General features: G+C 62.6%; 54 protein-coding genes and 1 tRNA gene (2 of these 55 only partly in view). 37 read left to right on the forward strand and 18 right to left on the reverse strand.

The genetic code is table 11. The features are described 5' to 3' along the window. Together uvrA and ABMA32_RS18520 are read right to left on the reverse strand one after the other, a co-directional pair. Positions 1–2,127, reverse strand: the 5' portion of a protein-coding gene (gene uvrA / locus ABMA32_RS18515) for an excinuclease ABC subunit UvrA (protein WP_349015260.1). It extends 795 nt beyond the left edge of the window; 2,127 of the gene's 2,922 nt are visible here — the first part of the coding sequence; it begins with the start codon at positions 2,125–2,127; its stop codon lies off the left edge, out of view. 734 nt (positions 2,128–2,861) lie between these two features. Further along, positions 2,862–3,095: a hypothetical protein gene (locus tag ABMA32_RS18520; RefSeq protein WP_349015261.1), complete on the reverse strand. Its 234-nt coding sequence runs from the start codon at positions 3,093–3,095 to the stop codon at positions 2,862–2,864. A 201-nt stretch (positions 3,096–3,296) separates the two neighbouring features. Here ABMA32_RS18520 and ssb point away from each other — a divergent pair, with 201 nt between their 5' ends. After that, entirely contained in the window at positions 3,297–3,818 is a 522-nt protein-coding gene (gene ssb / locus ABMA32_RS18525; RefSeq protein WP_349015262.1) for a single-stranded DNA-binding protein, read from the forward strand. A gap of 54 nt (positions 3,819–3,872) precedes the next feature. Beyond that, positions 3,873–4,310, forward strand: a complete 438-nt coding sequence (locus tag ABMA32_RS18530) for an OsmC family protein (RefSeq protein WP_349015263.1) — start codon at positions 3,873–3,875, stop codon at positions 4,308–4,310. Positions 4,311–4,624: 314 nt separating this feature from the next. Here the strand turns inward: ABMA32_RS18530 and ABMA32_RS18535 are convergent, their stop codons facing one another. Then, a complete protein-coding gene (locus ABMA32_RS18535) occupies positions 4,625–5,254 on the reverse strand; it encodes a MarC family protein (RefSeq protein WP_349015264.1) in 630 nt (209 codons plus the stop codon). 255 nt (positions 5,255–5,509) lie between these two features. On the opposite strand from ABMA32_RS18535, the gene gyrA reads away from it, so the two are divergent. After that, on the forward strand, positions 5,510–8,260 hold the full coding sequence (gene gyrA / locus ABMA32_RS18540; RefSeq protein ID WP_349015265.1) for a DNA gyrase subunit A: 2,751 nt from the start codon (positions 5,510–5,512) through the stop codon (positions 8,258–8,260). A gap of 29 nt (positions 8,261–8,289) precedes the next feature. Here the strand turns inward: gyrA and ABMA32_RS18545 are convergent, their stop codons facing one another. Continuing rightward, a complete protein-coding gene (locus ABMA32_RS18545; protein WP_349015266.1) occupies positions 8,290–8,424 on the reverse strand; it encodes a hypothetical protein in 135 nt (44 codons plus the stop codon). A 169-nt stretch (positions 8,425–8,593) separates the two neighbouring features. Here ABMA32_RS18545 and coaD point away from each other — a divergent pair, with 169 nt between their 5' ends. The 6 genes from coaD (at position 8,594) to tgt (ending at position 13,027) form a co-directional block, all read left to right on the forward strand. Next, positions 8,594–9,097, forward strand: coding sequence for a pantetheine-phosphate adenylyltransferase (gene coaD / locus ABMA32_RS18550; RefSeq protein ID WP_349015267.1), 504 nt, complete (start codon positions 8,594–8,596; stop codon positions 9,095–9,097). A gap of 15 nt (positions 9,098–9,112) precedes the next feature. Further along, positions 9,113–9,694, forward strand: a complete 582-nt coding sequence (locus ABMA32_RS18555; protein WP_349015268.1) for a peptidylprolyl isomerase — start codon at positions 9,113–9,115, stop codon at positions 9,692–9,694. A 144-nt stretch (positions 9,695–9,838) separates the two neighbouring features. Continuing rightward, on the forward strand, positions 9,839–10,351 hold the full coding sequence (locus ABMA32_RS18560; RefSeq protein ID WP_349015269.1) for a peptidylprolyl isomerase: 513 nt from the start codon (positions 9,839–9,841) through the stop codon (positions 10,349–10,351). Positions 10,352–10,375: 24 nt separating this feature from the next. Then, the gene (locus ABMA32_RS18565) at positions 10,376–10,825 is read left to right on the forward strand and encodes a DMT family transporter (protein ID WP_349015270.1); all 450 of its coding nucleotides are present in this window, start codon (positions 10,376–10,378) and stop codon (positions 10,823–10,825) included. Continuing rightward, positions 10,825–11,904, forward strand: a complete 1,080-nt coding sequence (queA, locus tag ABMA32_RS18570; RefSeq protein ID WP_349015271.1) for a tRNA preQ1(34) S-adenosylmethionine ribosyltransferase-isomerase QueA — start codon at positions 10,825–10,827, stop codon at positions 11,902–11,904. The genes ABMA32_RS18565 and queA overlap by 1 nt, the downstream gene beginning before the upstream one ends. Beyond that, complete coding sequence (tgt, locus tag ABMA32_RS18575) at positions 11,897–13,027, forward strand: tRNA guanosine(34) transglycosylase Tgt (RefSeq protein WP_349015272.1); 1,131 nt, start codon at positions 11,897–11,899, stop codon at positions 13,025–13,027. The genes queA and tgt overlap by 8 nt, the downstream gene beginning before the upstream one ends. 1 nt (position 13,028) lies before the next feature. Here tgt and ABMA32_RS18580 read toward each other — a convergent pair whose 3' ends face one another. Next, complete coding sequence (locus ABMA32_RS18580; RefSeq protein WP_349015273.1) at positions 13,029–13,448, reverse strand: DUF4864 domain-containing protein; 420 nt, start codon at positions 13,446–13,448, stop codon at positions 13,029–13,031. A gap of 305 nt (positions 13,449–13,753) precedes the next feature. On the opposite strand from ABMA32_RS18580, the gene ABMA32_RS18585 reads away from it, so the two are divergent. The 14 genes from ABMA32_RS18585 (at position 13,754) to glpK (ending at position 29,444) form a co-directional block, all read left to right on the forward strand. Continuing rightward, positions 13,754–15,166, forward strand: a complete 1,413-nt coding sequence (locus ABMA32_RS18585) for a circularly permuted type 2 ATP-grasp protein (protein WP_425475559.1) — start codon at positions 13,754–13,756, stop codon at positions 15,164–15,166. After that, a complete protein-coding gene (locus ABMA32_RS18590) occupies positions 15,166–16,107 on the forward strand; it encodes an alpha-E domain-containing protein (protein ID WP_349015274.1) in 942 nt (313 codons plus the stop codon). The genes ABMA32_RS18585 and ABMA32_RS18590 overlap by 1 nt, the downstream gene beginning before the upstream one ends. Positions 16,108–16,117: 10 nt before the next feature. After that, positions 16,118–16,912, forward strand: a complete 795-nt coding sequence (locus ABMA32_RS18595) for a transglutaminase family protein (RefSeq protein ID WP_349015275.1) — start codon at positions 16,118–16,120, stop codon at positions 16,910–16,912. Positions 16,913–16,943: 31 nt separating this feature from the next. Then, positions 16,944–17,678 carry a proteasome-type protease gene (locus ABMA32_RS18600; protein ID WP_349015276.1) on the forward strand — a complete coding sequence of 245 codons (735 nt, stop codon included), beginning with the start codon at positions 16,944–16,946 and terminating at the stop codon, positions 17,676–17,678. 62 nt (positions 17,679–17,740) lie between these two features. Further along, positions 17,741–19,168: a pyridoxal phosphate-dependent decarboxylase family protein gene (locus ABMA32_RS18605; RefSeq protein WP_349015479.1), complete on the forward strand. Its 1,428-nt coding sequence runs from the start codon at positions 17,741–17,743 to the stop codon at positions 19,166–19,168. Positions 19,169–19,255: 87 nt separating this feature from the next. Continuing rightward, the gene (locus ABMA32_RS18610; protein WP_349015277.1) at positions 19,256–20,020 is read left to right on the forward strand and encodes a DeoR/GlpR family DNA-binding transcription regulator; all 765 of its coding nucleotides are present in this window, start codon (positions 19,256–19,258) and stop codon (positions 20,018–20,020) included. 108 nt (positions 20,021–20,128) lie between these two features. Continuing rightward, positions 20,129–21,661: a glycerol-3-phosphate dehydrogenase gene (gene glpD, locus ABMA32_RS18615; RefSeq protein ID WP_349015278.1), complete on the forward strand. Its 1,533-nt coding sequence runs from the start codon at positions 20,129–20,131 to the stop codon at positions 21,659–21,661. 38 nt (positions 21,662–21,699) lie between these two features. Next, a complete protein-coding gene (locus ABMA32_RS18620) occupies positions 21,700–22,782 on the forward strand; it encodes an ABC transporter ATP-binding protein (protein WP_349015279.1) in 1,083 nt (360 codons plus the stop codon). 4 nt (positions 22,783–22,786) lie between these two features. Beyond that, the gene (locus ABMA32_RS18625; RefSeq protein WP_349015280.1) at positions 22,787–23,860 is read left to right on the forward strand and encodes an ABC transporter ATP-binding protein; all 1,074 of its coding nucleotides are present in this window, start codon (positions 22,787–22,789) and stop codon (positions 23,858–23,860) included. Between the two features lie 5 nt (positions 23,861–23,865). Then, a complete protein-coding gene (locus ABMA32_RS18630) occupies positions 23,866–24,732 on the forward strand; it encodes a carbohydrate ABC transporter permease (RefSeq protein ID WP_349015281.1) in 867 nt (288 codons plus the stop codon). Positions 24,733–24,757: 25 nt separating this feature from the next. Then, a complete protein-coding gene (locus tag ABMA32_RS18635; RefSeq protein ID WP_425475564.1) occupies positions 24,758–25,651 on the forward strand; it encodes a carbohydrate ABC transporter permease in 894 nt (297 codons plus the stop codon). 1 nt (position 25,652) lies between these two features. Beyond that, the gene (locus tag ABMA32_RS18640; RefSeq protein ID WP_349015282.1) at positions 25,653–26,066 is read left to right on the forward strand and encodes a DUF2160 domain-containing protein; all 414 of its coding nucleotides are present in this window, start codon (positions 25,653–25,655) and stop codon (positions 26,064–26,066) included. A 73-nt stretch (positions 26,067–26,139) separates the two neighbouring features. Further along, positions 26,140–27,861 carry an ABC transporter substrate-binding protein gene (locus tag ABMA32_RS18645; protein WP_349015283.1) on the forward strand — a complete coding sequence of 574 codons (1,722 nt, stop codon included), beginning with the start codon at positions 26,140–26,142 and terminating at the stop codon, positions 27,859–27,861. Between the two features lie 92 nt (positions 27,862–27,953). Next, positions 27,954–29,444 (forward strand): glycerol kinase GlpK, encoded by a 1,491-nt coding sequence (gene glpK / locus ABMA32_RS18650; RefSeq protein WP_349015284.1) that lies wholly within the window; start codon positions 27,954–27,956, stop codon positions 29,442–29,444. A gap of 58 nt (positions 29,445–29,502) precedes the next feature. Here the strand turns inward: glpK and ABMA32_RS18655 are convergent, their stop codons facing one another. Beyond that, positions 29,503–29,997 (reverse strand): BA14K family protein, encoded by a 495-nt coding sequence (locus tag ABMA32_RS18655; RefSeq protein ID WP_349015285.1) that lies wholly within the window; start codon positions 29,995–29,997, stop codon positions 29,503–29,505. Between the two features lie 273 nt (positions 29,998–30,270). Between ABMA32_RS18655 and ABMA32_RS18660 the strand changes: the two genes are divergently transcribed. Then, a tRNA-Lys gene (locus ABMA32_RS18660) sits at positions 30,271–30,346 on the forward strand. Between the two features lie 154 nt (positions 30,347–30,500). Here ABMA32_RS18660 and ABMA32_RS18665 read toward each other — a convergent pair. The 3 genes from ABMA32_RS18665 to ABMA32_RS18675 form a co-directional block, all read right to left on the reverse strand. After that, entirely contained in the window at positions 30,501–30,806 is a 306-nt protein-coding gene (locus ABMA32_RS18665) for a hypothetical protein (protein WP_349015286.1), read from the reverse strand. Between the two features lie 288 nt (positions 30,807–31,094). Next, positions 31,095–31,361, reverse strand: a complete 267-nt coding sequence (locus tag ABMA32_RS18670) for a hypothetical protein (RefSeq protein ID WP_349015287.1) — start codon at positions 31,359–31,361, stop codon at positions 31,095–31,097. 752 nt (positions 31,362–32,113) lie between these two features. Continuing rightward, positions 32,114–32,260 carry a hypothetical protein gene (locus tag ABMA32_RS18675; RefSeq protein ID WP_349015288.1) on the reverse strand — a complete coding sequence of 49 codons (147 nt, stop codon included), beginning with the start codon at positions 32,258–32,260 and terminating at the stop codon, positions 32,114–32,116. 381 nt (positions 32,261–32,641) lie between these two features. Between ABMA32_RS18675 and ABMA32_RS18680 the strand changes: the two genes are divergently transcribed. Next, positions 32,642–32,932: a glycine zipper 2TM domain-containing protein gene (locus ABMA32_RS18680; protein WP_349015289.1), complete on the forward strand. Its 291-nt coding sequence runs from the start codon at positions 32,642–32,644 to the stop codon at positions 32,930–32,932. 112 nt (positions 32,933–33,044) lie between these two features. On the opposite strand, the gene ABMA32_RS18685 is transcribed toward ABMA32_RS18680, so the two are convergent. Next, positions 33,045–34,019, reverse strand: a complete 975-nt coding sequence (locus ABMA32_RS18685) for a LysR family transcriptional regulator (protein ID WP_349015290.1) — start codon at positions 34,017–34,019, stop codon at positions 33,045–33,047. A gap of 285 nt (positions 34,020–34,304) precedes the next feature. Between ABMA32_RS18685 and chvE the strand changes: the two genes are divergently transcribed. The 4 genes from chvE to araD1 all read left to right on the forward strand — a co-directional run bounded on the left by chvE (position 34,305) and on the right by araD1 (position 39,325). Further along, a complete protein-coding gene (gene chvE / locus ABMA32_RS18690; protein ID WP_349015291.1) occupies positions 34,305–35,375 on the forward strand; it encodes a multiple monosaccharide ABC transporter substrate-binding protein in 1,071 nt (356 codons plus the stop codon). 112 nt (positions 35,376–35,487) lie between these two features. Beyond that, positions 35,488–37,056, forward strand: coding sequence for a multiple monosaccharide ABC transporter ATP-binding protein (gene mmsA / locus ABMA32_RS18695; protein ID WP_349015292.1), 1,569 nt, complete (start codon positions 35,488–35,490; stop codon positions 37,054–37,056). Next, the gene (gene mmsB, locus ABMA32_RS18700) at positions 37,053–38,267 is read left to right on the forward strand and encodes a multiple monosaccharide ABC transporter permease (RefSeq protein WP_349015293.1); all 1,215 of its coding nucleotides are present in this window, start codon (positions 37,053–37,055) and stop codon (positions 38,265–38,267) included. The genes mmsA and mmsB overlap by 4 nt, the downstream gene beginning before the upstream one ends. 65 nt (positions 38,268–38,332) lie before the next feature. Further along, positions 38,333–39,325 carry an AraD1 family protein gene (araD1, locus tag ABMA32_RS18705; RefSeq protein WP_349015294.1) on the forward strand — a complete coding sequence of 331 codons (993 nt, stop codon included), beginning with the start codon at positions 38,333–38,335 and terminating at the stop codon, positions 39,323–39,325. Positions 39,326–39,327: 2 nt separating this feature from the next. Here araD1 and mocR read toward each other — a convergent pair whose 3' ends face one another. The 5 genes from mocR to ku all read right to left on the reverse strand — a co-directional run bounded on the left by mocR (position 39,328) and on the right by ku (position 44,033). Continuing rightward, the gene (mocR, locus tag ABMA32_RS18710; protein WP_349015295.1) at positions 39,328–40,794 is read right to left on the reverse strand and encodes a rhizopine catabolism transcriptional regulator MocR; all 1,467 of its coding nucleotides are present in this window, start codon (positions 40,792–40,794) and stop codon (positions 39,328–39,330) included. 3 nt (positions 40,795–40,797) lie between these two features. Next, the gene (locus ABMA32_RS18715) at positions 40,798–41,031 is read right to left on the reverse strand and encodes a hypothetical protein (RefSeq protein ID WP_349015296.1); all 234 of its coding nucleotides are present in this window, start codon (positions 41,029–41,031) and stop codon (positions 40,798–40,800) included. Then, positions 41,028–41,948 (reverse strand): myo-inosose-2 dehydratase, encoded by a 921-nt coding sequence (iolE, locus tag ABMA32_RS18720; protein WP_349015297.1) that lies wholly within the window; start codon positions 41,946–41,948, stop codon positions 41,028–41,030. Before iolE ends, ABMA32_RS18715 begins: the two co-directional genes overlap by 4 nt. 113 nt (positions 41,949–42,061) lie before the next feature. Next, positions 42,062–43,132, reverse strand: coding sequence for a sensor histidine kinase (locus ABMA32_RS18725; RefSeq protein WP_349015298.1), 1,071 nt, complete (start codon positions 43,130–43,132; stop codon positions 42,062–42,064). Between the two features lie 67 nt (positions 43,133–43,199). Further along, the gene (gene ku, locus ABMA32_RS18730; RefSeq protein ID WP_349015299.1) at positions 43,200–44,033 is read right to left on the reverse strand and encodes a non-homologous end joining protein Ku; all 834 of its coding nucleotides are present in this window, start codon (positions 44,031–44,033) and stop codon (positions 43,200–43,202) included. 229 nt (positions 44,034–44,262) lie between these two features. Between ku and ABMA32_RS18735 the strand changes: the two genes are divergently transcribed. Continuing rightward, positions 44,263–44,571 (forward strand): hypothetical protein, encoded by a 309-nt coding sequence (locus tag ABMA32_RS18735; RefSeq protein WP_349015300.1) that lies wholly within the window; start codon positions 44,263–44,265, stop codon positions 44,569–44,571. Here ABMA32_RS18735 and ABMA32_RS18740 read toward each other — a convergent pair whose 3' ends face one another. Then, positions 44,572–45,492: a response regulator gene (locus ABMA32_RS18740; RefSeq protein ID WP_349015301.1), complete on the reverse strand. Its 921-nt coding sequence runs from the start codon at positions 45,490–45,492 to the stop codon at positions 44,572–44,574. After that, positions 45,482–48,856 carry a hybrid sensor histidine kinase/response regulator gene (locus ABMA32_RS18745; RefSeq protein WP_349015302.1) on the reverse strand — a complete coding sequence of 1,125 codons (3,375 nt, stop codon included), beginning with the start codon at positions 48,854–48,856 and terminating at the stop codon, positions 45,482–45,484. The genes ABMA32_RS18740 and ABMA32_RS18745 overlap by 11 nt, the downstream gene beginning before the upstream one ends. A 241-nt stretch (positions 48,857–49,097) precedes the next feature. On the opposite strand from ABMA32_RS18745, the gene urtA reads away from it, so the two are divergent. The 5 genes from urtA to urtE all read left to right on the forward strand — a co-directional run bounded on the left by urtA (position 49,098) and on the right by urtE (position 54,848). Then, positions 49,098–50,372, forward strand: coding sequence for an urea ABC transporter substrate-binding protein (urtA, locus tag ABMA32_RS18750; RefSeq protein WP_349015481.1), 1,275 nt, complete (start codon positions 49,098–49,100; stop codon positions 50,370–50,372). A 131-nt stretch (positions 50,373–50,503) separates the two neighbouring features. Then, positions 50,504–52,099, forward strand: a complete 1,596-nt coding sequence (gene urtB, locus ABMA32_RS18755) for an urea ABC transporter permease subunit UrtB (protein WP_425475565.1) — start codon at positions 50,504–50,506, stop codon at positions 52,097–52,099. After that, positions 52,096–53,277: an urea ABC transporter permease subunit UrtC gene (gene urtC, locus ABMA32_RS18760; RefSeq protein WP_349015304.1), complete on the forward strand. Its 1,182-nt coding sequence runs from the start codon at positions 52,096–52,098 to the stop codon at positions 53,275–53,277. Before urtB ends, urtC begins: the two co-directional genes overlap by 4 nt. Before the next feature lie 5 nt (positions 53,278–53,282). Beyond that, on the forward strand, positions 53,283–54,029 hold the full coding sequence (gene urtD, locus ABMA32_RS18765; RefSeq protein ID WP_349015305.1) for an urea ABC transporter ATP-binding protein UrtD: 747 nt from the start codon (positions 53,283–53,285) through the stop codon (positions 54,027–54,029). 123 nt (positions 54,030–54,152) lie between these two features. Further along, positions 54,153–54,848 carry an urea ABC transporter ATP-binding subunit UrtE gene (gene urtE, locus ABMA32_RS18770; RefSeq protein ID WP_349015306.1) on the forward strand — a complete coding sequence of 232 codons (696 nt, stop codon included), beginning with the start codon at positions 54,153–54,155 and terminating at the stop codon, positions 54,846–54,848. Between the two features lie 19 nt (positions 54,849–54,867). Here the strand turns inward: urtE and ABMA32_RS18775 are convergent, their stop codons facing one another. Then, a complete protein-coding gene (locus tag ABMA32_RS18775) occupies positions 54,868–55,425 on the reverse strand; it encodes a DUF1003 domain-containing protein (protein ID WP_349015307.1) in 558 nt (185 codons plus the stop codon). Between the two features lie 77 nt (positions 55,426–55,502). Between ABMA32_RS18775 and ABMA32_RS18780 the strand changes: the two genes are divergently transcribed. After that, positions 55,503–56,216, forward strand: coding sequence for a DNA-3-methyladenine glycosylase I (locus ABMA32_RS18780; RefSeq protein ID WP_349015308.1), 714 nt, complete (start codon positions 55,503–55,505; stop codon positions 56,214–56,216). Positions 56,217–56,281: 65 nt separating this feature from the next. Continuing rightward, on the forward strand, positions 56,282–57,022 hold the 5' portion of the coding sequence (locus ABMA32_RS18785; RefSeq protein ID WP_349015309.1) for an NAD+ synthase. It continues 939 nt past the right edge of the window; only the first 741 of its 1,680 coding nucleotides appear in the window; its start codon is at positions 56,282–56,284; its stop codon lies off the right edge, out of view.

Here is a 57,022-nt window from a genome sequence, read left to right on the forward strand (position 1 = left end):
GATGTCGATGACCTTGTCGAGGAATTCCAGCCCCTCGATGCGGTCGTGCTCGGCGGGGTGCTCCCTTGAGCCCATGATGCGGCGCGAGGCGGCCTTGAACAGCGTCTCGATGAGAAAGGTCGACTTGCCGCCGCCCGACACGCCGGTGACGGCGGTGAAGACGCCAATCGGGATTTCGGCCGTGACGTTCTTCAGATTGTTGCCGCGCGCGCCGACGACACGGATGCGCTTGTTCTTCTTCGCCTGGCGGCGGGCCGACGGCGTCGCGACCTCCAGCTCGCCCGACAAATATTTGCCGGTGATGGAGTTCGGGTTCGCCATGATGTCGCGGGGGCTGCCCTGCGCGATGATCTGGCCGCCATGGATGCCGGCGGCGGGGCCGATGTCGACCACGTAGTCGGCGGTGAGGATGGCGTCCTCGTCATGCTCGACGACGATGACCGTGTTGCCGAGGTCGCGCAGGTGCTTCAGCGTGTCGAGCAGGCGCGCGTTGTCGCGCTGGTGGAGGCCGATCGACGGCTCGTCCAGCACGTAGAGCACGCCGGTGAGGCCGGAGCCGATCTGCGACGCGAGGCGGATGCGCTGGCTCTCGCCGCCCGACAGCGTGCCGGAATTGCGCGCCATGGTGAGGTAGTCGAGGCCGACATCGTTGAGGAAGCGCAGGCGCTCGCGGATCTCCTTCAGGATGCGCACCGCGATCTCGTTCTGCTTGGCGGTGAGATGGCCGGGCAGGTCGGTGAACCACTGGTCGGCCTTGCGGATCGACATGGCCGAGACCTGGCCGATATGCAGGCCATCGATCTTGACGGCGAGCGCCTCGGGCTTCAGGCGGAAGCCGTTGCAGGCCGGGCAGGGCGTGGCCGACATGAAGCGCTCGATCTCCTCGCGCATCCAGGCGGATTCGGTCTCCTTCCAGCGCCGTTCGAGATTGGGGATCACGCCCTCGAAGGTTTTCGTCGTCTTGTAGGAGCGCATGCCGTCGTCATAGGCAAACGTGATCTCCTTCGAGCCGGTGCCGTGCAGGATGGCGTTCTGCGCCTCCTTCTTCAGGTCGCGCCAGCGGTCCCCAAGCTTGAAACCGTAGACCTTGCCGAGCGCTTCCAGCGTCTGCGCGTAATAGGGCGAGGACGACTTGGCCCAGGGCGCGACCGCGCCTTCGCGCAGCGAGATGTGGTCCTCCGGGACGACCAGCGTCTCGTCGATGGCGTTCTGGCAGCCGAGGCCGTCACAGGTGGGGCAGGCGCCGAAGGGGTTGTTGAAGGAGAACAGGCGCGGCTCGATCTCGGGGATCGTGAAGCCCGACACCGGGCAGGCGAATTTTTCGGAGAAAAGAATGCGCTCGTGCGTCTCGTTGGCGGACTTGTTGACGGCGTCGGCACCCGTCAGGCTGGCGTCCAGCGGCCTGTCGGCGAATTCCGCGACCGCGATGCCCTCGGCGAGCTTCAGCGCGGTTTCCATGGAGTCGGCGAGGCGCGTGGCGAGGTCGGCGCGCACGACGATGCGGTCCACCACCACGTCGATGTCGTGCTTGTACTTCTTGTCGAGCGCCGGAACGTCGGCGATCTCATAGAAGGTGCCGTCGACCTTAACGCGCTGGAAACCCTTCTTCTGCAGCTCGGCGAGTTCCTTCTTGTACTCGCCCTTGCGGCCGCGCACGATCGGCGCGAGGATGTAGAGGCGTGTGCCCTCGTCGAGCGCCAGCACGCGGTCGACCATCTGGCTGACCGTCTGGCTCTCGATCGGGAGGCCGGTGGCGGGCGAATAGGGAACGCCGGCGCGCGCGAACAGCAGGCGCATGTAGTCGTAGATCTCGGTGACGGTGCCGACCGTCGAGCGCGGGTTGCGCGAAGTCGTCTTCTGCTCGATCGAGATGGCGGGCGACAGGCCGTCGATCTGGTCGACATCCGGCTTCTGCATCATCTCGAGGAACTGGCGCGCATAGGCCGACAGGCTCTCAACGTAGCGCCGCTGCCCCTCGGCATAGATCGTGTCGAAGGCGAGCGACGATTTGCCGGAACCGGACAGGCCGGTCATGACGATCAGCGAGTCCCGGGGGAGATCGAGATCGACGTTCTTGAGGTTGTGTTCGCGCGCGCCGCGAATGGAAAGGTATTTGTGGTCGGCCATGGCCGGTCCGCCGCCTCGCTCAAATCAAATGTCGGGATGGCAGGTTGTCCGGCCAGCCCCTTATCTAGGTGTTTTTGTCGCCCAGTCGAGAGGCGTTCCTTCCCAACTGGAAACGTCTAGCTTTCTGTTGGGCCGCAGGGCAAGCAAAAAGAACAAAGATCGAACGGCCTCCTGACACCCATGTGGACAAGTGGCCGACGAGGGGAACGGCGCCCGATCACATTTCTTTGCAGGCGGGCTTTCGCGGTTGACGCGGGGAATGGCGAGGTCCAGAGTCAGCCATGCTTCGCGGCACCCGATGTCCACCGGACATCATCTGCTGCCAAATGGCGGTTTGCGAGACGCCGCAGACCAGCGGAAAGGTAGCCGGAGAGGCAAGAGGAAACTGGCGTAGGAGGAAGGAATGACTCCACCGGACAGTACCCAGGGGCTCCGCTGAGCCGGGGCCCTGGCAGGTAGGCCGAACCAGGGGCTGACCCGAGGGTCCGTTTCTTCGGCTGAACCAGTCAAAATCCAACCTACAATCAGAGACTACAAGTCGGATCGTCGGCCGCGTGCCGCGTTGCATCCGAAAGAAAGCCGGTTATGGAATCCCGGCAATTATGGCAGATGCCATACCAACGAGGCCCCGTTCTTCCAGAAGGGAGCGGGGCCGTTTTTTGGGGCGTTATCGATTGGTGCGCTCAAGCGCGACGCCCGAGCGTTTCCGAAATTATCCATAGGCGTTCGTGCCGTCAGCGTTGCGGCTTGCGTGCCGATCCAACGCCGACATCGACTGAGACGCTGCCTGAGAGCTTCACGTCCCATTCGCCGACACGGATGGCGTCCTTGGCCGTTTCTGCCTGTTGTTCATCAGGCTCCGGCACGGGTTGGACGATCGGCTTGGGCCTGGTGACGCCCGGCAGGTCTTCCGCCAGAGCGGGCGCGACGGCACAGGCCGAGAGCAGGATCAGGACGAGACGCTTCATGCCGACTCCAATAGCCCGGCCGGCGCGACCGAACCAGTCACGATTGGTTGCAACACAATTGACACCGCCCCTTCGGATGCGTAGAACAAAGAGAGAACATAATTGGCTGTGGATAGCGGGCGTTGACAACACCATATCCCACCAAGGCCCCTTAATTGGTGTAGAGCAAGGCTGGTTTCGGACAAGCGAAGGAGACAGGTGATGGCCGGCAGCGTCAACAAGGTTATTCTGATCGGCAATCTCGGGGCGGATCCTGAAAGCCGCCGTCTGAACTCCGGCGATCTGGTCGTAAACCTGCGCATCGCGACGTCTGAATCCTGGCGCGACAAGAACAGCGGCGAGCGCAAAGAGCGTACCGAGTGGCATCAGGTCGTCATCTTCAACGACCAACTCGCCAAGGTGGCCGAGCAGTACCTAAAGAAGGGCATGAAGGTTTACCTCGAGGGCGCCCTGCAGACACGCAAATGGCAGGACCAGCAGGGTCAGGACCGCTACTCGACCGAGGTCGTGCTGCAGAAATTCCGCGGCGAACTGCAGATGCTCGACGCACGCGGCCAGGGCGGCGAAGGCGGCCAGGTCGGCTATTCCGGCGGTGGCGGACGCGGTTCCGATTTCGGCCAGTCCAGCCCCAGTGAGGGGTATGGCAACCGTGGCGGCGGTGGTGGCAACCGGGGCGGCGGCGGCGGAGCGTCGCGCGAGCTGGACGACGAGATCCCGTTCTGATCCGGATCGAATTCCCTGGCCGGATTCAATATCTGAGGATCGGAGCCGAACCATTTGAAAGCACGTGTGAAATGGGTAGAGGAGCGGACCTTCGTCGGCGCGACGGAGTCCGGCCACAAGGTGGTTTTCGGCACGGCTTCCGGTCCTGACGGGTCAAAGCCGAAGCCCGGTCCCAGCCCGATGGAACTGGTGCTGATCGGCGCGGGCGGCTGCTCCGCCTATGATGTCGTGCATATCCTCGAAAAGGGCCGCGAGGCGATCGAGGACTGCGTGATCGAGATGGATGCGGATCGCGCCGAAACCGACCCGAAAGTGTTCACCCGCATCCACATGCATTTCATCGTCAAGGGCCGTGCGCTGGCCGACGCCAAGGTGAAGCGGGCCATCGACCTGTCGGTCGAGAAATACTGCTCGGCGACCGCCATGCTCGCGAAGACCGCGAGAGTCACGCATGACTTGGAGATTGTGAATACTTTGGGCGAGGCGGGATAAGGCCGCTTCAACGAAGTGATACGGTAGCTTCGCGGCACAGCCTATGTTCAGGATTTTCGTTCATCCAGTTTGGCTCTTAGTTCGCGGATCGCGCGCGTGTTTTCTTCGACAGCTTTGGTGTTTGCTTCGCCAACGCTGTTCACATCAGCCAAGGAGGGACCGCCTTGGTAAGGCTGCCCTCGACCCCTCCAAATCATTAAGCCAATCACCACAACGAATATAGCAATCAGCACTAGCCTACCGGTATCCACTCGACCCTCCGCTCTCATCGCGAACTTAACAACGTATGACTTTCACGCAAGCGCTTGAACGACCTAAGCCGCGATCAGCGCCTTGATACCGTCGGCGACGAACTGCACCGCCAGTGCCGCCAGAAGCACGCCGAGGAGGCGGGTGAGGATCGAGCGACCGGTTTCGCCGAGGAACCGGTCGATGTGCCGGGACAGAACAAGCACGATGTAGGTCAGCACGAGGCAGATGGCTATGATACCGACCAGCGCGGCCTTCCCGACAGGTTCGCGGAAGCTGCCCGAGAGCAGGACAGTGGCCGAGATCGCCCCGGGACCGGCAATAAGCGGGATCGCCAGCGGGAAGGCGGCGATGTTGTGGATCATGTCCTTGGTGATTGCAACGTCGGCTGCCTTTTCCTTCCGGTCCTGACGTTTCTCGAAGATCATTTCGAAGGCGATATAGAAAAGCAGGAGGCCGCCGGCGACGCGGAAAGCGGGAAGCGTGATCCCGAAAAGGGACAGCACGTCCGCGCCGACGGTCGCAAACAGCGCCAGGATGACGAAGGCGATCAGGGAAGAGCGAACCGCGACCTGGTAGCGCTGGTCCCGGTTCATCCCGGCTGTGAGCGCCAGGAAAAGCGGCGCCAGACCCGGCGGATCGATGGTCACCAGAATGGTCAGGAAGGCATTGAAAAGGCTGTCGTAACCCGGCATGGCCGCTCCGCTCTGCTCAAGGCTAGCCGGTGGAAAGAGGCAGCGCCAGCCCCCCGGCATTTCGCGAGCGAACAGGCCGGGTATTCAGGATTGTTACCGGATAATCAGGGCAGGTGACGCAAAGTTATCTGGAGTGTCACGTATCCAATTGAAATCGCTGCACAAAACCAACGCTGGAAAACCCTTGCCGCGGTTGGAGAATTGCCGCCGCTTCCTATATAAGGAAGGCCTGATTCCTAAAGCGTGTGAACGATTTTGACCGACCAGAAGACTCCCGGCGGTTCGGGGCCCTCCGACATCGAGCCGATCTCCATCATCGAGGAGATGCAACGCTCCTACCTCGACTACGCGATGAGCGTGATCGTGTCGCGTGCGCTGCCAGACGTGCGGGACGGCATGAAGCCGGTCCACCGCCGCATCATGTATGCTTCGCATGAGAGCGGCTATCACTGGAACCGCAAGCATGTGAAGTCGGCCCGTCCCGTCTCCGACGTGATGGGTAAATATCACCCGCACGGTGACGCCTCGATTTACGACGCGCTGGTGCGCATGGCGCAGGACTGGTCGCTGCGCGTGCCGCTGATCGACGGGCAGGGCAATTTCGGTTCCATCGACGGCGACCCGCCGGCGGCCATGCGCTACACCGAGGCGCGCCTGACCAAGGTCGCTCACGAACTGATCGAGGACATCGACAAGGACACCGTCGATTTCCAGGACAACTATGACGGAACCGACAGCGAACCCAAGGTGCTGCCGGCACGTTTCCCGAACCTGCTGGTCAATGGCGCCGGCGGCATCGCGGTCGGCATGGCGACCAACATCCCGCCGCACAATCTTGGCGAGGTCTGCAACGCGGCGATCGCTGTTATCGACAACCCCGCCATCGACCTGCCCGACCTGATGGAGATCATCCCAGGTCCGGATTTCCCGACTGGCGGCATCGTGCTTGGGCGCTCCGGCATCTACAACGCGTATTCGACCGGACGCGGCTCGATCATGATGCGCGGCAAGGTGCATGTCGAGGAAATTCGGGGCGACCGCGAGGCGATCATCGTCACCGAGGTTCCCTTCCAGGTGAACAAGGCGTCGATGATCGAGAAGATGGCCGAGCTGGTGCGCGACAAGCGCATCGAGGGCATCTCCGACATTCGCGACGAAAGCGACCGGCAGGGCTACCGCGTGGTGGTCGAGCTTAAGCGAGACGCCGTCGCCGATGTCGTGCTGAACCAGCTCTATCGCTACACGCCGCTGCAGACCTCTTTCGGGGCCAACGTGGTGGCGCTGAACGGCGGCAAGCCGGAAGTGATGACGCTCATCGACATGCTGAAGGCCTTCGTGACCTTCCGCGAGGAAGTGGTCAGCCGGCGCACGAAATTCCTGCTGCGCAAGGCGCGCGACCGCGCGCACGTGTTGGTCGGCCTGGCGATTGCTGTCGCCAACATCGACGAGGTGATCAAGCTGATCAGGCAGGCGCCGGACCCGGCGACGGCACGCGAACAATTGATGACGCGGCGCTGGCCGGCGGGCGACGTCGAGTCGCTGATCCTGCTGATCGACGACCCGCGCCACCGCATCAACGAGGACGGCACCTACAATCTGTCCGAGGAGCAGGCGCGCGCCATTCTTGCGTTGCAGCTTTCGCGCCTGACGGCGCTCGGCCGCGACGAGATCGGCGACGAGCTTGGCACGATCGGCGAGGAGATCAGGGACTACCTCGACATCCTCGGCTCGCGTGCGCGCATCCAGCAGATCGTCAAGGACGAGCTGGCTGCGGTCCGCGACGAGTTCGGCACGCCGCGCCGCACGGAACTGACCGACGGCGGCACCGACATGGAGGACGAGGACCTCATCCAGCGCGAGGACATGGTCGTCACCGTCACGCATGAGGGCTACATCAAGCGCGTGCCGCTGTCGCTCTACCGGGCGCAGGCGCGCGGCGGCAAGGGCCGCTCGGGCATGGCGACCAAGGACGAGGATTTCCTCACCCGCCTGTTCGTCGCCAACACGCATACGCCGATCCTGTTCTTCTCCTCTCGCGGCATCGCCTACAAGGAGAAGGTGTGGCGCCTGCCGATCGGCAGCCCGCAATCGCGCGGCAAATTCCTGCGCAACATGCTGCCGCTGGAGGAAGGCGACCGGATCACCGCGATCCTGCCGCTGCCCGACGAGGCCGAGTGGGACAAGCTGGACGTCATGTTCGCGACGACGCGCGGCACGGTGCGGCGCAACAAGCTGTCGGATTTCGCCGACGTCCGGCGCAACGGCAAGATCGCCATGAAATTCGAGGAGGAGGGCGACGCCATCCTCGCGGTCGAGGTCTGTACCGAGAATGACGACGTGCTGCTGACGGCCGATTCAGGTCTTTGCGTGCGTTTCCCCGTGTCTGACGTGCGCGTATTCCAGAGCCGGGGTTCGCAGGGCGTGCGCGGCATCAGGATGGACGACAGCAATCGCGCCATCTCGATGACGATTCTCGAGCATGTCGATGCCGAGCCGTGGGAGCGCGCAGCGTTCCTGAAGCGCGCCACCGCAGAGCGCAAGGCGGCTTCCGCCGAGGAAGGCGAGGACGACATCGCGCTGACCAACGAGGAAGTGAGCGAGGAAGGCGACCTTTCGGACGAGCGATACGAGTTCCTGAAGGCTCACGAACAGTTCGTGCTGACCGTCACCGAATATGGCTACGGCAAGCGTTCGTCGTCCTATGATTTCAGGGTGATCGCGCGAGGCGGCAAGGGCATCCGCGCGACCGATCCGTCGAAGGTGGACGAGATCGGCCCGCTGGTTGCGGCGTTCCCGGTCGGAGCGGACGACCAGATCATGCTGGTTTCGGACGGCGGAACCGTGATCCGCGTGCCGGTCGCCGGCATCCGCATCGCCAGCCGCGCCACCAAGGGTGTGACCATCTTCAACACGGCAGAGGGCGAGAAGGTCGTGTCGGTCGAGCGGATATCCGAGCCGGAAGGTGAGGAAGAGACGCCGGCCGAAACTGAACAGCAGCCGGAGTAAGAGGGAGCGGGCAGGCGGTGCCGCCTGCCTCAGCGCGCGTTGAAGCCGCGTATCCTGATCCGCTTTTCCTGAAGGCGCTGGCGCTCGCTTTCCTGATGCAGGGCAAAAGCGGTTGCGATCAGCATCGCGACGGTCATCGCGGTGGCGAGCATGAAAATCATCATGGCGGCATCTCCTGCGAATTCTGTTGCCAAGGAACGTAATGCGAGCGGATTAGGTTCCGTAATTGTACGCAGGTATAAACAGCCCACCTTTAATCGTGGCTGAGCCGGACGTTCATCTTGCGTTCATGTCCATTTGCGTTTGGCCGCCCGCATCGCTAGAAGCACGCGCATGACCACCCGCCACGCCATCTATGCAGGCTCCTTCGATCCGCTGACCAACGGGCATCTTGACGTGCTCAAGGCGTCGCTGACGGTGGCGGACACGATTTATGCGGCGATCGGCATCCATCCCGGCAAGACGCCGCTTTTCAGTTTCGAGGAACGCGTGGCGTTGATCGAGAAGGTCGCCGCGCAGGAATTCGGCAAGGATGCGGGACGGATCAAGGTTGTGTCCTTTGACGGACTTGTGATCGAGGCGGCGCGCAAGCTTGGCGCGTCGATCATCATTCGCGGGCTGCGCGACGGCACCGACCTCGACTACGAGATGCAGATGGCCGGCATGAACGAGACGATGGCGCCTGAGCTTCAGACCGTGTTTCTTCCGGCCAGCCCTTCGGTGCGCACCATTACCGCCACACTCGTGCGCCAGATTGCCTCGATGGGCGGCGATATAAGGCCCTTCGTTCCGAAGGCGGTCGTCGCGCCGCTGAAATCCAAGTTCAAATCCAGATAGGTTCAGGAGACTCCAATGCTGAAAATGCTCGCTTCGGCGTGCGTCGTGGCCGCGACATTGTTCACGACTGGCCTTGCGCAGGCCGCCGACCCTGAGAACACGCTCATCATCACGCTGAAGGATGGCGACGTGACGATCGCGCTGAGGCCCGACCTTGCCCCGCAGCATGTCGCCCGCATCAAGGAACTGGCCCGCGAGGGCGCGTATGACAACGTCGCATTCCACCGCGTCATCGATGGCTTCATGGCCCAGACTGGCGACGTTCAGTATGGCGACCTGAATGACGGCTATGACGCCAGCGCCGCCGGCATGGGATCTTCCGACAAGCCCGACCTGCCGGCCGAGTTCACCGCAGAGCCCTTCGTCCGCGGAACCGTCGGCATGGCGCGCGCGCAGAACCCGAATTCGGCGAACTCGCAGTTCTTCATCACCTTCGGCGATGCGAGCTTCCTCAACAACCAGTACACGGTGGTAGGCCAGGTCGAGAGCGGCATGGACCTCGTCGACAACATCAAGAAGGGTGACGAGGGCAACAACGGCTCCGTGACCGACCCTGACCGCATGATCAAGGTGCGTGTGGCTGCGGACAACAACTGAGTGAGTTGGGAGTAGGGAATAGTGTGGAGCGGTCAGCGAAAAATATGGTCGCCGATCTCCACTACTCCCAGCCTCTCTCACTGCTCGCTACTCACCAATCGCTACTCACGCCTTCCCCACTGAACAACTGAAAGGACTGAACACATGGCCGAGATCAAGGATCGCGAGAACGCGCTGATCATGGAGACGACGAAAGGCAATGTCGTCATCGAACTGTTCCCCGACCTGGCCCCGGGCCATGTCGCCCGCATCAAGGAACTGGCCCGCGAAGGCGCCTACGACGGCGTGGTGTTCCACCGCGTGATCGACGGCTTCATGGCGCAGACCGGCGACGTGAAGTTCGGCAAGAGCGGCGGCAAGGACTTCAATCCGTCGCGCGCCGGCATGGGCGGCTCCGACAAGCCGGACCTGAAGGCCGAGTTCTCCAACATGAACCACGGCCGCGGCACCGCCTCGATGGCGCGCTCACAGAACCCGAACTCGGCGAACTCGCAGTTCTTCATCTGCTTCGACGACGCCGGCTTCCTGAACCGCCAGTACACGGTCTGGGGGCAGGTGATCGAGGGCATGGAGAACGTCGACAAGATCAAGCGTGGCGAGCCTGTGCAGGATCCCGACAAGATCGTGTCGATGAAGGTCGCAGCCGACGTCAAGTAAGGCGTCATTCGGAGCGGTACTGCGATGATCGGGGCTTTCTGGTCGCTGCTGGGCATAATCTCAGGCGCGTTCCTTGCCGCCCAGGCTCCGATCAACGCGCAACTGGCGCGCGGCCTTGGGTTGCCCATCGCCGCGGCCGCCTTTTCGTTCCTGTCGGGCGCGATCGTGCTTGGGGCCGTCACCTTCGCGGTAATGCGCATTCAGGAGATTTCGCTCGACCTGAAGGCTCCGCCGCCGTGGCTTTTTGTGGCAGGCGGCATCCTCGGTGGCTCCTATGTCACCATCTCGACCATCCTGATCCCGCGCCTTGGCGCGGCAGCGGTGATGGCGTTTCTGGTGGCCGGGCAACTGCTCGCCGGCATGCTGCTGGATCGCATAGGCTTCCTCGGCATGGCCATGCGCGAAATCTCTTTCGGCCGTGTCGCTGGCGCCGTGCTGCTGGTCACCGGCGCCTTGCTTGTTCGCCTGACCTGATGCGCGTCGATCTCTTCGATTTCGACTTGCCAGACGAAAGCGTCGCGCTCCGTCCGGCGAATCCGCGCGACGCAGCGAAGCTGCTGGTGGTGCGTCCACTAAGCTCCTTCGAGGACAGGATCGTGCGCGACCTGCCATCGCTGCTCGATCCCGGCGACGTGCTGGTCTTCAACGACACCAAGGTGATCCCGGCGCAACTCTCGGGCATTCGCGTGCGCGGCGAAGCGTCGGCGCATGTCGACGCGACGCTGCATATGCGGGTCGCAGCCGACCGGTGGCTGGCTTTCGTGCGGCCGGGCAAACGCGTCGCTGCCGGCGACCGCATCCATTTCGGCCATGACGGCAATTCCTGCTTTCTGGGCGCACTCGACGCCACCGTGGTCGAGAAACGCGACGGCGGCGAGGTGCTGCTGGCCTTTGACCTGTCAGGCCCGATGCTGGACGAGGCGCTGCATACAGTTGGCCATGTGCCACTGCCGCCTTACATCGCTTCGAAACGCGCCGAGGACGAGCGCGACCGGGCCGATTACCAGACGATCTATGCCCGCGAGGAAGGTGCGGTTGCAGCACCCACCGCCGGGCTGCACTTTACGCCGGAGCTTTTCGTGGCGCTGGATGCGCGTGGCGTGGAGCGCCGTTTCGTGACGCTGCATGTCGGGGCGGGGACGTTTCTCCCGGTCAAGGCGGACGACACTGCCGACCACAGAATGCACGCGGAAACGGGGAATGTGTCGGCCGAGGTGGCCGAGGCGATCAACGCGGCGAAAGCGCGGGGAAACCGCGTCGTCTGCGTCGGCACGACATCGCTCCGCCTGCTGGAAAGTGCCGCCTCCGCAGACGGATCGTTGGCGGCGTGGTCGGGGTCGACGGAGATCTTCATCACGCCGGGCTATCGTTTCCGATTGGTCGATGCGCTGATGACCAATTTCCATTTGCCGCGCTCGACGCTCTTCATGCTGGTCTCGGCCTTCGCCGGGCTGGAGCGCATGCGCGCCGCCTATGCGCATGCCATAGAGAGCGGCTACAGGTTCTATTCGTATGGGGATGGCAGCCTGCTTTTCAGGGCCGATAATGACTGACACCTTCACCTTCCGCCTCATCGCCACCGACGGGAACGCCAGGCGCGGCGAGGTTTCGATGCCGCGCGGTGTCGTTCGGACGCCGGCCTTCATGCCCGTCGGCACCGCGGGCACCGTCAAGGCGATGTATCTGGATCAGGTGCGCGACCTAGGCTCGGACATCATCCTCGGCAACACCTATCACCTGATGCTGCGGCCGGGGGCGGAGCGGGTCGCGCGGCTGGGCGGGCTGCATGAGTTCGCGCGATGGCCCTATCCGATGCTGACCGACAGCGGCGGCTTTCAGGTGATGTCGCTGTCGCAGTTGCGAAAGCTGACCGAGAACGGCGTGACGTTCCGTTCGCATATCGACGGCGCGGCCTATGAGATGACGCCGGAACGCTCGATCGAGATACAGGGGCTGCTCGATTCCGACATCCAGATGCAGCTTGACGAATGCGTCGCGCTGCCTTCGGAACCGAAGGACATCGAGCGCGCCATGGAGTTGTCGCTGCGCTGGGCCGAGCGCTGCAAGACGGCTTTCGGCGACCAACCGGGCAAGGCTATGTTCGGCATCGTGCAGGGGGGCGACGTGGCGGCGTTGCGCGTCCGTTCGGCGCAGGCGCTTAAAGGTATGGACCTGAAGGGATATTCTATCGGCGGTCTGGCGGTGGGCGAGCCGCAGGCGGTGATGCTGGAGATGCTCGACATCACCTTGCCTGAGCTTCCGACGGAAAAACCGCGATACCTGATGGGCGTCGGCACACCGGACGACATCCTGAAATCGGTCGCGCGCGGCGTCGACATGTTCGACTGCGTGATGCCGACGCGGGCAGGGCGGCACGGCCTCGCCTATACGCGGCGCGGCAAGATCAACCTGCGCAACGCCCGCCACGCCGACGACCCGCGCCCGCTGGACGAGGAAAGCGATTGCCCCGCCGCGCGCGACTATTCCCGCGCCTATTTGCATCATCTTGTGCGGTCGCAGGAGGCGCTGGGCGCGATGCTGCTGACCTGGAACAACCTCTCCTATTACCAGCACCTGATGCAGGATATCCGCGAAGCGATCGAGGCGGGCCGGTTTACCGACCGCGCGGTGGAGATCACGGAAGGCTGGACGAAGGGTGATCTGCCGGCGCTGTAGGTCACGCGCCGATGGCGGTCGATTTCTTGAGTTTTACGCTGGTGATGCGGTAGACCCCGTCGGGCTGCAGCTCCAGCGTATATTCCGCCTCATATTCGAGCCCGTCGGGGCCGGTCAGCAGGACGTCCTGCTGGATGCGGCCATTGCCAAGCTCCTTTGCCGCACCCAAGGCGTAGCTTCGCGGGCTGCGGATTGGTTGATAGGCGCTGCCGACCATGCCCATGAAGATATCGACGGTCGGGAATATCCGCTGGATGCTCGGAGCCGCGAAGGAATAGGCAAGCGCGCCGTCGTTGGACTGGAAGGCTTTGAGCTGGGAGTCGACGGTAGCCTGCGCGCCCCGGATGTCCGCATCGCCGGCGAAGGCGGTAACGGGCAGGAGAGGCAGCAGGGTAAGCAATGCTGTGCGGATCAGATGCATCGTCAAACTCCCGTGCGGCGATCGGAAGGCTCGTGTCGACGTAGTACGTCGTTCAGCCACTTTTGGTTCACTCAGCCGAACGTAACCATGGAGCCGTGCCGCGATTCCCTTTTGTGCTGGGCTCAAGCCAGCGGCGAGAAAACCAGTATGCACTTCAACTGTGCAGTCAGGGATTTGCCTTCGAAAGTGATGCCTTCGTTTTCGGCAGTTTTCGCGCATTGACCAAAGTCTAGGCCATTTTTGGCGATTGCACTTGCTTTTCGGTCGCGACGCATTTTGAAATGGTGTCACAGGGGAGTACGCGCTTGGTTGCGTTCGACGAAATGCAGCCGGACCAGTCCGGCATAAGACACTCATATGCGGCCTACGACCGCTGGTGGCAGCAGCAGGACCCGGCGAGACTAGGCGAAAAGATGCGCGACGCCGAGCGCGTCTTCCGCAAGACGGGCATCACCTTCGCCGTCTATGGCGAGGAAGAGGCGGCCGAACGGCTCATCCCCTTCGACATCGTTCCGCGCATCCTTTCCGGGGCCGAATGGCGGCGGCTCACCCAGGGCATCGAGCAGCGCGTGCAGGCGCTGAACGCTTTCCTGGACGATATCTATCATCGCCAGGAAATCCTGCGTGCCGGGCGGATCCCTAAAAGGCTGATCGCGGAAAACGACGCCTTCCTGCCCGAAATGATCGGTGTGCGCCCGCCGGCTGGCGTCTATACCCACATCATCGGCACCGACATCGTGCGTACCGGCGAGAACGAGTTCTTCGTGCTCGAGGACAATGCGCGCACGCCTTCCGGCGTCTCCTACATGCTGGAAAACCGCGAGACGATGATGCAGCTCTTTCCCGAGCTGTTTCAAAAGATCAGGGTGCGGCCGGTCGAGAACTATCCGCAATTGCTGCGACAGTCGCTCGCCGCCGTTCGGCCGGAGAACCTGCGTGGGACGCCGACGATGGCGGTGCTGACGCCCGGCAGCTACAACTCGGCGTATTTCGAGCACGCCTTCCTCGCCGACCAGATGGGCGTCGAACTTGTCGAGGGACACGATCTGCGTGTGGTCGACGGGCACGTCGCGATGCGCACGACCGAGGGCTACAAGCAGATCGACGTGCTCTACCGCCGCGTCGATGACGCATTTCTCGACCCGCTGACGTTCCGGCCGGACTCCGCGCTCGGCGTGCCCGGCATCATGGACGTCTATCGCGCCGGCAACATCACCATCGCCAACGCTCCGGGCACCGGCATCGCCGACGACAAGGCGATTTATTCCTACATGCCCGACATCATCGAGTTCTATACCGGCCGCAAGGCGATCCTGCAGAACATCCAGACCTTCCGCTGCTCGGAGCCGGACACGCTGAAATACGTGCAGGAGAATTTGAAAGACCTCGTCGTGAAGGAAGTGCACGGCTCGGGCGGCTACGGCATGCTGGTGGGCCCGACCGCCACCAAGAAGGAGCGGGAGACTTTCTCGAAGAAGCTCGCCGCGAACCCATCGAATTACATCGCCCAGCCGACGCTTTCGCTGTCGACCTGCCCGATCATGACGGAAGCCGGCCTGTCACCGCGCCATGTCGATCTCAGGCCGTTCGTGCTGGTGTCCGACAAGATTCAGATCGTGCCGGGGGGATTGACCCGCGTTGCTCTCAAGCAGGGCTCTCTGGTCGTGAACTCGTCGCAAGGCGGCGGAACCAAAGATACCTGGGTGTTGGACGACTAATGCTTCTCGGACGCGTCGCAAACGGCCTCTACTGGATGAACCGCTATATCGAGCGGGCGGAGAACATGGCGCGTCTGGTGGATGCCGGGCTGCGCATGGCGCTGACGCGGACGCAGAGCGCGGAGGAGGAGTGGAAGTCCGTCGTGCTCTCGGCCGGCGTCGATTCCGCCTTTGCGTCGAAATACAGCGAATACACGCCCGCCAATGTCTCGGATTTCCTGATCCGCGACACGACCAACCCTTCGAGCGCCATGGCCTCCATGGAAACCGCGCGCTTCAACGCGCGCATGGTGCGTACCGCGCTGACGCGCGAGACATGGGAGGCGATCAACGAAGCCTGGATGTCGCTGAAACGCGTGCTCGCCAACCCCATCGACGAGCGCGACCTGCCGAGCGTGCTCGACGCGATCAAGCGCGAGACGGCGCTGATACGCGGCTGCTTCTACGGCACGATGCTGCGCAACGAGATTTTCGATTTCGCCCAGATCGGCACCTATGTCGAGCGAGCCGACAACACCGCGCGCATTCTCGATGTGAAGTACTACGTGCTGCTGCCGTCGGTCTCGTGGGTCGGGTCGACGCTGGACAATTCGCAGTGGGAGTCGATCCTGCGTTCCGTTTCGGCGCACCGCTCCTATCGCTGGGTGTATGACGCCGAATACAAGCCGACCAACATCGCCGACTATCTGATCCTGAACGGCCGCATGCCGCGCTCGCTGACCTTCTGCTACCGCTTCCTTGCCGAACACCTGCGGTTCCGCGAGGAGGATTACGGCTTAAGGCTGCCATGCCATCAACAGGTGGAGGATATCCTGTCGAAACTGCGCTCAAGCTCGGTGAAGCGGATATTCGACGAAGGGCTGCACGAGTTCCTGACCGACTTTATCCGCGACAACAACCGGCTCGGCGGCGAGGTCGCGGCCAACTATCGTTTCCACTGACGGGACCGCCATGAGACTGAAGATCTCGCACCGGACCGAATACCGCTACGACGCGCCGCTGCAATATGCGTTGCAGCGGCTGCGGCTGGTGCCACGCGGCGGCAAGACGCAGACCATCCATAGCTGGTCGTTGAAGGTGGACGGCGCCGTCGAGGAAGCGCGCTACATCGACCACTTCGAGAACGACACGCGACTTGTGAGCATGTCGGCCGATGCCACCACGATCGGGGTCGACGCCTGGGGCGAGGTCGAGACCTTCGACACGGCGGGCGTCTCCGGCGAGCATCGCGGCTTTGCGCCGCTCTGGCTGTTCCAGCACCAGACCGACCTGACGACGCCTGGCGACGGCATCCGCGAACTGGCGGAAGCGGTCGGGCAAGGTTCGGAGCTGGACCGGCTGCACCAGCTGATGAACATCATCGGGGTCAGGGTGGCCTACACGACGGGCGCGACGCATGCTGGTACCACCGCCGAAGAAGCGCTGAAGCTGGGAAGCGGCGTCTGCCAGGACCATGCGCATGTTTTCACCGCCACCGCCCGCGTCCTCGGCTTCCCGGCGCGCTACATCAGCGGTTATTTGATGCTGAACGACACGGTGGACCAGGCCGCCAGCCATGCCTGGGCGGAAGCGCATGTTCCGGGGCTCGGATGGGTGGCGTTCGATCCCTCCAACGGCATATCGCCTGATGAACGTTATGTCCGGATGGCTGTCGGCCGTGACTATCGCGACGCCATGCCGGTGTCGGGAATCCGCCTTGGATGGGCGGAAGAACAGCTTGCCGTCTCGATCACGGTAGAGCAGTAATCGCCGCTTAGGCGATACCAGAAGCGATTCCATGACCTATTGCGTTGGATTGAAGATCGACCGGGGACTCGTGTTCATGTCGGACACGCGCACCAATGCGGGCATCGATTCCATCTCCACCTTCCGCAAGATGCATGTTTGGGAGGAGCCGGGCGAGCGCGTCATCGTGCTGATGTCGGCGGGCAATCTGGCGACCACGCAATCGGTGGTCAGCATACTGGAAGAGCGCACCAAGGCCGTGGCCGAGCGCGCGCCGACGCTGCTCGAAATGCCTTCGATGTTCCAGACGGCGCGGTTGGTCGGCGACGTGGTGAAGGAAGTCATCGCCAATTCCGCGCCGGTGGGCCAGAAGGCGGACAGCTATTTCAATGCGTCCTTCATTCTCGGCGGCCAGATCAGGGGGACAGCGCCCCGGCTGTTCATGATCTATCCGGAAGGTAACTTCATCGAGTCCAGCGACGACACGCCGTTCTTCCAGGTCGGCGAGACGAAGTACGGCAAGCCGATCATCGTGCGCGCCTACGACAAGGCGATGAGCCTCGCAGAGACGGTGAAGCTTCTGCTTGTGTCCTTCGATTCGACGCTGAAATCGAACCTGTCGGTCGGCCTGCCGCTCGACCTGCTGTTCTATGAAAAGGACAGCTTCAAGGTGGGGCTGAGGAAGAGGATCGGCCAGGACGATCCCTACTACCGGACCGTTTCGGACGGCTGGTCGAACGCGCTGAAGAATGCCTTCAAGGCGCTGCCGGATTTTCCCGAAAACTGACTTTTGACATTTCAGGTCCCGCTTCCCTTCGATAGGGTCGTTTGCGCGCGCCGGGAGGAATGATGGACAACGACGATTTTCGAAAGTGGTCGCACCGCGCGGCGGACTGGGGAGCGGACTACCGCGCCACGCTGCGGGACCGGCCCGTGCGGGCGCAGACCCAGCCCGGCGAGATCGCGGCGCGGATCGGCCTGTCGGCGCCTGAGGAACCGGAGGCGATGGAGGCGATCTTCGCCGACTTCGAGCGCGATATCGTGCCCGGCATGACGCATTGGCAGCACCCGCGCTTCTTCGCCTATTTTCCGGCCAATGCCGCACCGGTATCCGTCGTTGCCGAATATCTCGTCAGCACAATGGCGGCCCAGTGCATGCTCTGGCAGACATCGCCGGCGGCAACCGAACTGGAGACGAAGGTCATCGACTGGTTGCGGCAGGCGCTCGGCCTGCCTGAGGACTTCTCCGGAGTGATCCAGGACTCGGCGTCGTCTGCGACGCTCTCGGCGGTGCTGGTGATGCGCGAACGGGCGCTGGGCTGGGCCGGCAACCGCGCGGGGCTGTCGGGTCAGCCGCGCATTCGCATCTACTGCTCCGATCAGGTTCATACGTCGATCGACCGCGCGATCTGGGTGGCCGGCATCGGCGAGGAAAACCTTGTGCGCGTGCCGACCGGCGGGCGCTGGCGTTCGATGCAGTCGACAGCGCTGGAAGAGGCGATTCAGGCGGACAGGGCGGCCGGGTTGCTTCCCGCAGGCATCATTGCGAGCGTGGGGGGCACCTCGATCGGGGGCACCGACGACGTGGCGGCCGTCGCGGCGATCGCCAAAAAGTATGGACTCTATCTGCACGTCGACGCGGCCTGGGCGGGGTCGGCCATGATCTGCCCGGAGTTCCGGCATTTCTGGTCCGGGGTGGAGCATGCAGATTCCGTCGTCTTCAACCCGCACAAATGGCTCGGCGCGCAGTTCGACTGTTCAATCCATTTCGTGTGCGATCCCGAAAGCCTTGTGCGGACGCTGGCGATCCGCCCGGAATATCTGAAGACGCAGGGCAGGGATGGCATCGTCAACTATTCGGAATGGACCGTGCCGCTCGGGCGTCGTTTCCGCGCGCTGAAGCTGTGGTTCCTGTTGCGCGCGCACGGCCTGGAAACGCTGCGCCAGATGATCCGCAACCATGTCGGATGGAGCGAGGGGCTTGCGTCCAGACTGGCGGAAGTGCCGGGCTTCGAGATCGTCACCGAGCCCATGCTGTCGCTGTTCACGTTCCGACATCAGCCGTGCGACGAACAGAGGGCCGACGAGCACAATCTGGCGCTTGTGGACGCAATCAACAATGACGGTCGCATCTACCTGACGCAGACGCGCGTGGACGGGCGTGTGGCGATCCGCTTCCAGGCAGGGCAGTTCGAGGCCACCGAAGCGGATGTGGACGTGGCCTTCGACGTGATTACCGAGATCGCCGCGCGCATTACAACGGAGACGGCGCGTTAGCGATAACCACGCGTTGGACGCGCACTGCCTTTTATACGACTTTCGTTTTGATGTCTTTGTGATAAAAACGAAAGTCGGAGGCGCCAAATGTTCCTATCCCCGCGACATAACGAAATCATCCAGATGGCAAAGGACCAGGGTCGTGTTCTGGTCGATGATCTGGCCCAGCATTTCTCCGTCACGCCTCAGACGATCCGCAAGGATCTCAATGATTTGTGCGAACAGCGGCTGCTGACGCGCATCCATGGCGGCGCGCTGTTTCCGTCAGGCATCGAGAATGTGGAGTATGAGGCGCGGCGCAAGATCGCGGCGGACGAGAAGGACGCCATCGGCAGGGCGGCAGCGCGCCTGATACCGGACCATGCCTCGCTTTTCATTAACATAGGCACAACGACGGAAGCGGTCAGCAATGCGCTGCTTGACCATGACGGATTGATGGTCATCACCAATAACATCAATGTTGCCAACAGGATGCGGGTCTATCCCTCGATCGAGGTGGTCATCGCCGGCGGCGTGGTGCGCGGCTCCGATGGCGGCGTGGTGGGGGAGGCGGCGGTCGACTTCATCAAGCAGTTCAAGGTCGATTATGCCGTGATCGGCGCATCGGCGATCGATCCCGACGGGGCACTGCTCGACTTCGACTTTCGCGAGGTGAAGGTCGCGCAAGCCATCATCGCCAACGCGCGGCATGTCATCCTCGTCGCCGACGCGACCAAGTTCGAGCGAACCGCGCCTGTCCGCATCGGTCATCTGAGCCAGGTGAACACGTTCATTACGGATCGATGCGACGTGACCGCGATCCGCGATATCTGCACAGATGCGAACGTCGATCTTGTGGAGACGTCCCGATAACCGGGGCCATCAGTCTATTTCGTTTGACATTCGTTATGTTTTCGAAATAATTCCCAAACGCTTTCGATAAGACGCCAAAATGGTGCAGTGCGAAAGCGAGGAGGAAGTTTGGACGCGTCCCCAATCCATGACCTCTTTGTCATCGGCGGCGGCATCAACGGATGCGGCATTGCCCGCGACGCCGTGGGCCGGGGGTATTCTGTCTTTCTCGCCGAGATGAACGACCTCGCAAGCGGGACGTCGTCGGCCTCCACGAAACTCATCCACGGCGGGCTGCGCTATCTCGAATATTACGAGTTCCGGCTGGTGCGGGAGTCGCTGATGGAGCGCGAGGTGCTCTGGAGGAACGCGCCGCACATAATCTGGCCGCTACGCTTTGTACTGCCGTTCGCCAAGGACGGTCCACGGCCAGCCTGGATGGTGCGCCTCGGGCTGTTTCTCTACGACCATATCGGCGGGCGGAAGCTCTTGCCGGCCACGCGTACGCTCGACATGCGCACAGATCCTGCGGGCAAGCCGCTGAAGCCAAACTTCGCCAGAGCGTTCGAATACTCGGACGGCTGGGTGAACGACGCGCGACTGGTGGCTCTCAATGCACGTGACGCCGCCGACCGTGGTGCGACGATCCGCACTCGCACAAAAGTCACAACAGCAAGGCGCGATGCCGATCACTGGTCAATTGAAGTCCAGGATGTGCGTAGCGGCGAACAGGAGACAGTTCGAGCCCGGTTGCTGGTCAATGCGGCTGGCCCCTGGGTCGATCACGTCCTTGCGGAAACGATCGGCCAGAACGATGTCCACAACGTTCGTCTGGTGCAGGGCAGCCATATCGTGGTGCGCAAGAAGTTCGACGATCCGCGCGCCTATTTCTTCCAGAACAAGGACGGCCGCATCATCTTCGCCATTCCCTATGAGGAAGAGTTCACGCTGATCGGCACCACCGATCGCGACCACCCCGGCGATCCGCACAATGTGCGCATCAGCGACGAGGAAGTCCGCTACCTCTGCGATGCAGCGAGCGAGTATTTCACCGAGCCGGTGAAGCCGGAGGATATCGTCTGGACCTATTCCGGCGTGCGCCCGCTCTATGACGACGGCGCATCGAAGGCGCAGGAAGCGACCCGCGATTATGTGTTGAAGGTCGATCATCCGAACGGGCAGGCTCCGCTGGTCGATATCTTCGGCGGCAAGATCACCACCTACCGCCGGCTTTCGGAACACATGCTTGAGAAGATCGAGCATCTTCTGGGCAAAAAGGGAAAGTCGTGGACCGCCAATGCACCGTTGCCGGGCGGCGATTTTCCGGCGACCGGCTTCGATGCGCAGGTCGCAAGGCTGCAGGCCGATTATCCATTCCTGGATGTGAGTTTTGCCCGTCGCCTGACCCGGCTCTACGGCACGCGAGCGCGCAAGCTGCTCGGGACTGCGAAGTCGTTTGCCGAGCTCGGACGCAGTTTCGGGGCCGATCTCTATGAGGCGGAGGTCCGGTATCTGATCGACCAGGAGTGGGCTTTGACTGCGGAAGACGTGTTGTGGCGCAGGACCAAGCGGGGGCTCGTGCTGTCCCCGCAGGAAACTGCGGCGCTCGACGAATACATGAAGGGATTTCCGCGCAGCTTGCAAATTGCTGCCGCGGAATAGAAGCTGAACTCGAGAGTATCAGCCTGGGAGGAGGCGACATGCTCGAACTGCGGAATGTGACGAGAACCGTTGCCGGCGCGGACCATATCCGCGACGTGTCGCTGACGCTTCGTCACGGCTCGCTGAACGTGCTTCTCGGGCCGACGCTTTCGGGCAAGACCAGCCTGATGCGGATCATGGCCGGTCTGGACGTGCCGACCGCCGGTTCCGTCTGGTTCGACGGCATCGATGTGACGGGCGTACCGGTGCGCAAGCGTAACGTCGCTATGGTCTACCAGCAGTTCATCAACTACCCGGCGATGACCGTCTACGAGAACATCGCCTCGCCGTTGCGTGTGGCGGGCGCCGACGACGCAACGATCAAGCGCGAGGTCGGGCGCGCGGCTGACCTGCTGAAGCTGACGCCCTATCTGGCGCGCACGCCACTCAATCTGTCGGGCGGCCAGCAGCAGCGGACGGCGCTGGCGCGCGCCATCGTCAAGAACGCCTCGCTCGTCCTGCTGGACGAGCCGCTGGCAAACCTCGACTACAAGCTCCGCGAGGAACTGCGCGAGGAACTGCCGAAGATATTCGCAGCTGCCGGGACGATCTTCGTCTACGCTACGACCGAACCGCACGAAGCGCTTCTGCTCGGCGGCAATACCGCAACGCTGTCAGAAGGCCGCATTACCCAGTTCGGCCCGACAATCGAGGTTTTCCGCCGTCCGAACGATCTGGTGACGGCGAGGACATTCGCGGATCCGCCGCTGAACACGATCGTGCTCAGGAAAAGCGGATCGAGCTTCATGCTTGATGGTGGGGTGAACCTCCCTGTGCCGGCAGACCTCGCCGGCATAGCCGACGACGAGTATACGATCGGCTTTCAGCCCCACCATCTTTCTTTATCCCGCTCCGGATCGGGCGCGGTGCCGCTGAGGGCGAAGGTGACGGCCTCCGAGATCACCGGCTCGGAAAGCTACGTGCACCTGGATTTCGCCGATGTCCGCTGGGTGATGCTGGCGCATGGCATCCATTCGTTCGAGCCGGACCAGGAGGTCGAGGTCTTCCTCGATCCGCGCCACATCATGATCTTCGACTCAAGCGGCCGCTCCGTCAGCGCCCGCGACAGACTGGCGGCTTAGCACCATGGCGCGCATCGAGTGCAACCACATCCGCCACGCTTATACGGCGAACCCGACGTCGCCGAAGGACTACGCGCTGAAGGAAGTTAACCACGTCTTCGAGGACGGCGGAGCCTATGCGCTGCTGGGGCCTTCCGGCTGCGGCAAGACGACCCTGCTCAACATCATCTCCGGCCTGCTGCACCCTTCGCATGGGGAACTTCGCTTCGACGGTCGCGACGTTACCAACCTGTCAACGCAGGAGCGCAACATCGCGCAAGTGTTCCAGTTCCCGGTCATCTACGACACGATGACGGTCTACGACAATCTGGCCTTCCCGCTGCGCAACCGTTCAGTTCCGGAAGCCGATGTCGACCGGCGCGTGCGCGAGACGCTGGAGATGACCGGGCTTGCCGACATGGCCAAGCGCCGCGCGCGCGGCCTGACGGCGGACCAGAAGCAGAAGATTTCGCTCGGGCGCGGGCTGGTGCGCCACGACGTCAACGCCATCCTGTTCGACGAGCCGCTGACCGTCATCGATCCGCACATGAAATGGGTGCTGCGCTCGCAGTTGAAGCAGCTTCACAGGCGCTTCGGCTACACGATGGTCTATGTCACGCACGACCAGACGGAAGCCCTGACCTTCGCCGAGCAGGTCGTGGTCATGTATGACGGCGAGATCGTGCAAATCGGCACGCCGGCCGAACTTTTCGAGCGACCGAAGCACACCTTCGTCGGCTATTTCATCGGCTCGCCCGGCATGAATGTGGTGCCGGTGTCGGTCGACGGCCGCAATGCCAAGCTCGGTGGCCAGACGATCGAACTGCCGGGCGGCGCGCCGTCGTCGGGTGGGGCAGGGAAGACGGAACTTGGGGTGCGGCCGGAATATGTCCGGCTGTCCGAGGACGGCATGCCCGCGACGATCACCAAGGTCGAGGATATCGGCCGTCACCGCGTCGTGCACGCCACCATCGAGGGCCATCACATCGCGGCCATCGTCGCGGAACACGCCGAAATCCCGAGCGACGCGAAAATCGCCTTCGATCCCGCAGGCATCAACATCTACGCCGATTCCTGGCGTGTCGAGCTGGGAGGCTGACGGCCATGGACAAGCCCTGGAACAACAAGGCCTGGTTCATGGTGCTGCCGGTGCTGGTGCTGGTGGCGTTCTCGGCCGTCATCCCGCTGATGACGGTGGTCAACTATTCGGTGCAGGACACGTTCGGCAACAACATCTTCTTCTGGGTCGGCACCGCCTGGTACGAGGACATACTGGCCTCAAGCCGCTTCTGGCAGGCGATGGGGCGCAACCTGGCATTCTCCGGCATCATCCTTGCGATCCAGATCCCGCTCGGCATCTTTGTCGCGCTCAACATGCCGCGCTCGGGTTGGGGCGTGCCGGTCTGCCTCGTGCTGATGGCGCTGCCGCTGCTCATTCCGTGGAACGTTGTTGGCACGATCTGGCAGGTGTTCGGCCGCATCGACATCGGCCTACTCGGCTACACGATGAATTCGCTGGGCATCAACTACAACTATGTCAGCGACCCTGTCGCGGCGTGGATCACGCTCGTCCTCATGGATGTCTGGCACTGGACGAGCCTCGTCGTGCTGCTCTGCTACGCCGGGCTGGTCTCCATTCCCGACGCTTACTACCAAGCCGCCAAGATCGACGGCGCGTCCCGCTGGGCGGTGTTCCGCTACATCCAGCTGCCGAAGATGAACCGCGTGCTGCTGATCGCGGTCCTCCTGCGCTTCATGGACAGTTTCATGACCTACACCGAACCGTTCGTCGTCACCGGCGGTGGTCCCGGTAACTCGACCACCTTCATGTCGATAGATCTCGTGAAAATGGCGATCGGCCAGTTCGACCTCGGGCCGGCGGCGGCGATGTCGATCGTCTACTTCCTGATCGTCCTGCTGCTGTCGTGGGTGTTTTACACCGTCATGACCAATTACGGGCGGGACAGCTGACATGGCGGACACGAAGGACAACGCCATGACGGTCGAGCGCGGCGGACTGCCGGCAGCTGGAAGCATAGCCGGTGCAGGCAACGACGCGGTGGCGCGTTCCATGCGCAGGCGCGGCGAGAGCTCGCGCTTCTGGTGGCTGGTGCCGACGATCTACATCATCTTCCTGATGCTGCCGATCTACTGGCTCATCAACATGAGCTTCAAGACCAATCAGGAGATCGTCGGACCGATCACCTTCTGGCCGGTGGACCCGACAATCCGCAACTATATGGTTATCTTCACTGACCCGTCCTGGTATTCGGGCTACATCAACTCGATCATCTACGTCGTGATGAACACGGCCATCTCGATCAGCGTGGCGCTGCCGGCCGCCTATGCCTTCTCGCGCTACCGCTTCCTCGGCGACAAGCACCTGTTCTTCTGGCTGCTGACGAACCGCATGGCGCCGCCGGCGGTGTTCGCGCTGCCGTTCTTCCAGCTCTATTCGGCCTTCGGACTGATCGACACGCACATCGCGGTTGCGCTGGCGCACTGCCTGTTCAACGTGCCGCTGGCGGTGTGGATCCTCGAAGGCTTCATGTCAGGCGTGCCGAAGGAAATCGACGAGACGGCTTATATCGACGGCTATTCCTTCCCGCGCTTCTTCGTGAAGATCTTCATGCCGCTGATCGCATCGGGCATCGGCGTCGCCGCCTTCTTCTGCTTCATGTTCTCGTGGGTGGAACTGCTGCTGGCGCGCACGCTGACGACCACGGCGGCCAAGCCCATCGCCGCGATCATGACGCGAACGGTGTCGGCCTCGGGCATGGACTGGGGCGTGCTGGCTGCTGCCGGCGTGCTGACGATCATCCCCGGCGCGCTCGTGATCTGGTTCGTCCGCAACTACATCGCCAAGGGCTTTGCCCTGGGGAGGGTTTGAGATGGCGGTGGCTCGCACACGGCGCTGGCAAATCCCGTTCGCCGCGGTTCTGGTCGTTTATGCGCTTTGCGCGTGGCTGCTGACGCTCCGGCTGCCGGTCAAGGACGGCGAGGTCGACTGGACGGGCTCCCTGATCCCGGGCGGCTGGATGGCGTGGTCGTTTCCGACCGCGCTGTTCTTCCTGACCATTTTCCTGCTGCTCGCCCTCATGGCGGTCTGGGAATATGCAAGCCCCGGCGGAAATCCGCGTGTTGGCATCCTGCGCTTCGAGACGACGCGCGGCGACCGGTTGTTCATTTCGCTGCTCGGCGCAGCGTTCATCCATCTCGCCTGGCTGGGCCTTGTCGGCCCTAGCCTGTGGTGGGCTCTCGCTCTCTCCGTGGTCTACGCCATTGGCGTGTTTCGCTACGTTTAGGGGGAGGAACTGTTGAGGCGGCCGCGTGCCTGCGACCGCCTCGATCGCAAAGTAACCTTGTGGAGGAAACCATATGCGACGGCACCTACTAACATCTACGACCGCCCTTGTCCTGCTGGTCGGGGCGGGAAGCGCCTACGCCGGAATGGACGAAGCCAAGACCTTCCTGGACGCGGAGATCGGCGACCTGTCGTCGCTCGACCGCGCCGGACAGGAAGCCGAGATGCAGTGGTTCATCGACGCGGCCAAGCCTTTCGCCGGCATGGATATCAAGGTCGTGTCCGAGACGATCACCACGCATGAATATGAATCGAAGGTGCTTGCGCCTGCGTTCACGGCCATCACCGGCATCAAGATCACGCACGACCTGATCGGCGAAGGTGATGTTATCGAGAAGCTGCAGACGCAGATGCAGTCGGGCGAGAACATCTACGACGCCTACGTCAATGACTCCGACCTGATCGGTACCCACTGGCGCTACCAGCAGGCGCGCAGCCTGACCGACTGGATGGCCAACGAAGGCAAGGACGTCACCAATCCCGGCCTCGACCTCGCCGACTTCATCGGCACATCGTTCACGACCGCGCCCGACGGCAAGCTCTACCAGCTTCCCGACCAGCAGTTCGCGAACCTCTACTGGTTCCGCTACGACTGGTTCAACGACGAGAAGAACAAGGCCGACTTCAAGGCGAAGTACGGCTACGACCTCGGCGTCCCCGTCAACTGGTCGGCCTATGAGGACATCGCCGAGTTCTTCACCGGCCGCGAGATCGACGGCAAGAAGGTCTATGGCCACATGGACTACGGCAAGAAGGACCCGTCGCTCGGCTGGCGGTTCACCGACGCATGGCTGTCCATGGCCGGCAACGGCGACAGGGGTATTCCGAACGGCAAGCCGGTCGACGAGTGGGGCATCAAGGTCGACGAGAATTCGCGGCCGGTCGGTTCGTGTGTCGCACGCGGCGGCGACACCAACGGCCCGGCGGCGGTCTATTCGATCGAGAAGTACCTGCAGTGGCTGAAGGCCTATGCACCGGCGGCTGCTCAGGGCATGACCTTCTCCGAATCCGGCCCGGTGCCATCGCAGGGTGAAGTCGCCCAGCAGATGTTCACCTACACCGCCTTCACGGCCGATTTCGTGAAGCCCGGCCTGCCGGTCGTGAACGAGGACGGCACGCCGAAGTGGCGCTTCGCCCCGTCGCCGCATGGCGTCTACTGGAAGGACGGCATGAAGCTCGGCTACCAGGACGTCGGATCCTGGACGATCCTCAAGTCGACCCCGGACGATCGCGCCAAGGCTGCGTGGCTCTATGCGCAGTTCGTCACGTCCAAGACGGTGGATGTGAAGAAGAGCCATGTCGGGCTGACGCTCATTCGCGAAAGCTCGATCCAGCATCCGTCGTTCACCGAGCGCGCACCGAAGCTCGGCGGCCTGATCGAGTTCTATCGCTCGCCGGCCCGCGTCCAGTGGTCGCCGACCGGAACCAACATTCCGGACTATCCGAAGCTGGCTCAGCTCTGGTGGCAGGCGATCGGCGATGCGTCGTCGGGCGCAAAGACTGCTCAGGAGGCGATGGACTCGCTCTGTGCCGAGCAGGAGAAGGTGCTGGAACGCCTGGAACGCGCCGGCGTCATGGGTGACATGGGACCGAAGCTCGCCGAGGAGCACGATCTCGAGTACTGGAACAAGGATGCCGTAGCCAAGGGCAACCTCGCTCCGCAGCTCAAGATCGCCGACGAGAAGGAAAAGCCGCTGACCGTCAACTACGACGAGCTGGTCAAGAGCTGGCAGTAACTAGACCGTCCGGGTGCCTCGGCCCCCGGACCTGACGTACGGACGGGGAGGCGGCGTCATGCCGCCTCCCTGTTCCTGTAAGCGGAGGGATCATGACAGGTTACGTTCTCGCCATCGACCAAGGCACGACATCCTCGCGCGCCATCGTCTTCGATGGAAAGATGAAGGTCGCGGGCGTCGGCCAGAAGGAATTCACCCAGTTCTATCCCGCATCAGGGTGGGTGGAGCACGACCCCGAAGAAATCTGGCAGAGCGTCGTGTGGTCCGCCAAGGAGGCGCTGCGCAAGGCCAAGGTGAAAGCCGCCGACATCGCCGCGATCGGCATCACCAACCAGCGCGAAACCGTCGTTATCTGGGACAAGGCGACCGGCCAGCCGATCCACAAGGCGATCGTCTGGCAGGACCGGCGCACCGCGCCGCTGTGCGCAAAGCTGAAGAAGGCAGGGCTGGAGAAGACGTTTACACGCAAGACCGGCCTGCTACTCGATCCGTACTTTTCGGGCACGAAGATCGCCTGGCTGCTCGATCATGTAAAGGGCGCGCGGCGGCGGGCCGCAAAGGGCGAACTCCTCGCCGGCACGATCGATACGTTCCTCGTCTGGCGGCTGACCGGCGGCAAGGTCCATGCGACGGATGCGACGAACGCCTCGCGCACGCTGATCTACAACATCGGGAACAACGAGTGGGATGAGGAACTGCTGCGGATCCTCGACATTCCGCGCTCGCTGCTGCCGTCGGTGAAGGATTGCGCCGACGATTTCGGCGTGACGGAAAAATCGATCCTCGGCGCGGCGCTCCCAATCCTCGGCGTCGCCGGCGATCAGCATGCCGCGACGATCGGGCAGGCCTGCTTCAAGCCGGGGATGATGAAGTCGACCTACGGCACCGGTTGCTTCGCGCTGCTGAACACCGGCGCCGACATGGTGCGCTCCAAGAACCGATTGCTGACGACGATCGCCTACCGCCTCGACGGCAAGACGACCTATGCGCTGGAGGGCTCGATCTTTATCGCGGGTGCTGCCGTGCAGTGGCTGCGCGACGGAGCGAAGATGATCTCCAAGGCCGCGCACAGCGGCGAACTCGCGGCCAAGGCCGACCCATCGCAGAACGTCTATCTCGTGCCGGCCTTCGTCGGCTTGGGTGCACCCCACTGGGACGCCCACGCGCGGGGTGCGATCTTCGGACTGACGCGCAATACCGGTCCCGCCGAATTTGCCCGCGCAGCGCTTGAAGCAGTCGCCTACCAGACGCGCGACCTGCTGGACGCCATGAAGAAGGACTGGAAGGGCGCGGCATCCGGCACCGTGCTGCGCGTCGACGGCGGGATGGTGGCGTCGGACTGGACGATGCAGCGCCTAGCCGACATTCTGGATGCGCCCGTCGATCGGCCCGAAATCCTGGAGACGACCGCGCTTGGCGCTGCGTGGCTGGCTGGCTCGCGCGCTGGCGTCTGGCCGAAGGCATCGGCCTTCGCGAAAAGCTGGGCACTGGAGAAGCGCTTCCGGCCAGAGATGGACGAGAAGACCAGGGCAACGAAACTCGCGGGGTGGCGCGATGCAGTCCGGCGCACGCTGACAATCTGATCGAGAAAAGAAAAAGGCCCGCTTCTGCGGGCCTTTCTCTTGCCGTTTGCGCGAGCCTTTAGCCGTAAGGCGAGTAGCACTGACGGCGAGGGCCGTTGTATGGCTGGAACGTGTTGTCATAGGCGCGATACGACCGATAGCGGTTGTAGCACCACTCGACATGGGCATTTCCGCCGTAGCGATATGACGGCTGGTTGTAGCTGTTAGCGATCGCTCCGCTGACGATCGCACCAGCTATGAATGCGCCTGCTGGGAACCACCAGCCATCGTGATAGCGATAGCCCGGCCGCTTGTAGCGATATCCGCGATGACCGTTGTACCAGCCATACCGGGGATTATTGTTAACCCAATTGCCCGTGCGGCGATGCTCCCACTGATTGCGTCTGAAGTTGCGGTTTTTCTTCCGCCACTCCTGAACCTGGACGACGTCCGACTTCTGGGCCGTCTCCATTTTCGGGACAAACGTCGGGGCAGCGTTGACGGGCGCAACGGATGTAATTGCAAGCGCAGCAGTCAGGGCACTGGCGCAAACCGCAGATACCAATTTCTTCATGATAGAATCCTCATTCTTGACCGGAAATCGGTCCCTTCGGTCACCAAAACGATAAATAGGAGCGATTGTTCCTCGCAAACACCCCGTATTGCGAAATTGTAATGTGAGAGTCCGAGCAGAACAGTCGGCTAGGTAAGGTGGCTAAAGTGATGCGTGGCGCAGGTTTCCATAGTCGCAAAACCTTCTGCCTAGGACAGCCAATTTCCGGATTGACCCACACGAAAGCCCTCCCTATGTTCCGCCGCAATTTCGGGGGCTTCTTTCGCCTCGCGGGAGCGCGTAGCTCAGCCGGTAGAGCAACTGACTTTTAATCAGTAGGTCCTGGGTTCGAGCCCCAGCGCGCTCACCAAAAACACCTGCAAAAACAATCTTTTATCGTCTCGGGCCGGAAATGGTCGGTCTAGAAATTGCACGTCGGCTAACGCACAGCCAGCATTTTTGTGGTTGGCATGAAAAAGCCCGGCCACCTGAGCAGCCGGGCTTAGCAAGGTTAAGCCTGGGAGCTACATTGCGCCGATGGCGTTGCAGAGAGGGTTGAAGCGGGTGTCTTTGTTACCCATGCATGCCTGCTTCGCGTCCGCCCGTTCGGTGTCAGTCATCGCCTGCCATTCCGACTTCAGCTCGACTTCCGGCCGCAGCGTGTTCATGGACTCGTCTGTGTAGAAGCGCTGAATGTTCGGGCCGGCAAGATAGTTCGGGTTGCTGTCATTGTCGGATCCGGTCGTCGATCCGGTGGTTGAGTTGTCCTGGGCGAACGCCATACCGGACGACAATAGAACTGCGACGGCAGCGGCAGTGAGAAGTTTCATCGTTTACCTCCACGGGGTTGGTTGCTGCCCTCAACCAGCATGTTCCCCAACCTTCGGCAGTGCTGTTGGTTCCAAACAAAAGGCCGGCCGTCGCCAGCCGGCCTACTGTCAACGTTTACGGCACCTCCGTTCCCGCTCGACACGCCGCAGGACCCGCGCTCCAGCGTCATGCAGGGCATTGCTGGCCTTCAGCAGCGCCCGAGCAAGCCTAAGGCCGCCCCAAGCTCGTCCTGAGCGCCGCAGCGAGCAGCAGCAGGCCCATGGCAGCGTAACCCATTGCTCCAATCGTCAAGCATCGCCTTCCGGGGCGCGACGGGCGTGGCCGCCGTATTCCTTGGTGCCAGGAGTGCATGTGAGGCCAACCGATCGCTTCCCGCACTTCCTGCATCGCAGCTTGGGCACCAGATCGTCATGCATGGCGCCATGATTCGGCCCGAACCGATCGCGGAGCGCTCGCATGTCGATGATCGATTTATTGAAGCACAGGTAGGTGTGGCAGAACGCGGTGACAGTGTCGCCGCGGTCTATGACGTCCTGAATGGTGCGGCCGGGCATGGGCTGCGCTCCTCGGTGCCCCCGAGGTTGTGGTTATTCCCCGAAGAAAAATGTTCCTGGGCGTCGAGGTCCCGTCAAGCCACTTGCGGCCAAACCTCACTTCACTGAATATTCCGTTGGGGCATGGGCCAACGGAGATGCATTATGGCGAAGGCACAAAGGACTACGAAAAGCGCGCCGGCAGCGGTTTCGTGGAGTGAACTTCAGGGTCGCGTGCACACGTATGAATCGTTTGGTCGAGCGATCGTTGCTGCAGCACTGAAGCAGGCGGAAAAGAACGGAGACATCAACAAGGAGGCGGCAGCAACTGTAAGGGTCACACCTATCGAAGTCCCGACTGCGACTCTTTCCGGCAGAGTCGCAGGAAAAGCGGCGGGGCACGGGGAGGCGGGTAGAGTTGCTACCTCGCCAGCAATCTCAATCGCCATTTGTTTCGGTGACGACTGCCACTTTTACACTCTCTAGGCGACACGATTCCCCAAGGGGGCCCGGCCAACGTGCCGGGGCTTTTTCTTGTCTGCTTGCACCGCTGGTGGCTTCAACCGTACGAGATCGCGTACGTTCGAAGATCCCCGGTTACTGCAATGACGGAAAGGGATTGGTCGTGGCGAAGAACGGCATGAGTTGAGACCCTCGGTCGAGCATGTCCCTCTCGATACGGACGGACCTAAGCCGCTATCTTGATCTCTCAGCACTCCTTCGGCCGCGGGTCCAGCGGCCGGACTTTGCCGTGATCGCGGAACCAGCGACTGCTATTGAATGGCCTGATCGCCCATGACAACCGGGGCGGCTTCCACATCGCCGTCCGCTTGCCGGGCCAGCGTGAAGGTAAGGATGATGCCGGCGGCGATCGCGAAGACCACTGCTGCGGACGATAGGAACCTGCGTATTTGAGTCATGTGTCCTCCCAGTTCCAGCTAATGCGGAGAGGGCGCAGACGTTCCGTTCCTGGCGCCGGGATGCTTAATGCGTGGGCCGGCAACCCAACCTCGAGGGTCGGACGTCGGTAAAGCATTTGTGCATTGCCGTCAGCAGTCGACAAAGAGGACTATGCGGCCTTGTCTTTGAGGTAATCACCATGTCGTCCATTGTCCGCTCGCTACTTGCTTTGACGGTTGTTATAACGGCCTTCGCATCTGCGGGCTGCCAGGCGACTTCCACTGCTGGCGCATACAAGCCAGCAAATTGTGCGGCGGTCGGGTCCCGTTGCTCTCACGACTAGGGACATGCCGCGTCTATCGAGGCGTCAGAAAAAGCATGGAACTTTGAGGGAGGAAGCAATGAAATTCAGAAATGCGGCTTGTTTACTTGGGTTGGTCTCTCTGGCTGTCGCGGGTTGTACGCAAACCCAGGAACAACGTGCTGGAACAGGGGCGCTGGTCGGGGCTGGTGTGGGTGCCGCCGCCGGCCAGGTATTCGGCGGGGATACAAGAAGCACGGTGGCCGGCGCCGGCGCAGGCGCACTGATCGGGGCCGTTGCCGGAACAGCATCCGCACCGCCCAACAGCCCGGAATACTGCCGCTTCCGGCGCGCGGACGGAACCGTCTATACGGCGCGCTGCCCGAACTGAATTGAAGCCCGGCCATCGCGCCGGGCTTTGCTTTTTTGGGTCGCACGAGGCAAGGGGCGTCGCCGGCCATGCCCGCCTACGTGCGAACTCCGCCCGGAACGCCCGCCTGACCTCACCGTATCTCGCCCAGAATCTGGTCGTAGAGCAGTTGCGCGGCAGGTGAGAGCGCGCGGTTGCGGGGGGTGATGATGCTGTAGGGCTGCACGTCGATGTCGAAGGCGATCGGCAGAATCTCTATGCCGCCGCCGAGGCCGTCGGGCGCGTTGATGAATTTCGCCATGTCCAGCGCAACCGGGGCGATGGCGTCCGTCTGTGCCACCATCACCATGGTAAGAAGCAGAGAGGTGGTGTTCAGGACGCGCTCGGGGATCGGCACGTTGCGGCTGATGAACATGGTTTCGATGGTGCGCCGCAGGAGCGAGCCGCCGGGCTGGAACACCCAGTCGTAGTCCGTCAGGTGTTCGAGCTGGACCTGCCTGCCGTCGGCGAGGGGATGGCCGCGCCGCACGATCAGGCAGGCCTTTTCGATGCCGATGACACGCGCATCGAACAGCCGCGGATTGAGGTCGTCGGGGATGCGGGCGATGATAAAGTCATGACGCGAGGCGAGCAATTCACGTGCGAGCACGCCACTGGTATCGACCTGCATGCTGATCTCGATGCGCGGGTAGTCGCGACGGATTCGCTTGATCGCGGGAACGGCCAGACCGATCGCGGGTGCGGTCACGGCACCGAGGAAAACCGCACCGCCCTTGCCAGACTTCAGGTCTTCGATCTCGCGGTCCACCTCACGCAGTTGCAGCAGGATCGTGCGGGCGCGTCGCGCCAGGGTCGCGCCGAACGGGGTGAGTTCGACACCGCGCGGCAGCCGTTCGCAGAGGGTGACCCCGAGAATGCTCTCCATCTCGCCGATCATGCGCGAGGCGGCAGGCTGTGAGATGTTCAGGAGGTGAGCCGCGCCGCTGACTTGGCCGGTATCCTCAAGGGCGACGATCATACGCATGTGACTGATCTTCAGGGCACTGCGCAGCAGGCCGTCGGTCTCCTCTCCCGAGGTGTCCAGATTGAGGTAGCCGGCATTGCGCAAGGATTGGTTCTCCGACGGCAGGGGGATTTGATATGACCACTTACGCAGCGGTATATCAAAAATGCATGTCAAAAAGCAAAGAATGCATTTGACAGTTATATCGATTGAAGACAGTTTCGCGCCATCGGGCTCACCTGTCGCTGCGCGCCTAGCGCGCCGCGTCGCCAACGGTCCCGGTGGCACTGGGAGGATAAGTAAACAACAGACCGGCGCATTGTGCGTGCGGAAAAAAACGGGCGACCTAGGTCGAACCCGTACGGTGTTCATGATCAAGGGAGAAACACAGTGAGAGTTATCAAGGCATTGGTCGGCGCGCTGGCGCTCGGCCTCGCAACCGTGAGCTATAGTGCATATGCGCAGGACAAGGGCGCCGTGGGCATCGCCATGCCGACCAAGTCCTCGCTGCGCTGGATCAGCGACGGCAATGAACTGAAGGCTGCACTCGAGGCGAAGGGCTACACCGTCGACCTGCAGTATGCCGAGGACGACATCCCCAACCAGCTCGCGCAGATCGAGAACATGGTGACGAAGGGCTCGAAGGCCCTGGTCATCGCCTCGATCGACGGCACCACGCTGTCGGCCGTTCTCCAGCAGGCCGCCGACCAGGGCATCAAGGTCGTTGCCTACGACCGCCTGATCCGCGACAGCGGCAATGTCGACTATTACACCACATTCGACAACTTCAAGGTTGGCGTGCTGCAGGCTGAATCGCTCGTCAAGGGCTTGAAGGAACGCTTCCCCAACACGAAGCCGTGGAACGTCGAACTGTTTGGCGGCTCGCCGGACGACAACAACGCCTTCTTCTTCTACGATGGCGCCATGTCCGTCCTGCAGCCGATGATCGACAGCGGCGACATCGTCATCAAGTCGGGCCAGACCGGCATGGAGAAGGTCGGTACGCTGCGTTGGGACGGCGCTGTCGCGCAGGCCCGCATGGACAACATCCTGTCGGCCAACTACTCCGACGGCAGCCGCGTCGATGGCGTTCTTGCTCCGTATGACGGCCTGTCGCGCGGCATCATCTCGTCGCTCCGCGGCGTCGGATACGGTTCGGCCGACCAGCCGTGGCCGATCGTCACCGGCCAGGACGCCGAGACGCCTTCGGTCAAGGCGATCATCGCCGACGAGCAGTATTCGACCGTGTTCAAGGACACGCGCGAACTGGCCAAGGTGACCGCCAACCTCGTCGATGCCGCGCTCTCGGGCGGCACGCCGGAGATCAACGACACCAAGACCTACAACAACGGTGTGAAGGTCGTTCCGTCGTACCTGCTCGTTCCGGTGTCGGTCGACAAGTCCAACTATGAGGAAATCGTGGTCGGCTCGGGCTACATCAAGGCTGAAGACCTGAAGTAATCGGACTTAGCCAAAAACAGCCTCCGCATCGCCTGTGCGGTGCGGGGGCTGATCCGTTGGTTGCGGAACCGTTTCGCCCGGCGGTTAATGTTCATTCGAGCAGCGACGTGAAATGACCGATACAATTCTCGAGATGCGCGGCATCACCAAGACGTTTCCGGGCGTGAAGGCGCTGCAGGACGTCAACCTGACCGTGCGCTCTGGCGAGATCCACGCGGTCGTCGGCGAAAACGGGGCCGGCAAATCGACGCTGATGAAGGTGCTTTCCGGTGTCTATCCCCACGGCACCTATGAGGGCGACATCCATTTCCTCGGCAAGGAATGCCGCTTCTCGGGCATCCACGATTCCGAGCGCGAAGGCATCGTCATCATCCACCAGGAACTGGCGCTGGTGCCGCTCCTCTCGATCACGGAAAACATCTTCCTCGGCAACGAGCAGGCGCGCTTCGGCGTCATCGACTGGAACCTGGCAAGAAGGCGCGCGGGCGAATTGCTGCGCAAGGTCGGGCTCGGCGAGGACCCGGATACGCTGATCACCAACATCGGCGTCGGCAAGCAGCAACTGGTGGAGATCGCCAAGGCGCTCGCCAAGGAAGTGAAGCTCTTGATCCTCGACGAGCCGACGGCATCGCTCTCCGAAAAGGACAGCGAGGCGCTGCTCAACCTGCTGATGGAATTCCGCGCCCAGGGCATCGCCTCGATCCTGATCTCGCACAAGCTGAACGAGGTCGGAAAGGTCGCCGACCGCATCACCGTGCTGCGCGACGGCCGCACCATTGAGACGATGGAAAAGGAACAGATCAGCGAGGATCGCATCATCACCTCGATGGTCGGCCGCTCGCTCGATGACCGCTTTCCCCCCCGTACTCCCAAGATTGGCGAGACGGTGTTTGAGGTGCGCGACTGGGTGGTCCACCATCCGATGCATCCCGATCGCATGGTCATCAAGAATGTCAGCCTGAACGTGCGCCGGGGCGAGGTCGTCGGCATCGCCGGGTTGATGGGCTCCGGCCGCACCGAATTCGCCATGAGCGTTTTCGGTCGTTCCTGGGGCGTCGGCATTTCCGGCGAGGTTCTTTTGCACGGCAAGCGGGTGGATGTGTCGAGCGTCGGAGGCGCGGTCGACAAGGGCATTTCCTATGCTACCGAGGACCGCAAGACCTACGGCCTGAACCTGATCGACCACATCAAGCACAACATCACGCTGGCCAACCTCAAGGGCGTCTCGTCGGCGGGCGTGATCGACGACATGCGTGAGTTGAACGTCGCCAACGACTATCGCAAGCAGACGAACATCCGCTCCTCCAGCGTCTACCAGATCACCGGCAACCTCTCGGGCGGCAATCAGCAGAAGGTGGTGCTCTCCAAGTGGCTGTTCGCGGACCCCGAGGTGCTGATCCTCGACGAACCGACGCGCGGCATCGACGTCGGCGCGAAATACGAAATCTACACCATCATCAACAAGCTGGCGGAACAGGGCAAGGCGATCCTCGTGATCTCGTCCGAGATGCCCGAACTGCTCGGCATCTCCGATCGCATCTACGTCATGAACGAGGGGCGTATCGTCGGCGAGATGCCGGCCAGGGAAGCCAGCCAGGAAAAGATCATGCGCATGATCGTGCGCGGCGAGGCCAAGGCTGAAGCCGAGGCAACAGAAGACGGAAAAAGGGCAGCATCATGAGCACGGAAACCGCGGGAGCCGCGCTGAAGCCGGACCAGGCGAGCACCCAGACGGCGCTGAAGCAGAATCTGCGCGAATACGGGCTGGTGCTGGCCCTCATCGCCATTATGATCTTCTTCCAGTGGCAGACGGGCGGCGTGCTGTTCAAACCGGTGAACCTCACCAACCTCGTCCTGCAGAACTCCTACATCATCATCATGGCGCTCGGCATGCTGCTGGTGATCGTCGGCGGCCACATCGACCTGTCGGTCGGCTCCGTGGCGGGATTCGTCGGCGCGGTCGCAGCCGTGATGATGGTGCAGTACAAGATCGACCCTATCACCACGACGCTGGCATGCCTCGTGCTGGGCGGCTTGATCGGGGCGAGCCAGGGCTACTGGATCGCCTACATGAAGATCCCGTCCTTCATCGTTACGCTGGCGGGTATGCTGGTGTTCAAGGGACTGGCGCTCTGGATCCTAGGCGGCATGTCGGTCGGTCCGTTCCCGCGCGAATTCCAGCTTCTGTCGGCCGGCTTCATTCCCGATTTCTTTGGCCCGGTGACGCTGTTCGGCGCGCCTTTCCATGCCACGACGCTGCTGATCGGCATCGTGATCGTGGCGGCTATGTTCTGGTTTTCGTTGCGCAGTCGCCGCGCCCGCGAAAGCCATGGCTACGCGGCCGAGCCATTCGGGCTTTTTGTAGCAAAGAACGTAATCATCGGCGGCCTGGTCCTGTTCCTGATCTTCATGCTGGCTTCCTACAGGGGCCTGCCGAACGTGCTGATCGTGATGGGGGTGCTGATCGCGCTCTTCGTCTTCGTGACCAAGCGCATGACGATTGGCCGCCGTATCTACGCGATGGGCGGCAACGTGAAGGCGGCGGCGCTGTCGGGTATCAAGACCGAGCGCCTGACCTTTTTTGTCTTCATCAACATGGGCGTGCTGGCAGCACTTGCGGGCCTCATCTTCGCAGCGCGCCTCAACACGGCGACGCCGAAAGCCGGCCTCGGCTTCGAGCTCGACGTGATCGCGGCCGTGTTCATCGGCGGCGCCTCGATGGCCGGCGGCGTCGGGCAGGTGGCTGGCGCGGTCATCGGCGCCTTCATCATGGGCGTCATGAACAACGGCATGTCCATCATGGGCGTCAACATCGACTGGCAGCAGGTCATCAAGGGCCTCGTACTGCTCGGAGCCGTGGTGTTCGACGTCTACAACAAGAACAAGGCCTGATCGGCCTACAGATGAGGAACCCGGTCGCGCCTCGCGAGAGGCAAGACCGTCACATGGAGTAGGAAATGCTGATCTCACAGATCGTTGACGGATCGGACATGATCCAGGTCGTGGCGCGGACGGGCGGCGCGACGCGTGTCGTCAACGGGGCCAAGAGCGTCTATTCGCTCGCACTGGAGGCGGCGAGGAGCGGTATCGGCATTGCCGCGCTGATCGAGCGGAAGGGCCTGGGCAAGGCCGTCGATCTCGATGCGGCCTACAGGCAGGGCCGGCTCATCGCGCCGATCAACCATCCGGACGCCGCGCATCTGCATCTTACCGGCACCGGCCTGACCCATCTGGGATCCGCGTCGACGCGCGATGCGATGCACAAGAAGCTGGCGGACGACGGCGAGGAGACGCTGACGGACTCCATGAAGATGTTCCGCATGGGGCTTGAGGCCGGCAAGCCGAAGAAGGGCGAGGAGGGCGTGCAGCCCGAATGGTTCTACAAGGGCAACGGCACGATGGCGGTTGCGCCCGGTGCGCCCCTGTTGTCGCCAGCCTTCGCCAAGGACGGCGGCGAAGAACCGGAAATCGCCGGCATCTATGTGATCGGCGATGACGGCACGCCGTTTCGGGTCGGCTTCGCCCTTTCCAACGAATTCTCCGACCATGTCACAGAGCGGGTGAACTATCTCTATCTGGCGCATTCGAAGCTGCGCAACGCATCCTACGGCCCCGAGATCCTGGTCGGCGACCTGCCCGAGGACATCAGAGGTACGTCGAAGATCCTGCGCGGCGGCAAGACTTTGTGGGAAAAGGCCTTCCTGTCGGGCGAGGCGAACATGTCCCACACCATCGGCAACCTCGAACACCACCACTTCAAATACAATGTGTTCCGCCAGCCGGGCGACGTGCACATCCACATGTTCGGCACGGCGACGCTATCCTTTGCCGACGGCATCAACCCCGAGGACGGGGACGTTTTCGAAATCTCCGCGCCTGACTTTGGGCTGGCGCTGCGCAATCCGCTGAAGATCGAAGCGCCGGCGCCGGTGGCGGTCAAGGCTCTCTAGAGCTACTGGCGGTCGAGCCGCATGAAGGCGGCTCGAAGCGCCAGAACGGCGCGCAAAATCTGGCGCTCGTCCATCGACGTGTAGCCGAGCAGCAGGCCGTGCTCTGGCTCGGTCGAGTGGTAGTCGATAGACACCGCCTGCACATCAAGCCCCTCCTTGACAGCGGCAGCGACCACGTCGATGTCGTTCAAGGGTCGCTTGAAGCTCGCGAGCAGCTGCATTCCGGAATCGTTCTCCGTCACGGTCACCCACTCGCCAAGATGCTCGCGGCAGAGCTGCACGAAATGTGCCTGCCGGCGGGCGTAGAGGCGTCGCATGCGCTTCAGATGCGTGGCGAAATAGCCCTGCTTGATGAAGTCGTTGATGGTCGCCTGCAACAGCAGCGGCGCGAACTGCCCGGTGATGGAGACGGCCTTGTCGAAGGCCTCGACCAGCTCGGGCGGCACGATCAGATAGCCGACGCGCAACGCCGGGAGCAGCGTCTTGCCGAAGCTGCCGATGTAGACGACGTGGTTGGCGTTATCGAGGCCACGCAGCGCCGGCACCGGACGGCCGCGATAGCGGTATTCGCCATCGAAATCGTCCTCGATGATCCACGCGCCGTGACGCTCGGCGATATCCAGCAGTTCCAGCCGCTCCTCGATGCGCATGATGGTGCCGAACGGCCACTGGCATGAGGGGGTGACGTAGATGAGGCGGGGTGGCGGCAGGCTGGGATCGGAAAGGTTCCAGCCGCGCCGGCTGACCCTCAGCGGCGCGAGGTTTGCGCCCGCCGCGAGGAAGGCGCTCTTGGCCCCACGATAGCCCGGCTCCTCCATCCAGACATGATCGCCTTCGTCCATCAGGACGCGAGAAACCAGGTCGAGGGCAGCCTGCGCACCGGTGACCACGATGACCTGCTCCGGCGTGCAGTCGATGCCGCGTGACACGCTGATGTAGCTCGCGATCGTCGAGCGCAGACCGAGGTGGCCCGCGTAGGAAAGGAAGATGAGAAGGCTCTCGTCGCGGGAGCGCGAATTGCGCGCCAGCATGCTCGACCAGATGGAAAACGGGAAGGAGGCCGTTTCCGGCACACCGGGATGGAAGTTGATGACGCCGGCGTTGCGCGGGGGTTGTGGGCCATTGACGATGGTCTCGCCCCGCGCGGACAGACGCCGAGCGCCGCAGCCGGGTTTCGTGCGCGGCGCATTCGTGCGCGCCTGCTTGATCGGGGCAACCCATGTGCCCGAACCGGTGCGCGCCTCGATAAAGCCCTCGGCGAGCAACTGGTCGTAGGCGGCGATCACCGTATTGCGGCCGACCCTGAGGTCCTCCGCAAGCGACCGAGTTGATGGCAGAAGCGTGTGGGGTGCGATCTGGCCGTCGAGGATGAAGCGTCGCAGCGCCTCGTAAATCTGCCGGTGCATGGGTTCGTCGGACGATCTGTCGACCGAGAGAATGTCCAGGGACAGCCGCATATGCTCGCCCATGCGCTATCCCGCCGGTCGGGATTCGATGTCGTTGCGGTCTGGCGCGCGGGCGGCGCGCGCGATCTTCTCCTCGTTGAGTTGCCGGACAGTGTCGATGACCAGCCGCCGCGTCGCCGGGCTGACCAGATCACTGCCGTTCAGGGCGCGGTGGACGGAGCCGACGCCGAGCGAAGCGCGCTCGGCGATCTCGCGTATCGTGCACAGCCTTTCGGCCGCCAGTGCCGGCTCATAGGTCATTTGACCGCCTCGGCTTCGCGCGTCTCCACCGTGAAGCCGGCTCCGAGCGCAGAGGCCAGCAGTGACCGGTAGCCCTTGGTGGCATAGGTGAGCGGGTGCGCCGTCGCAGGATCCTGTTCGGCTTCGACGACCAGCCAGCCGCTGTAGCCGCTTTCGGCAAGCGGACGCAGGAGCGCCGGAAAATCGACTGAGCCGTCGCCGGGTACGGTGAAGATTCCTTCCATGACGGCCGCCATGAAGCTCATATCGTGGGCGCGGGCCTTGTCCAGCACGGGCTTGCGGACGTCCTTGCAGTGGAAGTGCACGACGCGCGCGATGTGGCGCGACAGCAGCGTATAGGGATCGCCGCCGGAAAACAGGCAGTGGCCCGTGTCGAACAGCAGGCCCACGGCTTCGCCTGTGGACGCCATGAAGCGGTCTATCTCCGCATCGGTTTCGACGATGGTTCCCATGTGGTGATGAAACGCCATGGCGACGCCAAAGTCACCAAACCGTTCCGCGAGCGCGGTGATCTTGCGGCCATAGGCGGCCCATTCGTCGTCGGCGAGTCGCGGCCGTTGCGAGATCGGCGCATGGATCGCGTCATGGCGTCCGCGCGATGTGTCGGCATAGACCACGTGCCGCGCACCGAGATCACGCAGCAGGGTCAGATGCGGCAGGATCGCATCGAACTCGGCTTCCACGTCGCGATCGAGTATGCGGCCGTCGTACCAGCCGGAAACGAGTTCGAGGCCGTGGGCGGCTAGGATGGGGCCAAGCTCGCTGCTCCGGCGCGGGAACTTGCCGCCGAGCTCGGTGCCGCGGTAACCGGCTAGTGCGGTTTCGGCCAGGCAGGTTTCGAGTGGCGTATCGCCACCGAGTTCGGGTACATCGTCGTTCGTCCAGGTGATGGGGTTGATGCCGATCCTGACCGTCATGGGAAATACAGTGGCTCCATCGAAACCGGCACATCTGGCCGCTGGGACGGAACTATATAGCCGGAAGGACCCATGGATAGGTCCGATCAGGTCGGGATTGATGGAGCCACCAATTATGTCGACTTGTGATCAGCCTCACCGGATGGATTCAGCATCCTGTCGTTCAGAGGACGCACAAGCGACGACTCAGCCGGAGCTTCGAGCGTCCATCGCGTATGTCCGGGCTGGTGTTCCAGCGTGGCGGAGCCGTTGAGGGCTTGCGGCGCGACCCGCTTGAGCACGACGCTGCCAAAACCGGTGGTAACCTTTTCCGCCAGATGAGCCTGCGGGAAGGTCTCGTCCCAGGACACCTGGAAGAGGTGGCGACCTTCGTCATTGGTCGACAACCGCCACTCGATCGAGACACCGCCCATGCCTGAGGAAAGGGCTCCGTATTTCGCGGAATTGCTGCCTAGCTCGTGAAACGCCATGCCGAGGTGCTGGACCGCCGTGGGTAGCAGGGTGACAAGTGGCCCCGACAGCTTGATCTGGCCATCGTGGCCGAACGGCTTCAGATGCTCCTGCAGGAGATCGACCAGGCTCGCGCCCGTCCACTCTGACGACACGAGCAGGTCGTGCGACCGTGAAAGGGCCATCACCCGGTCGCGCACCTGCTGTTCGAATTCGACCGGGTCCTTGGCTCGGCGGCTGGTCTCGCGGATCACCGAGAGGACGACGGCGAACTGGTTCTTCACGCGGTGATTGACCTCCCGCATCAGAAGCCGGATACGGTGCTCGCTTTCCTTGGCCGCGCTGATGTCGCGCGCAATCTTGGAGGCGCCGACGATTTTGCCGGTACTATCCCTGATAGGCGAGACGGTCAGCGACACCGAAATGTAGGTGCCATCCTTGCGGCGGCGCGTCGTCTCGTAGCTTGCAATCATTTCGCCGCGACGAACGCGCGAGATGATGTCAGTTTCCTCGCCCTGCAGACCGTCGGGTATCAGCATGATGATGGACTGGCCGATAGCCTCTTCGGCGGTATAGCCGAACATGCGCTCGGCCGCCCGGTTCCAGTCGGTGATGACGCTGTTCAAATCCTTGCCGATGATGGCGTCGTAGGAAGAATCGACGATCGCCGCCAGCCGCGCGGCCGCCAGAGAACTCGCGGCGGATGAATCGTCATTTGAATCCGTCGTGCTCAAGAAACCAACCCGATTGCCCCGTAATGCCCTATAATGCGCGAGACAGTATTTGGTTCCAAACCTTTGATCAGGCTGCCGACTTTCGTTTCGCGGCGGCCGGCTTGCGTGCCTTGCCGCCGGCAATGCCTTCCTTCTCCAGGCTCTTGCGTAGGACATCGGCCAGATTGACCACGTTTTCCTTGGGCGGAGCGACGCGAGCAGCAGGCTTCTTGCCCGATTTCTTGGCCTCGATCATATCGATCAGCGCGTTTTCGTAGCGATCCTCGAACATTGTCGGGTCGAACGTCGCGGTCTTCTTGTCGATCAGCAGCGTCGCGATCTCGACCATCTCGGGATCGGCCTTCGGCACATGGATGCCGTCCAGGATCGACTTCTCGGAAACGATGTCCTTGTGGTTTCGCAACGTCGTCATCATCAATCCATCGCCGTGAGGGGTTATGACGACCTCCCGTCCTTTCTGGTACAGGACGATGCTGGCGCGGGCGGCTGCCTTCTTCTTCAAAAGAGCCTTCTGGATGACGGCGAAAGGCTCCTGCGACATCGCATCCCCGGGTACGACATAGTACGGCTTGTCCAGGTAGCGCTGGTCGATGGATGCCGCGTCAATGGTCTCGGCCACTTCCAGCATGTGCTCGGAGGTCGGCTTGAGGCGCTTGATGTCATCTGGCTCGATCAGAAGATAGTCGCCGGACGCCAGTTCGTACCCCTTGATCTGGTCCTCGGAGCCGACGATGTCGCCGGTGATCTCGTCGACATAGGCCGATTTGACCGGGAGGCGGTCCTTCCTGTTCAGGATGCGGAAGCTGACTTTTTCCGACTCGCTGGCCGCGTTGATCAGCTTGATCGAGCACGAGACCGCGCCGAACTTCAAAAAGCCCTTCCAGACTGCACGCAAGGCCATGGCAAACTCCCGACACGGTACGCTGTTACAACAATGACGGCCGGAGAGCCGCCGATCCTACACGTCAGAATGCCCCGCGATGGACACGGTTCCAGAAGTGAACGCCCTAATTCGGTGCTCCGTCAAGCACAGCCGGCAAAGTCCGTAACCGAATTGTTCACGATGCCGGCCGGGATGTCCGGTTAAGAAACATCTGCTACGGTGCCGAAATCATACTTGGAGGGGCAAGATGAAGAGGGTGGTGATCGGCCTGATGTTGGCGCTGATGCCCGTCGAGGCGTTCGCGATCGTGCGCTACATGGTGCAGGGCATGACCTGCTCGGAAGTCCAGGCTTCGGTCGAACGTGACGGCGTGGCGATCCTCTATCAGAAGGCAGGCAACGCAGGCGTGCCGCTCTACGACCGCTACGTTGCCAACCAGTCCTTCTGTCAGGGCGGCCAGAGCATGATCCGGGAAAGCGTGCCGACCGCCGATACGAAAAGCTGCCGGGTCAGCAAGTGCATCGACGAAAACCGCTTCGGCTCAACCAACCGCTAGTCAGTTATTCGTGCCGGATCCGAGCACGTGGACGGCCTTGACGGCGGCCGACGCGCGGTTTTCGACGCCAAGCTTGATGTAGACCTGCTCAAGGTGCTTGTTGACTGTGCGTGGGCTGAGGTTCAGCACCTGGCCAATGTCGCGGTTTGATTTTCCGCGCGCGATCCAGATCAGCACTTCGCTTTCGCGCGCTGTCAGGCCGAAATGCTGGCGCAGGGCTTCCTCCTGGTTGACGCCGCTCTCCGAGATCAGCCTGAACAGATATTCGTTCGCCGCGATGGTTCCGAGATAGACGAGGTCGGCGCTACCGGCCTGCCGCAGGGAAATGGTGAAGCTGCTGCCGGTGGCGGGATTATCCCTGTGTGTCTTCAGCCAGAGCCGGACTTGGTCCTCGATAAGCGTCGCCATGTCGTCGGGGACGTTGGCGCTGTTCATCAGCCGGGCAACTTGGGGCGTGCTCCATAGAGCCTTGCCGGCAACCGAGAACGCGATGAGGTGGCGGCCGGCGGCGTCGAGCGCCAGCCTCGCGCTTTGCGTGCGGCGGGCATTGGCCAGATGCACGCGCATGCGCGCACGCAGTTCCTCCAGATTGATCGGCTTGCTGAGATAGTCGACCCCGCCGACCTCTAGGGCATGCACGAGGTGCTCGGTCTCTGTCAGCCCCGTCATGAAGATCACCGGGATGTGCGCGAGCTTTGTCGACGCCTTGAGCCGCTGGCAGACCTCGAAACCGTCCAGCCCCGGCATGACGGCGTCGAGCAGAATGACGTCGGGCATGACCTGCTCGGTGATGTCGAGGGCCGTCTGTCCGTTCGTCGCCACGAGCACGGTGACACCGGCTTCCTCGAGCGCCTGCGTGATGAAGCCGAGTGACCCGGGCGAGTCATCGACGACGAGGACGATGTCTCCTTCAGGCGTCAAGCTTTTCATCCTTGCTCAGGCTTTCGAGGACCTTCGCATAACCGGCAAAATCATAGACATCGAGATGGGAGCGCAGCGTGTGGACCAAGGCCTCGTTTCCAGGGCTTTCGGCAAGTTCGGTCAGCTTGCGGTCGATGCCGCGCACATGGCCGATCCTGCCGAGGCGGATAAGTTCCTCAAGGTCCTCAGCACCCGGCGCGACAACGATACCAGCCTCCGAAGGCGAAGGTTGAGGAGTGTTCTCCTCGTCGGTCCATTCGAGGCCCAGATGCCGCGCGATCTTTTCGAGCAACTGCTTGATGTTCAGCGGCTTGGCGATCGCATCGTTGTGGCCGGCGTCCCGATTGGTCTTTGCGACCCCGTCGCCGATGTTGGCCGACATCATGACGATCGGCGCGGCAAATCCGTCCTCGCGCAGCCGCTCGACAAGCTCCCAGCCGGTCATGCCGGGCATCAGGATGTCCACGAAGACCAGATCGGGATTGGCGCTTTCAATCATGGCGAGACATGCGTTTCCGTCGACCGCGGTGAGTACCGTGAAATCCAGCGGTTGCAATATCTGCCGCACCAGTTCGCGATGTTCCGCGTTGTCGTCGACGACCATGATCGTGCGGCGCGGACCGAGATAGCCGGCCACCCGCTGGTCGATGCTGGTCAGGGCGGCGGGGTGATCTACCTTGGCAAGCATCAGCCGCGCACGGAACGTCGTGCCCTTGCCGACTTCGCTCTCGATGGTGATCTCGCCACCGAGTGCGTCGCTGAGCAGCTTGGAGATGGTCAGGCCGAGCCCGAGACCGGGCGCGAACTGGCTGCGCTCTGCCCAACCGCGCGCGAAGGGTTCGAAGATGCGGGCGATGTCTTCCTTCGGGATGCCCGGACCGCTGTCCACCACGCTGAAGGTCGCGACCTGCGACCTGTAGGAGACGGTGAAGTCGATGCTGCCCTTTTCGGTGAACTTGATCGCGTTCGAGAGCAGGTTGACGAGGATCTGGCGCAGCCTCTTCTCGTCCGTGCGCACGTAATGGGGCAGGGCGTTGTCGCGCTCGTGACGGAAGGCCAGGCCCTTGGCTTCCGCCTGCAGGCGGAACATGTCGACGATCTGGTCGAGGAAGATGAACAGGTTGATCTCGTTGGAATAGACCTGAAGGCGGCCGGTCTCGATCTTGGAGATGTCGAGCAGCCCGTCGATCAGGCCTGACAGATGCTCGGCGCTGCGACGAATGACCGTCACTGATGACCGCTCGGGGCCGGGCAGGGACTGGTCGCGCTCGAGGATCTGCGCATAGCCGAGCACGGCGTTAAGCGGGGTCCGCAACTCGTGCGTCAGGCCGACGACGTAGCGGCTCTTGGCCTGGTTCGCGGCCTCGGCCTTTTCCATGGCCTGCTGGAGCGCGGTGTCCGTCTTGCGGTGCGCGCTGATCTCGCGCAGCAACAGCGTGTTCTGTCGCGCGCTTTCCTCCTCGGCGACCCGGCGGCTGTCATGGGCCAGCACCAGGAACCAGCAGGCGACGCCCGCGACGACGCAGAAGACGAAGAAGACGACGAGCACCGTGCCGCCGACCACTTCCGCGGTTTCAGGCGCGACGCTGGTGGCGAACGTGTAGACCAGTGCGAGGATCGCGCCGATGAAGGTCACCGCGGAGGCCATTGCAAGGCCGAAGCGCCCGATGCGCGTCCCCAGCTTCTCGACCGCCCACGCGGGCAGAAGATCCCCGGCAAGCGACTTGGCCTGTTCGCGCACGCTGGCGTTGGGCTTGCAGAGATCGTGGCAGCGCGCGTCCAGCGAGCAGCAGAGTGAGCAGATCGGCGCGGCATAGGCCGGGCACCATGCCATGTCCTCTGCCTCGAACGGATGCTCGCAGATGGAGCAGGTGATGCCTTCCTTCCCGCGCCAGGATTTCCGGGGTTTTCGCGCGAGGTAATATTTGCCCTTCGTGGCCCAGGCTATCGCCGGAGCAAAGACGAAGGCGCTGCCAAGCGCGATATAGGGCGCGAGCGCTGCCGCCATGTCGCCGAAGGCGCCGAAATGGGCCGCAAGCGCAATCCCGCCCGAGAGGATCATCGAGCCGAGGCCAACGGGGTTGATGTCGTAGAGATGCGCGCGCTTGAACTCCACGCCGGGCGGCGCGAGGCCGAGCGGCTTGTTGATGAAGAGATCGGCCGAAACCGTGCAGAGCCACGCCATGGCGACGATGGAAAAGACCGTCAGGGTCGATTCCAGCAGGCTGTAGATGCCGAGTTCCATCAAAAGCAGCGCGATCGCCACGTTGAAGACGAGCCAGACGACGCGGCCGGGATGGCTGTGCGTGAGGCGCGAAAAGAAGTTCGACCACGCCAGTGATCCGGCATAGGCGTTCATGACGTTGATCTTCAACTGCGAGATCACGACGAACACGGCCATGAGGATCAGGACGGCGGTGTGGTTCGGGATCATGTAGCCGAAGGCGATGACGTACATTTCGGCGGGGTCGGCAGCGTGGCTGACGGGCACGCCCGCCGACAGCGCCAGAACCGCGAGGAACGATCCCGCGATCAGTTTCGGCGCGCCGACGACCACCCAGCCGGCGCCAGCGAGGAAGATGCCGAGCCAGTGGCGCCGGGCCGATTGCTTGTCCGCCGGGAGGAAGCGCAGGAAGTCGACCTGTTCGCCGATCTGCGCCGTAAGCGCCAGGATAACGGCGGATGCTGCCCCGAATTTGGCGAGATCAAGCGTGGAAACGGAGCCGGCAGGCTCGTGGATCCCGGGGAAGGTTCGCCAAAGGTCGAACTTTTCCCAATCGATGAAGGCGATAAAGACGAAGGGCAGGATGTTCAGCACGATCCAGATCGGCTGGGTCAGGATCTGGAAGCGACTGATCATGTTCACGCCATGCGTGACGAGCGGGATCACCACCACCGCGCTCATGATGTAGCCGAGCCAGAGCGGGATGCCGAAAGCGAGATGCAACGCCCCGGTCATGATCGACGCCTCGATCGCGAACAGGATGAAGGTGAAGCTGGCGTAGATCAGCGATGTGACCGTCGACCCGATGTAGCCGAAGCCTGCGCCGCGCGTCAGCAGATCGATGTCGAGTCCGTACCGGGCCGCATACCGGGCGATCGGCAGGCCGACAGCGAGCATGACGAGGCTGGCCACGAGGATGGCCGCAATGGCGTTGATGGTGCCATAGGAAAGGGTTACCGCGCCGCCGATCGCTTCGAGCGCCAGGAAGGAGATCGCGCCGATCGCCGTTTGCGAAATACGCTGGCTGGAGAAGCGCCGCGCCTTCTTCGCGGTGAAGCGCAGCGCGTAGTCCTCCAGCGTCTGGTTGGCGACCCACCGATTATATTCACGCCTGACGGGAAGGATACGCTGACGCGCCATCGGCCCTTTGAACCACCCCCTGATGCTGCAACGCCTTACAGAAGAAGCTTTTTTTTGCTGCTCTGCAACATTTCAGATGAGCCGGACCTGTCACGGAACCGTCAAGGCGCGGCCCGAACTACGTTGTTCGACGTATAGGCGTGTTGCGTGTTGCACTGCAATGTCGGTTCCGGTTCGAAAAATCGGGCCAATCGGACATCTCTCAGGGGAACAGAAGATGGCAATCTCTTTTACGCGCCGCATGGCGCTTGCCGGTGCTTTGGTGGCGGGCCTCGGCCTGGCCGCTCCGGCGCAGGCTCAGGAAGACACGATCAAGGTCGGTGTCCTCCACTCGCTCTCGGGAACGATGGCAATCTCGGAAACGACGCTGAAGGATACCGTGCTCTTCCTCATCGACGAGCAGAACAAGAAGGGCGGCGTCCTTGGCAAGAAGCTTGAGGCCGTGGTCGTCGATCCGGCTTCCGACTGGCCGCTCTTCGCCGAAAAGGCGCGCGAGCTGCTGTCGGTCAACAAGGTGGCGGTCGTGTTCGGCTGCTGGACATCGGTGTCGCGCAAGTCCGTGCTGCCGGTCTTCGAGGAACTGAACGGCCTGCTGTTCTACCCCGTCCAGTACGAGGGTGAGGAAAGCCAGCGCAACGTCTTCTACACTGGCGCCGCGCCGAACCAGCAGGCGATCCCGGCTGTCGACTACCTGATGAACGACGAAGGCGTCGAGCGTTGGGTGCTGGCCGGCACCGACTACGTCTATCCGCAGACAACCAACAAGATCCTTCAGGCCTACCTCGAATCCAAGGGCGTGGCCAAGGAAGACATCATGATCAACTACACGCCGTTTGGTCATTCCGACTGGCAGACGATCGTGACCGATATCAAGAACTTCGGTTCCGCTGGCAAGAAGACCGCAGTGGTCTCCACGATCAACGGCGACGCCAACGTGCCTTTCTACAAGGAACTCGCCAACCAGGGCATCAAGGCCGAGGACATCCCGGTCGTGGCCTTCTCCGTGGGTGAGGAAGAACTCGCCGGCCTCGATACCGGCCCGCTCGTCGGCCACCTGACGGCCTGGAACTACTTCCAGTCGGTCGACGTGCCGGAGAACGCGGACTTCATCGCCAAGTGGAAGACGTTCATCAAGGACGACAAGCGCGTCACCAACGACCCGATGGAAGCCACCTATATCGGCTTCAACATGTGGGTTAAGGCGGTCGAAAAGGCCGGCACCACCGATCCGGATGCCGTGATCGACGCCATCATCGGCGTGGCAGTGCCGAACCTCTCGGGCGGCTTCTCTGCCATGATGCCGAACCACCACATCACCAAGCCGGTGCTGATCGGTGAAATCCAGGCCGATGGCCAGATGGAGACCGTGTGGCAGACCTCCGGCCTCGTGGTCGGCGACGAATGGTCCGACTTCCTGCCGGACTCCAAGGACCTGATCTCCGACTGGCGCGCTCCGATGTCCTGCGGCAACTTCAACGTCGCGACCGGCAAGTGCGGCGGCAAGGGCACCAACTGACGCGCATGGGGTTGAGCCTAGCCGGCTGAACCGATGCCAACAGCTCCGGGCGGATACTCCCTCCTTTTCGCCCGGAGCGTTTCATTCGCAACAAGGTCGACCGTCCCGTGACCATTCTTCTCCGACGGCTTCTGACGATAATTCTGCTGATCTTCGCCGTTGCGGCGCCGGCATCCGCCGATGAGGCCGGGCTGCGCGCCATCATCGCCAAATTCGCCACGACCAAGAATTTCCAGGCCACCGAGCAGGTTGTCCGCGAGCTCGTCGCCACGGGCGACACCTCGGTGGAGCGGCCGCTTCTGGCACTGGCCGACGGCAATCTCTACTTCCGCAAGTCGGACTCGGGTGTCTTCATCGGTTCGGAAACCGGACAGGTCGTGAATCTCGCCGACCCGCTGACTGGCGAAGCCGTCGGCGAGGAGGCGAAGGCCGCGGTCACAAAGGTCCGGGTCAACAACAGCCTGCGTCGCACGATCCGCGATGTGCTGGGCACGTTGACGCTCGGCTCCGATGATCCGGCCGTGCGCCTTGCCGCCGCTGAAACGATGTTCGGCAATCCCGATCCGGATGCCATTCCGGCCCTCGACGCGGCGATCGAAAAGGAGGCCGTGGCGAGCGTCCGGGCGAAACTCCAGCAGGCACGTGCGGCTGCGGTTCTGCAGTCCGACCTGCCGGAAGCGGAGAAGCTGGCGGCGATCGATCTGATTGCAGCGCGCGGTGACCGTGCGGCGCTGTCCTTCCTGACGGGATATGAGGCTCGAGCAGAGGGACCGCTGAAGGAGGCGGCCGCTGATGCGGTCACCAAGATGAATGCCTCTCTTGCGATATGGGCGGCCGCGCAAAACGTCTGGTACGGGCTGTCGCTGGGTTCCGTGCTGCTGCTGGCGGCCATCGGCCTCGCCATCACCTTCGGCGTCATGGGCGTCATCAACATGGCGCATGGCGAGATGGTCATGCTCGGCGCCTACACCACCTTCGTCGTGCAGAATGTCATTCGCACATCCTTCCCCGGCCTTTTCGACTGGTCACTGGCGATCGCGCTGCCGCTGGCGTTCATTGTTGCCGGAGGGGTCGGTCTGGCCATCGAGCGCGGCATCATCCGCTTCCTTTACGGCCGGCCGTTGGAGACGCTGCTGGCGACCTGGGGCGTGTCGCTGATCCTCCAGCAGACGGTGCGTACGATCTTCGGCCCGACCAACAAGGAGGTCGGCAATCCGTCATGGATGTCCGGCGCGTTCCAGCTCGGTGAACTTTCGATCACCTGGAACCGGCTCTGGATCATGGTGTTTGCGCTGGCCGTGTTCTTCCTGCTGCTCTTTGTGATGAAGCGGACGCCGTGGGGCCTGCAGATGCGCGCCGTCACAGCCAATCGCCGCATGGCCGCCTCGATGGGCATCCGCACGCCTTGGGTCGATGCGCTGACATTTGCGCTCGGCTCCGGCATCGCGGGAATAGCCGGCGTGGCGCTCAGCCAGATCGACAATGTCTCGCCCAACCTCGGCCAAGGCTACATCATCGACAGCTTCATGGTCGTGGTATTCGGCGGCGTCGGAAATCTCTGGGGCACACTGGTTGGTGCCTTCTCGCTCGGCGTGCTGAACAAGTTCCTCGAGCCTTATGTCGGCGCGGTGCTGGGCAAGATTCTCGTGTTGGTGCTCATCATCCTTTTCATCCAGAAGCGCCCGCGCGGCCTGTTCGCGCTCAAGGGCAGGGCGGTGGAAGCGTGATCGCCGCCCGCTTCTTCGGCTCCGATCGCCGCATCGCCGTCACGATCGCCATCCTCGTTGCGATCGCGATCATCGTGCCGATCCTCAACGTAGCGGTGCCGCCGGACAGCGCCTTCCACGTGCCGTCCTACATGGTCGCGCTGGTCGGCAAATATCTCTGCTACGCGCTGCTGGCGCTCTCGCTCGACCTCGTCTGGGGCTATTGCGGCATCCTCAGCCTCGGCCACGGCGCTTTCTTCGCGCTCGGCGGCTACGCGATGGGCATGTACCTGATGCGCCAGATCGGCAGCCGCGGCGTTTACGGAAATCCGATCCTCCCCGACTTCATGGTGTTCCTGAACTGGAAGGAACTGCCGTGGTTCTGGTACGGGTTTGACCAGTTCTGGTTCGCCGCGCTGATGGTCATCCTGGTGCCGGGGCTGCTCGCCTTCGTGTTCGGCTGGTTTGCGTTCCGCAGCCGCGTCACCGGCGTCTACCTGTCGATCATCACCCAGGCGATGACATACGCGCTTCTGCTGGCCTTCTTCCGCAATGACATGGGTTTCGGCGGCAACAACGGCCTGACCGACTTCAAGGACATCCTAGGCTTCAACGTGCAGGCGAACACGACGCGGTCGGCGCTGTTTGCCGCAAGCGCGCTGGCGCTGGCGCTTGGCGTCCTGCTGACCTGGCTGGTCGTGACGTCGAAGTACGGTAAGATCCTGATCGCGGTGCGCGACGCCGAAAGCCGCACGCGCTTCCTCGGCTGGCGCGCCGAGAACGTAAAGCTCTTCGCTTTCACCATGTCGGCGGTGATGGCCGGCATCGCGGGTGCTCTCTACGTGCCGCAGGTTGGCATCATCAATCCCGGCGAGTTCGAGCCGTCGAACTCGATCGAGGTCGTGGTGTGGACAGCCGTCGGCGGCCGCGGCACGATCATCGGCCCGATCATCGGTGCGCTTCTGGTCAACGCCGGCAAGAGCTGGTTCACCGGCGCGATCCCCGAACTCTGGCTGTTCGCGCTCGGCGGTCTCTTCGTGGCGGTCACGCTTTTCCTCCCGAAGGGCATCGTCGGCCTGTGGGACCAGTGGCAGACGGGCAGGGCCGAACGCGCTGCATCGATCGCCGAGGAGAAGGGCACCGACCCCGACGACACGGACCCGAAGATCGTGCGGGCCCAGGCTCAGCCGGCGGAGTAGAGCGCATGTCGAAATCCGGAACGATCCTCTATCTTGACGGTGTCTCGGTTGCTTTTGACGGGTTCCGCGCGATCAACAATCTCTCGCTCGTGCTCGACAAGGGCGAGATGCGCGCCATCATCGGCCCCAACGGCGCCGGCAAGACCACGATGATGGACATCGTGACCGGCAAGACCCGCCCCGACGCCGGCGAGGTCTTCTTCGACGGGCAGACCGACCTGACCAAGCACGACGAGGCCGAGATCGCCATGATGGGCATCGGCAGAAAGTTCCAGAAGCCAACGGTCTTCGAGAGCCATACGGTCGAGGACAATCTGGTGCTGTCGCTCAAGGGATCGCGGTCGATCTTCCCGGCGCTGTTCCATAAGGGGTCCGCCGAGGAAAAGCGGCAGATCGACGAGATTCTCGGCGTCACGCGACTCGGCGATAAGCGCCACATGCTGGCTGCCAACCTCAGCCATGGCCAGAAGCAGTGGCTGGAGATCGGCATGCTGCTGGCGCAGGACCCGAAGCTACTACTGGTCGACGAGCCGGTGGCCGGTATGACCGATGCCGAAACCGAGGAAACGGCGAGGCTGCTGAAGGAGATCAACCAGCACCATTCAGTCATCGTGGTCGAGCATGACATGCATTTCGTCCGCGAACTCGGCGTGAAGGTGACCTGCCTTCACGAAGGCTCGGTGCTCTCCGAAGGCTCGCTGGATTTCGTGTCGTCCGACGAGCGTGTCGTCGAAGTCTATCTGGGGCGGTGACGATGACAGTGTCGTCCAACGGTTTCAGGAACCCCCTCTGGTCGGCGCGGGCGCCGGCCTCCCCCTTCGCGGGGGAAGAGGGGGACCAGGGTGTGGGGCGGGTGCGAAGGGTGGAGCGTGGTCATGCTTGAGGTCAAGGATGCCACGCTCCACTACGGCGCCGCGCAGGCGCTGCGCGGCGTGTCGCTCACCGCGCAGCCAGCCAAGATCACCTGCGTGCTCGGACGCAACGGCGTCGGCAAGACCAGTCTCATGAGATCGATCGTCGGCCACCACAGGCTGACATCGGGCAGCATAGCCTTCGAGGGGAAGGCGCTCGACCGGAGCGCGGCGTATGATCGCGCCCGGTCGGGCATCGCATTCGTACCGCAGGGGCGGGAAATCTTCCCGCTGCTCTCGGTGCGGGAAAATCTCGAGTCGGGCTTTGCGCCGCTGAAGCGCGCCGAGCGCTTCGTGCCAGACCATGTGTTCGAGCTTTTCCCGGTTCTGAAGCAGATGCTGGGACGGCGCGGCGGCGATCTCTCCGGCGGCCAGCAGCAGCAACTCGCCATTGGGCGCGCGCTGGTGATGCGGCCAAAGCTGCTCGTGCTCGACGAGCCCACCGAAGGCATCCAGCCGTCGATCATCAAGGACATCGGCCGAGCCATCCGCTATCTGCGCGACCAGTTCGGCATCGGCATCGTGCTGGTCGAGCAATATCTCGATTTCTGCCGAGAGCTCGCCGACGAGGTGAACATCATGGACCGCGGCCTGATCGTGCACACCGGCCCGGCGGAAGATCTCGACAAGCCCGAGGTGAAGAAATACCTGACCGTATAGGCCAAGGGTTTCGGCCGACTCAGGACGGCCTGCCGCCAATCGCCGCCTCGATCCGCTCCATCTGCGCCGACAGCTTCGCCATGTCATCGCGCAGGATCATGATCTGGCTGTGGCGCATCTCGTCAAGCTTTTCGTGCAGCGCCATGATCTCGATCTCCGCCTTCAGGTTGACCTCGTAGTCGTGGCTGGCATCAAGTCGGTCGCGGGCGCTTTGCCGGTTCTGCGACATCATGATGATCGGTGCCTGCAGCGCAGCAACCATCGAAAGGATGAGGTTCAGGAAGATGAAAGGGTAGGGGTCGAAGCCCTCGCGGCCGAGCATCCAGGCGTTGCCGAACGTCCAGAGAACGAGAAAAAGAACGGCAATGACGATGAAGCTCCACGATCCGCCGACCCGGGCTATTCCGTCGGCGAGGCGGTCGCCGAAATCCGACTCGCGGGCGACGACATCGTTGACGTCCTGCGCGATCGGCTTTCGCTCGACCGCGCTTTCGAGGACGCGGTTTTCCTCGCTGCTGAGTGCTTCCGGTCGGCGGCGCAGCCAACGGCTTGCAAGTTCGGGAACGGTCCTGTGCATGGGCGTTTCCTGTCCAGTTGGCAGAATTTGATCCATATAGGAGGATATTCGGACACTATAGGGACCGGGGACAAGCCGTGACGAGTTTCAAAAAAATCCGGGAACGCGCCGCCAAGAGGAAGGGCGGCGAAACGACACTGACCAAACTGCTCGGGCCGAAGCCGGACAACGCCAAGGTCGCGAAGCTTTCCGACGACCGCATTTTGTCGACCATGGCCGAACGCATCTTTTCCGCAGGCTTCGTCTGGTCGGTGATCGAAAACAAGTGGCCAGGCTTCGAGGAAGCGTTCCTCGGCTTCGAGCCGAAGGCGCTGCTGTTCCAGCCAGAGGACTACTGGCACGGTCTGACATCAGACACGCGCATCGTGCGCAACGGGCAGAAGATCATGTCGGTGCGCGAGAACGCCGCTTTTGTGGAGCGTATTTCGAAGGAGCACGGCAGTTTCGGCAAGTTCCTGGCAAAATGGCCGGCGGACGACCAGATCGGGCTGACGGCCTATCTCGGCAAGCATGGTAGCCGGCTTGGCGGCGCGACCGGGCAATATTTCCTGCGCTGGATCGGCTGGGATACCTTCGTGTTTTCGCGCGACATGGTGCTGGCGCTGCGCGACGCGGGGCTGGATATCGGCGAGGCGGCCAGTTCGAAGAAGGACCAGCAGCAGGTGCAGAAGCAGATCAACGCATGGGCTGATGAAACCGGCCTGCCAGGGGCCCACATCTCACGCATTCTCGCCATGTCGATTGGCGAGAACAATTCGCCGGAGACGTTGCAGGCCTATATCGGCGACTAGTGGTCCAAGAACACGGGACTGCCAGCGGCATTGCGGCTCGGGTAAGGCCGCGCTAAATCGCGGGCATGGCAAAGAAAGCTCCCGATATCCTGCGCATCGCAGTCGCCCAGTTGAACCCGACCGTCGGCGACATCGCCGGCAACCTCGCCAAGGCGCGCGAGGCGAGGGCGGACGCGGCGCGGCAGGGCGCCGACATCATCCTGTTCACCGAACTGTTCATTGCGGGATACCCGCCGGAAGACCTCGTGCTGAAGCCAGCGTTCCTGGCGGCCTGCGAAAAGGCCGCGAAGGATTTCGCAGAGGACACCGCCGATGGCGGCCCGGGCGTCATCATCGGCACGCCGCTGAAGCGCAACAGCGGGGTCCACAACGCCATCATCGTCGCTGACGGCGGCAAGGTAATCGCTGAACGGCTGAAGGTCGACCTTCCGAACTATGGCGAGTTTGATGAGAAGCGCGTGTTCCAGGCCGGGCCGGACTTGCCGGGTCCGGTGAATTTCCGCGGCGTGCGCCTCGGCATCCCGATCTGCGAGGACATCTGGGGCGAACACGGCGTCTGCGAGACGCTGGCCGAGAGCGGCGCGGAACTGCTGCTGGTACCGAATGGCTCGCCCTACTATCGGGGCAAGGTCGACGTGCGCCAGCAGGTGGTGATCCAACAGGTGGTCGAGACCGGCCTGCCGATGATCTACGCCAACCAGCTTGGCGGGCAGGACGAACTGGTGTTCGACGGCGCGTCTTTTGCCATCCAGGCGGACCGCTCGCTGGCCTTCCAGATGAGCCAGTTCGAGGAGACGCTGGCGATC

This window comes from Mesorhizobium quangtriensis (assembly GCF_040081925.1).
Taxonomy (GTDB): Bacteria; Pseudomonadota; Alphaproteobacteria; order Rhizobiales; family Rhizobiaceae; genus Mesorhizobium_K; species Mesorhizobium_K quangtriensis.

Excerpts from the sequence above, each read along its gene's own strand:
- ABMA32_RS18665 (WP_349015286.1), bottom strand. The coding sequence starts at position 30,806 with ATGAAACTTCTCACTGCCGCTGCCGTCGCAGTTCTATTGTCGTCCGGT.
- mocR (WP_349015295.1), bottom strand. The coding sequence starts at position 40,794 with ATGGGCGAGCATATGCGGCTGTCCCTGGACATTCTCTCGGTCGACAGA.
- ABMA32_RS18670 (WP_349015287.1), bottom strand. The coding sequence starts at position 31,361 with ATGCCCGGCCGCACCATTCAGGACGTCATAGACCGCGGCGACACTGTC.
- coaD (WP_349015267.1), top strand. The coding sequence starts at position 8,594 with ATGACCACCCGCCACGCCATCTATGCAGGCTCCTTCGATCCGCTGACC.
- ABMA32_RS18535 (WP_349015264.1), bottom strand. The coding sequence starts at position 5,254 with ATGCCGGGTTACGACAGCCTTTTCAATGCCTTCCTGACCATTCTGGTG.
- ku (WP_349015299.1), bottom strand. The coding sequence starts at position 44,033 with ATGGCCTTGCGTGCAGTCTGGAAGGGCTTTTTGAAGTTCGGCGCGGTC.
- ABMA32_RS18655 (WP_349015285.1), bottom strand. The coding sequence starts at position 29,997 with ATGAAGAAATTGGTATCTGCGGTTTGCGCCAGTGCCCTGACTGCTGCG.
- ABMA32_RS18675 (WP_349015288.1), bottom strand. The coding sequence starts at position 32,260 with ATGACTCAAATACGCAGGTTCCTATCGTCCGCAGCAGTGGTCTTCGCG.
- ABMA32_RS18520 (WP_349015261.1), bottom strand. The coding sequence starts at position 3,095 with ATGAAGCGTCTCGTCCTGATCCTGCTCTCGGCCTGTGCCGTCGCGCCC.
- ABMA32_RS18630 (WP_349015281.1), top strand. The coding sequence starts at position 23,866 with ATGGACAAGCCCTGGAACAACAAGGCCTGGTTCATGGTGCTGCCGGTG.
- ABMA32_RS18775 (WP_349015307.1), bottom strand. The coding sequence starts at position 55,425 with ATGCACAGGACCGTTCCCGAACTTGCAAGCCGTTGGCTGCGCCGCCGA.
- ABMA32_RS18605 (WP_349015479.1), top strand. The coding sequence starts at position 17,741 with ATGGACAACGACGATTTTCGAAAGTGGTCGCACCGCGCGGCGGACTGG.
- ABMA32_RS18600 (WP_349015276.1), top strand. The coding sequence starts at position 16,944 with ATGACCTATTGCGTTGGATTGAAGATCGACCGGGGACTCGTGTTCATG.
- ABMA32_RS18620 (WP_349015279.1), top strand. The coding sequence starts at position 21,700 with ATGCTCGAACTGCGGAATGTGACGAGAACCGTTGCCGGCGCGGACCAT.
- urtD (WP_349015305.1), top strand. The coding sequence starts at position 53,283 with ATGTCGAAATCCGGAACGATCCTCTATCTTGACGGTGTCTCGGTTGCT.
- ABMA32_RS18580 (WP_349015273.1), bottom strand. The coding sequence starts at position 13,448 with ATGCATCTGATCCGCACAGCATTGCTTACCCTGCTGCCTCTCCTGCCC.
- ABMA32_RS18680 (WP_349015289.1), top strand. The coding sequence starts at position 32,642 with ATGAAATTCAGAAATGCGGCTTGTTTACTTGGGTTGGTCTCTCTGGCT.
- iolE (WP_349015297.1), bottom strand. The coding sequence starts at position 41,948 with ATGACGGTCAGGATCGGCATCAACCCCATCACCTGGACGAACGACGAT.
- ssb (WP_349015262.1), top strand. The coding sequence starts at position 3,297 with ATGGCCGGCAGCGTCAACAAGGTTATTCTGATCGGCAATCTCGGGGCG.
- ABMA32_RS18640 (WP_349015282.1), top strand. The coding sequence starts at position 25,653 with ATGGCGGTGGCTCGCACACGGCGCTGGCAAATCCCGTTCGCCGCGGTT.
- ABMA32_RS18625 (WP_349015280.1), top strand. The coding sequence starts at position 22,787 with ATGGCGCGCATCGAGTGCAACCACATCCGCCACGCTTATACGGCGAAC.
- mmsB (WP_349015293.1), top strand. The coding sequence starts at position 37,053 with ATGAGCACGGAAACCGCGGGAGCCGCGCTGAAGCCGGACCAGGCGAGC.
- urtA (WP_349015481.1), top strand. The coding sequence starts at position 49,098 with ATGGCGCTTGCCGGTGCTTTGGTGGCGGGCCTCGGCCTGGCCGCTCCG.
- ABMA32_RS18555 (WP_349015268.1), top strand. The coding sequence starts at position 9,113 with ATGCTGAAAATGCTCGCTTCGGCGTGCGTCGTGGCCGCGACATTGTTC.
- araD1 (WP_349015294.1), top strand. The coding sequence starts at position 38,333 with ATGCTGATCTCACAGATCGTTGACGGATCGGACATGATCCAGGTCGTG.
- ABMA32_RS18635 (WP_425475564.1), top strand. The coding sequence starts at position 24,758 with ATGACGGTCGAGCGCGGCGGACTGCCGGCAGCTGGAAGCATAGCCGGT.
- urtE (WP_349015306.1), top strand. The coding sequence starts at position 54,153 with ATGCTTGAGGTCAAGGATGCCACGCTCCACTACGGCGCCGCGCAGGCG.
- ABMA32_RS18595 (WP_349015275.1), top strand. The coding sequence starts at position 16,118 with ATGAGACTGAAGATCTCGCACCGGACCGAATACCGCTACGACGCGCCG.
- ABMA32_RS18735 (WP_349015300.1), top strand. The coding sequence starts at position 44,263 with ATGAAGAGGGTGGTGATCGGCCTGATGTTGGCGCTGATGCCCGTCGAG.
- tgt (WP_349015272.1), top strand. The coding sequence starts at position 11,897 with ATGACTGACACCTTCACCTTCCGCCTCATCGCCACCGACGGGAACGCC.
- ABMA32_RS18715 (WP_349015296.1), bottom strand. The coding sequence starts at position 41,031 with ATGACCTATGAGCCGGCACTGGCGGCCGAAAGGCTGTGCACGATACGC.
- queA (WP_349015271.1), top strand. The coding sequence starts at position 10,825 with ATGCGCGTCGATCTCTTCGATTTCGACTTGCCAGACGAAAGCGTCGCG.
- ABMA32_RS18745 (WP_349015302.1), bottom strand. The coding sequence starts at position 48,856 with ATGGCGCGTCAGCGTATCCTTCCCGTCAGGCGTGAATATAATCGGTGG.
- ABMA32_RS18545 (WP_349015266.1), bottom strand. The coding sequence starts at position 8,424 with ATGATGATTTTCATGCTCGCCACCGCGATGACCGTCGCGATGCTGATC.
- ABMA32_RS18645 (WP_349015283.1), top strand. The coding sequence starts at position 26,140 with ATGCGACGGCACCTACTAACATCTACGACCGCCCTTGTCCTGCTGGTC.
- mmsA (WP_349015292.1), top strand. The coding sequence starts at position 35,488 with ATGACCGATACAATTCTCGAGATGCGCGGCATCACCAAGACGTTTCCG.
- ABMA32_RS18565 (WP_349015270.1), top strand. The coding sequence starts at position 10,376 with ATGATCGGGGCTTTCTGGTCGCTGCTGGGCATAATCTCAGGCGCGTTC.
- ABMA32_RS18610 (WP_349015277.1), top strand. The coding sequence starts at position 19,256 with ATGTTCCTATCCCCGCGACATAACGAAATCATCCAGATGGCAAAGGAC.
- ABMA32_RS18560 (WP_349015269.1), top strand. The coding sequence starts at position 9,839 with ATGGCCGAGATCAAGGATCGCGAGAACGCGCTGATCATGGAGACGACG.
- glpK (WP_349015284.1), top strand. The coding sequence starts at position 27,954 with ATGACAGGTTACGTTCTCGCCATCGACCAAGGCACGACATCCTCGCGC.
- ABMA32_RS18590 (WP_349015274.1), top strand. The coding sequence starts at position 15,166 with ATGCTTCTCGGACGCGTCGCAAACGGCCTCTACTGGATGAACCGCTAT.